Raw genomic sequence first — 56,661 nt, 5'->3', positions numbered from 1 at the left:
GATTCACAGAGGGGTGTTTACGGCCAGGGGGTGAAGACGTTGGTCCCGTCCTCCACGGTGACCACGTAGAGGCCGAAGTCGATCAGATCGATGAGCTGCTGCACCGCCGCCGGGGAGGCGGCATAGTCCTTGACGCTCTCCGGGGCCGTCCAGTCCGCGCCGGCGTCCAGATCATAGGCGGCGATCCAGTCCGGCAGGGCGGCGTCCACTTCTTCCAGGGTCACGGAGCGGGTGACGGCGGTGCCGTCCGGGGCGGCGTAGGTCCACTGCACCTGCCCCAGGTTGCCGATCAGCGCCAGCAGGGCAGGGGCGACGGCGTACATGCGGTCGTCAATGGACTTCCCGGCGCCCAGAATGTGGGCGGTGACATCGTCGAAGTGGATGGTCAGGCCGTAGGGCTCTGCGGAAGTCTGGAGGCTGATGGTGTAGTCGACGATAGGGGGTCCGTACCAGGTGTCCACCGCCGCCAGGACCCTCCCCACGGCGGAGTTGTTGCCTACATAGGGGGTCTGGGCCTGGTACAGCGCCCAGGCGTCGGCGAGGATCATCGTATCGTCCTGCCAGATCATCCGGCCCTCGCCGGCCTCCCCCAGCCAGACCTCCGTCACGCCCTCCAGGGGCACCTCCACGGTGCCGGTGCCGTCCCGGAACAGGGGGGACACCAGCACGCTCCGGGCGGTGATGGAGACCACGCCATCCTGGTTTTCCGCTGTCCAGCTGTGGAAGGCATTGCCGGAGCCGTAGGAACTGATCTGCACCTGGAGCACGTCGTCCGATTCCTGGGAGGATACCGCCACCCCGTCGGGATCCAGGGGCTCGCCGATGACAAAGATCTTGGCGGCAAAGCCCAGCAGCAGCACCAGCACTGTGCACAGAATGGCCGCCGCCACCCGCCTCCGGCTCCGCCGCCGGACGGCTTTCAGGTAGTCCACCTCCCGGGCGGTCTCCGCTGTCTCCTCCGGGGACGGGCCCTCCTCCGCCCCCATGGCGGCCCGCTTGGCGGCGCAGGCGGGGCAGGAGGCCAGGTGGGCCTCCACCGCCGCGGTGGTCTCCTCAGAAGTCAGCCCCTCCACATAGGCGGGCAGCAGGTCCTCCACAACGGCGCAGGGCAGTTCAGGAATGTTCTTCATGGCTCTCGTCTCCTTTCCGCAGGGTCTCCTTGCCCCGGTAAAACGTCACCCGGGCCCAGGTCTCCGTCCGTCCCAGCACGTCGCCGATCTCCCGGAAGCTGAGCCCCCCGAAGGCCCGGAGATACACCACCTCCCGGGTGTTGGGAGGCAGGCTGTGGATCCTGCGCAGCAGGTCCAGATGGCCCTGCCGGGCCAGGGTGTCCTCCTCGGCGGAGGGAACCGGCAGGCCGTCCTCCGGCAGGGGCTCCTCGGGCCTCCGCCTGCGCAGGTGCTGGTACCACAGGTGCTTGGCGATCTGGCACAGCCAGACGGACACCTTGCAGTCCCCCTTAAACCGGTCAATGGACCGGACGGCCTGGCAGAAGGTCTCCTGGGTCAGCTCCTCCGCCAGGTCGGCGTCATGGCACTGGGAGAGGAGAAATTTATAGACGGTCCTGGCATGGGCCTGGTAGATCTGTTCCATATCGTCCATGGGGATTCTCCCTCCTCTCTGTCAGATATGTCCGCTTGGCGGGGGATTCGTTACACGGATTTGGAAAAATTCGCACCCGGTAAATACCGTAGGGGCGGCAATCTGCCGCCCGGGGATATGGGCCGCCGAACGGCGGCCACGGAAGTGGCTGCTCCCGCAGGGGGCATTGTCCAGCGGGATGCACCCCCCATTTCTCTTTTGTCTTGCCAAAAGAGAAACGGGCCGTGCACGGTCCAAAGAGAAAAACGCTGGGCGCACTCCGGTGCAGTGGCCCTCCGTGCGCACGGGGGTCGGCGTATCGGTGCCTGCTCCGATTTGGGCCTGCCTTCGGGCACGCTATACTCTCCCGCAACTTTTGGAACTGCCGTCCCGTGGCGGATGGTGCCGACCTCGTCGGGGTGCAAGGACGCATTTGACCAGCTTCTCTTTCCGCGCGTTCCGCTTCGCTACGCGCTGCCCGGGCGGGCGTAGAAGTCGTTGCGTTGGCCCATGCTGCAACTCTCATCAACCACCGGCCAGCGGCAGCGAAAAGCGGCGCAGGATGTATCCCTGACTTCCCCGGGCCGGAGGTTTCCCCAAGGGCTGGGCGTTTCCGTCCCTGACTTCTACACGGGACAGCCAACCATCCCCCGCCGGCGGCAGGAGGTCTGCGCCTGCGCAGACCGACCCGCCGAGGCGTTTTTTCTCTTGGACCGTCCACGGCCCGTTCTCTTTTTGCCGCCGTGCAAAAAGAGAATGGGGGGTGGAATGGACCAGCCATCCTCATGGCTGAATCCCCCGGGCGGCAGATTGCCGCCCCTGCGGCGTCTCCGGAAGAAAGCCCCACTCTGGGGGCGGGGAGAGAAAAAGAGACGGCCGGCCTTCCGGCCAGCCGCCTCGCGGTCTGCAGTTACGCCAAAAATCCCTTCAGGATCCGGTCCTCCGCCTCCTCCTCGGTGAGGCCCAGGGTCTCCAGCTTCAACAGCTGGTCCCCGGCGATCTTGCCGATGGCGGCCTCGTGGATCAGCTGGGCCTCGGTGTCGTTGGCGGCGATCTCCGGCACGGAGCTGATCTTGGCCTGTCCCATGATGATGGAGTCGCACTGGACGTGGCCGAAGCACCTGGCGTTGCCCACCACGCAGGGCCGGAACACCTGGGAGGACTGGTCCTGGGCCACGGACCGGGAGATCACCCGGCCCTTGGCGTCCTCGCCGTTGAGCTCGATGACCATGTCGCTGTCCGCGGTCTGTGTGCCGTGGGTCAGCAGCCGCTCGGTGACGACGGCCTCCGCCCCCTTGCCGCAGACGATCTTGGTGTAGCGCTTGGTGGAGTCCACGCCCTTGATCTGCACCGTGTCCATCTGGATGGAGGCGCCCTCCTCCAGGTACACGATGGTCTGGGGGTTCATGATCTTCTCGCCCCTGCCGTCCCCCTCGGCGTAGTGTTTCTCCGAGTAGTGGACGTGGGAGTTTTTGCCCACGTGGAAGGTGTGGACGCCGTCGTGGCGGGAGGTCTGGTCGCCGCAGTTGTGGATGCCGCAGCCGGCCACGATCTCCACATCGCAGTCCTCGCCGATATAGAAGTCGTTGTAGACGGTCTCCTCCACGCCGGACTTGGTGATGATGACGGGGATGTGGCAGGTCTCGCCCTTCGTCCCGTCCAGGATATGGATGTCGATGCCGGCGTGGCCGTCGGTCCGGTCGTCGATCTTGATGTGCTCCGTGGACTCCCGGCCGTCACAGCCGCAGTCCTTGCGGATGTTGAAGGCCCCCACGGGCTTGCCGATCAGGTCCGCGATCTTCTCCAGCAGCTCCCGATCCACCTGTGTCTCCATCATACGGCAGCACCTTCTTTCGTCAGGACCGGGCACCCGCCCAGGGTGTCCGCCAGGATCTGGGGCAGGATCTCCGCCGGGCTGCCCCGGTGGCGCAGCTCCCCGTCGCCCACCACGATGACCTCGTCCGCCAGGGAGATGATCCGCTCCTGGTGGGAGATGATGATCATGGTGGCGGTGCCGGCGGCGTGGATCTGCTCAAAGGTCTCCGTCAGCCGGGCGAAGCTCCACAGGTCGATGCCCGCCTCCGGCTCGTCGAAGATCATCAGCTGGCTGCTGCGGGCCAGGATGGTGGCGATCTCGATGCGCTTCACCTCGCCGCCGGAGAGGGAGGCGTCCACCTCCCGGTCCAGGTAGTCGTTGGCGCACAGGCCCACCTTCGTCAGGTACTGGCAGCACCGGTCCTTGGACAGCTTCTCGTCCCCGGAGGCGATGGTCAGCAGGCTGCGGACCGTCAGCCCCTTGAACCGGGGGGGCTGCTGGAAGCCGTAGCTGATGCCCAGGCGGGCCCGCTCCGTGATGCCCAGGTCCGTGATGTCCCGGCCGTTCCAGATGATCTGGCCGCCGGTGGGCTTCACCAGGCCCATGATGATCTTGGCCAGGGTGGTCTTGCCGCCGCCGTTGGGGCCGGTGAACACCACCAGACGGTGGTCGTCGATGGTCAGGGAGATGTCGTTCAGGATCCCCAGCTCACTGTCGCCCTCCCGGACGGCGTAGCTGATATGGTTCAATTCCAGCATGAAATCGGAACCTCCTTTGCTGGTACATATACTCACAGTTTTCCTATTTTAGCAGAAAAAGTGAGAAAAAGCAATGAAAAAGGGAACTCTTTTCCAAGGTTATTTTAACCCCGTGGCGAAATCCATACATGTGACATCTGCAACAGTACCCATCTTTTCCCGCCCTGCATACACTGGGGAGAAAAGGAGGGACCTGGATGGAACAGACCATACATAGCCCGGAGACCTACGACTTCCGGAAGTACGACCAGATCTGGCAGCGGGTGGCCCCCAACCTGGAGCCCTACCCCGACCTGCGGGAGCCGGCGGTGCCGGCTGTGCCGCCCCTGCCCTCCGGCGGGACCGCCTCCGGGGCGCCGGCCGTTCCGGCCGCGGAGACCCTGCCCGGCGCGGAGCAGGACCCCTGCTGCATGGGCACCGCCGCCCGGGAGGAGCTGGAGGTGCTGGAGGGGTTCATCGAGGCGGAGCTGGCGGACCGGCGGGTGTATCAGGCCCTTGCCCAGCGGGCGCCGGCCTCCGCCCGGCGGACCCTGCGGGATCTGGCGAACGCCTCCGGCGCGGCGGCGAAGCGGCTGCTGACGGCCTGCTATCTCATCACCGGCGCCTGCTACCGCCCGGCCGTGGCCCGCGGCCGCATCCCCTTTGGGGACTGGTGCTCCACCCTGCGGGAGCGGTACCACGTGGAGGCCTGCAACGGCATGAACTACCTGCGGGCGGGGGAGGAGACCACAGACCCCTGCCTGGGGCGGCTGCTGAAGGAGCTGGGAGAGGCGTCCTACCGCCAGGCGGACCAGCTGATGGCCCTGCTGGAGCGGGCGCTGTGAGGGGGGACCGGGGGAGGCCGCGGGAAAATCTGCGGCTTCCCTCTTTTCCCGGAGCGGAAACTGTGCTATACTGTTTCTTAAATTTTGAGATCCGACAGCAGGGGGAACGCCATGTTTACCGGTTTTACGGACGAGACCGTGGACTTCATGTGGGGCATCCGCTTCAACAACGAGCGGACCTGGTTCGAGGCCCACAAGGACATCTATCTGACCCACTTTTACCAGCCCATGCGGGAGCTGGGGGACGAGCTCTATGACTACCTGGCCGCCAAGCGGCCGGACCTGGGGCTCATCCGCAAGGTGACCCGCATCTACCGGGACGTCCGGCGGCTCCACGGCCGGGGGCCCTACAAGGAGAGTTTGTGGTTCTCCGTCGAGCAGCCGGCGGAGGAGTGGACGGCCCACCCCACCTTCTGGTTCGAGCTGATGCCGGAGGGCTGGACCTGCGGCATGGGCTACTACATGCCCAAGCCCGTCACCATGGCCAAGCTCCGGGCCCGCATCGACCGGGACCCGGACACCATGGAGAAGCTGATGCGCAGGCTGCACCGGCAGAAGGAGCTGGTGCTGGAGACGGAGGACTACAAGCGCCCCAGGGCCCCGGCGCCCTCCAAGCTGCTGGAGCCCTGGTACCGGGCCAGGAGCTTCACCATCTGCCACAATGACCAGCTGACGGACGAGCTGTTCAGCCGGGACATCGTGGACCATCTGAAGCGGGACTTCACCTTCCTGCTGCCCTATTACGACTACTTCGTCACCCTGGACGGCGACCCGGACCCCCGGGACGCCGACGGCTGAGAGTTGAATTTTCACAAAAGGAGAGATTTCAGATGAAAGCATGTCCCGCGAGAGAGCAGGCCCTGGCCCTGCTGCGCAAGTACAATTCCGAGCCCTTCCACATCCAGCACGCCCTGACGGTGGAGGGCGTCATGCGCTGGTACGCAAACGACCTGGGCCACGGGGAGGACGCGGACTTCTGGGCCACGGTGGGCCTGCTCCACGACGTGGATTTTGAGAAGTGGCCGGAGGAGCACTGCAAAAAGGCCCCGGAGCTGCTCTCGGAGATCGGCTGCAGCGAGGAATTCATCCACGCCGTGTGCAGCCACGGGTACGGCCTGTGCTCTGACGTGGAGCCCACGGAGGACATGGAGAAGGTCCTCTTCGCCGCCGACGAGCTGACGGGCCTCATCGGCGCCGCCGCCCTGATGCGCCCCAGCAGGAGCTGCCAGGACATGGAGGTCAGCTCCCTGAAGAAGAAGTTCAAGGACAAGAAGTTCGCCGCCGGCTGCTCCCGGGACGTGATCCGCACCGGGGCCGAGCGGCTGGGCTGGACGCTGGAGGAGCTGATGGACAGGACCCTTCAGGCCCAGCGGAGCTGTGAGGAAAGCGTTGCCGCACAGATGGCGGCGCTGGGCTGAGCGCCGGCCCACGGCAGAAAACAGGAACCGGCATGGCCCTGGAGCCATGCCGGTTTTTTGCGGTCTTGCCGAAACCCGGCGGGGCCCGCTTTACAGGAACAGGGAGACGGCGCACCACACCAGGGCCAGGGCCATCACCGTGTTGGTGACCCTGGCGCAGCGGGAGAACAGCAGCCGGAACAGGGAGCCGAAGGCGGACCACAGCAGGGTGAAGGCGAAGCCGATGAAGGCCAGCAGCACGGCAAAGCCCGCCAGCGGCAGCGTCTGCCCCTGGTAATAGGGGAGGATGTAGGCCTCCATGGACACGATGCCGTAGATGTAGATCTTGGGGTTGATGAACTGCAGCAGCAGCCCGGACCAGAAGCCGTCCCCTCCGGACTGGCCGCCGGAGAGGGGGCCGCTGCGCCAGGTCTTCCAGGCCAGATGCAGCATGTAGGCGGCGCCCAGCACCAGCATGGGGAGCCTGATCCGGGGGATCAGGGCGGACAGGGCGCCGCAGAGGGCCGTGCACAGCAGCATGACCACGGTGAAGCCCGCCCAGATCCCAAAATTGAAGGGCAGGGCCCGGCGAAAGCCCAGCCGCCCGCCGTTGGACATGGACATCAGCGTGTTGGGCCCCGGCGTCACGGCGGTGACCACGGCGTAGGTGAGAAACGAGAACCAGGAGAACATGGGACTTGACCTCCCTTTCCAAAAAGAATACAATATAAGAAAATAAAAGTCCAGGATGCCGGATTTCTTTTATATTATACGTTCAGTCCGATATCTTGTCAACAAGGGATGTGAGAAAGTTGGAGATCAACACGGTGGTGGCGGAGAATGCCAAGCGGCTCCGGGAGGAAAAGCGGCTGACGCTGGACGAGGCCGCCCGGCTGACGGGGGTGTCCCGCAGCATGCTGGCCCAGATCGAGAAGGGGGACGTGAACCCCACCATCTCCATGGTGTGGAAGATCGCCAACGGCTACCGGGTGTCCTTCACCTCCCTGGTGGAGCCGGTCCGGCAGCGGCCGGTGCTGCTGCGGGCGGCGGACGCGCCGGCGCTGGAGGAGGACGGGGGGCGGTACCGGAACTATCCGGTGTTCCCCTTTGACGAGGAGCGGGGGTTCGAGACGTACCGCATCGTGATCCAGCCCGGCGGCAGCCTGGAGGCCCAGCCCCACCTGCCGGGGGCGGAGGAGTATGTGACCGTCTTCGCCGGGGAGGCGGAGATCGGCCTGCCGGAGGAGACGTACCGCCTGGGCACCGGCGACTCCCTGCGCTTCCCGGCGGACCAGCCCCACCGCTACCGGAACCCAGGGCGGGAAGAGGCCCAGCTGAGCATGCTGATCTGGTACAGAGGATAACAGAAGGCCCGGACCATCAGGTCCGGGCCGTGTGCTTTTCAGGAGGCAGAGGACCGGCTCCGCCGTCCCCACCAGAACCCTAAGGAGAACAGCACCGCCAGCAGCACCAGGGAGATGGCGGTGGCGGCCGTGCTGTCTGCCTGCAGCCAGGAATCGCCGGAGAAGGGGAGCACCAGGCAGGCGGCGAAGTGCGTCAGCGGGATGGAAGGCGCCTGTCCCAGCAGAGCCAACAGGGAACTCCGGGCTTCATCGGTGACAAACCAGAACTGCCAGACATACAGGGCGAAGCTCACCAGGCTGGGCCACTGGGTCAGCAGCAGGCAGGCGGGATAGCCTCGTTCCGAGCGGCCGCACCGCCGCCCCAGCCACAGGCAGAACACGATGGCCGCTGGCGCCTGGAGAAGATAGTAGACCACCATGAACAGAAATCCGTTGCCGCCCGTTAACGACATGGACACCAGCCAGTTGCACAGCCAGCCCCAGAGGCCGGGCACTAGGGCCAGTAGCAAGAGCTTCCAGGTCTTCATGCGGGCACGCTCCTTTCCCAAAAGGGCGCTGTTTGCAAGAAACAGCGCCCTCATGGTTCACTCCATGGAGATGATATAGTAGTACACAGGCTGGCCGCCGGCGAGGACCGCCACCTCCGCGCCGGGGCACAGCTCCTCGAACAGGGCGCCGGCCTTCTGGGCGTCCGCCTCGTTCACGTCCTCCCCGAAGTACAGGGAGATGAAGGAGGATTCCCGCCCGGCGGCGTCCTCCGCCAGCTTGTGGAGCAGGGTGTCCAGAGAGCTGTCGGTGCCGAAGAGCTTGCCCTCCTCCAGGGCCAGGTAATCTCCTTCCTTGATGGCGAAGCCGTCAAAGTCGGAGTCCCGGGCGGCGTAGGTGATCTGGGCCGTGGTGACGGAGCTGAGGCAGTCCGTCATGGCGTCGGTGATGGCCTGGGCGTCCGGCGCGTCGAAGTCCACGTTCATCATGGCGGTGATGCCCTGGGGCACGGTCTTGGTGGGGATCACTACCACCTGCTTCTCCGTCAGGCCGGCGCACTGCTGGGCGGCCATGATGATGTTGCCGTTGTTGGGCAGGACGAACACCGTCTCCGCCGGGATCCGGTTGACGCCCTCCAGGATGCTCTCGGTGGAGGGGTTCATGGTCTGCCCGCCGGACACCACGCCGTCGGCCCCCAGGTCCCGGAACACAGCGGCGAGGCCGTCGCCGGCGCAGACCGCCAGGAAGCCGTACTTTTTCTCCGGCGCCGCCACGGCGGGCGTCTCCTCCGCCGGGGCGGACTCCAGCTCCGCCTCCACGGCGTCCAGGTCGTCGGTGCTCTGGACGTGCTTGCCCGCCGCCAGGTCGTCCGCCTGGGTCCGCATGTTCTCGATCTTGGCCAGCTCCAGGGTGCCGTACTTCTGGGCCTCGTTTAGGGCGTTGCCGGGGATGTTGGTGTGGACGTGGACCTTGAAGGCATCGTCGTCCTCGCCGATCACCAGGCTGTCGCCGATGCTGTTGAGGTAGGTCCGCAGGGGCTCCAGGGAGATGTCGGCCATGGCCTTGCGGACGATGAACACCGTGTCGAAGGCGAAGGTGATGTCCTCCGCCGCCATGGCGGCGAAGTCCGCCTTCTCCTCCTTTGGCTCGCCGGCCTCCGTCTCCGGCATGGGCTCGCCCCGGAGCTCCGCCAGCATGCCGTCCAGGATCAGCAGATAGCCCTTGCCGCCGGCGTCCACCACACCGGCCTTTTTCAGCACCGGGTTCATCTCCGTGGTCTGGGCCAGGGTGGCGTAGCCCACCCGGATGGCGTCCTCCAGGACTTTTTCAAGGTCTGTCTCCCCGGCGGCGGCCGTGTCCGCCGCCTGCTTGGCAGCCAGGCGGGAGACGGTGAGCACCGTGCCCTCGGCGGGCTTCATCACCGCCTTGTAGGCGGCGGAGACGCCCTCCTGCATGGCGGCGGCGAAGGCGGCGGCGTCAGCGGTCTCCCGGCCCTTCAGGGCCTTGGACAGGCCCCGGAACAGCAGGGAGAGGATGACGCCGGAGTTGCCCCGGGCCCCCCGCAGCAGGGCGGAGGCGGTGACGGAGGCCGCCTGGTCGATGGTGGCGGGCTCGCTCTTGCGCAGCTCCGTCACGGCGGTGCCGATGGTCATGGACATATTGGTGCCCGTGTCGCCGTCGGGCACGGGGAAGACGTTCAGGTCGTTGATGGCCTGCTTCTGGGCCGTGATGACGGCCGCGCCGTGGAGCACCATCCGCTTGAACAGTGCGCCCGTGATCTGTTCGTTCATCTCGTTCGCTCCTCCCTCACAGGGTCATGGAATCCACGCACACGTCCACGTCCTTGACGGTGACGCCGGTGTTCCGGGTGACGACGTAGCGCACCTCATTCATGATGGAGCGGCAGACCGCGGGGAGGTTGACGCCGTTTTCCACGATGATGTGGAGCTCGATGGAGATGGAGTTGTCGTCGTGATAGGTGATGCTGACGCCCTTGCTCATGGCCTCCCGGCGCAGCAGATGCACCAGGCCGTCCGTCATGGAGCGGTAGGCCATGCCCTTGACGCCGAAGCAGTTGGTGGCCGCCATGCCGGTGATGTTGGAGAAGACGGCGCTGCTGACGGTGATCTCGCCGTGGTCAGACTTGAATTGAATCATGAGAACGTCCTTTCTTTCCCAAGAATTGACAGAAAAGCGGCGGGCCGCCGGCCCGGGACAGCCGCTGTCCGATGCCTGTATATTGAGGATCTTATTATATACGATTTCCGGGAAAAGTACAAGCCCAAAAAAGACAGGGCCTCCTGCGGGAAACCTATTGAAAAATCCCGCCGTTTGCCGTAAAATAAACGAATCATGGACTGTGCTGCCCAATGGGCGGGAGAGCAGAAGGAGGGAGCGCCATGCGCGTGATCACCGGTTCCGCCCGGGGCCGCCGGCTGAAGGAGCTGGAGGGGATGGAGACCCGCCCCACCACCGACCGGGTGAAGGAGGGGCTGTTCAGCGCCATCCAGTTCGACATCGAGGGGCGAAAGGTCCTGGACCTGTTCGCCGGCACGGGACAGCTGGGCATCGAGTGCCTCAGCCGGGGCGCCGCCTCCGCCGTGTTCGTGGACCGGCGGGCCGACGCCGTGAAGCTGATCCGGGAGAACCTGAAGCTGACGGAGCTGTCGGACCGGGCCCGGGTGGTGCCGGGGGACGCCATGGAGTTCCTGCAGTCCCTGGGGGAGCGGTTCGACCTTGTGCTGCTGGACCCGCCCTATGCCGCCGGCCTGCTGGAGCCGGCCATCGCCCGGCTGACAGCGTTTGACATTCTCAATCCCCATGGTATAATTGTGGCAGAACACCCGGCGGACCGGGCCCTGCCGCCGGTGGAGCCGCCCTATCGGGTGCGCCGCACATACCGCTACGGCAAGATCGGCCTGACGCTGATCTGCCGGAGCGGAGATCAGGAAAACGAGGAATGACCCCCATGAGAACAGCGATCTGCTCCGGCAGCTTTGACCCCATCACGCTGGGGCATCTGGATATCATTCAGCGGGCGGCGGCCTGCTTTGACCGGGTCTGCGTCTGCGTCAGCCCCAACGCCGAAAAGCGCAATCAGATGTTCACGCCGGAGCAGAAGCTCCTGCTGGTGCGGACGGCGGTGGCGGACCTGCCCAATGTGGAGGCGGAGCTGTGGCCGGGCCTGCTGGCGGACTTCGCGGTGCGCCACCGCGCCTGCGCCATCGTCCGGGGCGTGCGCAACACCACGGACTTCGATGTGGAATACCAGATGGCCCTCATCAACCGGGGGATCCACCCGGAGCTGGAGACGCTGCTGCTGCCCGCCAGCGCGGCGTATCAGCACTTCAGCTCCTCCATGGCCCGGGAGATGATCCGCTATCACCAGCCCCTGGAGAAATACCTGCCCGCATCCATCGTGCCCCTGGTGCGGGAGATGACGGAAAAGAAGGAAGGATGAGTCCCATGGCAAATGATGTGAACCGTTTGATCGATATGATCTACGAGCGGATCGAGGACGCCAAGTCCCCGGCCCTCAAGCCCAGCATGAGCATGGTGGACCGGGACGAGCTGCTGGACCTGCTGGACGAGCTGCGGGCCCAGCTGCCGGTGGAGATCAAGCGCGCCCAGGAGCTGCTCTCCGCCCGGGACAAGTTCGTGGACGACGCCAAGCGGGACGTGGAGCGGATGATGCGCCAGGCGGAGCTGGACGCCAAGGCCAAGGTGTCCGACAGCGAGGTGCTGTACGCCGCCAAGGAGAAGGCCCGCCAGATGGTGGCCCGGGCGGAGGACCGCTGCCGCCAGCTGTACCAGGTGACCAATGAGTACGCCGAGGACGCCCTGGCCCGGACCGAGGAGGCGGTGCAGCTGGCCCTGGACGAGGTGAAGCAGCAGCGGGTGCGGTTCCGCAGCGCCTCCGCCGCCAAGATGCAGGAGCAGCGGGACAAGCTGGACGGGAAGGCCCCCGCCCAGGAGGAGGACGATCAGGAGGGCTGACCCCCGTCAGTCGACCGTAATCCGAAAAATTTGTGAAAAATGCCGAATGATTTGGTGAAACTTTTTCGGCATCGTCTGGATTTTGCGGACGAAATGTGGAAAACGTACCCCTTGGCACAAGATGTTGTGCTGAGGGGTATGTTTTATTTTACGTAAACTTGATAACTGCCGCTCGAACGTTTGTTTTAAAAGCGGGTTTTTGGGCGAAAAATGGCAGAAATTGGCGGCCTGAGCGGGTTTTTCAGCGGAAAAAACTGCTTGCAATCCGGAGGGATTTCGCTTATACTCAGAGCATGTGGTGGGGAAAAGTGGGTAAAAGTAGAGACTGAGTGTCACCAAGACCCCATCCGGACCCAAAAATCGGGTGGAAGGGGGGATTCCTGCATGGCCAGACTGTTGGGAAAATCCAACAACAGCATCGACGCGAAAGGCCGGCTGGTGATCCCCTCCGCCATGCGGGAGGCCCTGGGAGATACGTTTTACATCACCATCGGGGCCGAGCACTGCCTGACCATCTACCCCCAGGCCAAGTGGGACCAGATGTCCGAGGAGATGGACGACCTCACCTATACGGAGGCCCGGGCCCTGACGCTGCTGTACGCCAACGCCGTCCAGTGCGAGCCGGACGCCCAGGGGCGGGTGCTGATCCCCGCCAATCTCCGGGCCCACGCGGGGCTGAAAAAGACCGCCACCATCGTGGGTCTCAACTCCTTTGCCGAGATCTGGGACGAAAAGACCTGGACGGAGCGGGAGCAGCGGATGCTGGAGAGCGACGACATGGCCGCCGCCATGGACGCCCTGGCCCGCGTGCGGCGCAGCCGCGGGTGAGCGCCGATGGAATACACCCACAAGCCCGTGCTGCTGGATGCGTGCATCCAGGCACTGAACATCCGCCCCGACGGCATCTATGTGGACGGCACCCTGGGACGGGCCGGCCACTCCATGGAGATCGCCAGGCGGCTGACCACCGGCCGCCTCATCTGCATCGACCGGGACCAGGCCGCCATCGACGCGGCGCGGGTCCGTCTGGCCCCCTGGCTGGACCGGGTGACCCTGGTCCGCAGCAACTTTTCGGAATTGGGAGAGATCCTCTCCGGCGCCGGCGTCAGCGGTGCCGACGGGATGCTCTTTGACCTGGGCGTGTCCTCCCCCCAGCTGGACGACGCCTCCCGGGGCTTTTCCTACATGCAGGACGCCCCGCTGGACATGCGGATGGACACCTCCGCCCCCCTGAGCGCCTATGAAGTGGTGAACACCTGGAGCCAGGAGGAGCTGCGGCGGATCCTGTATGAGTACGGCGAGGAGCGGTACGCCCCCGCCATCGCGAAAGCCATCGTCCGGGCGCGGGAGACCGCGCCTGTGAACACCACGCTGGAGCTGGTGGAGATCATCAGGGGCGCCATGCCCCCCGCCGCCCTGCGGGAAAAGCAGCACCCCGCCAAGCGGAGCTTTCAGGCCATCCGCATCGCCGTCAACGGCGAGCTGGACGCCCTGCCCCCCATGCTGGAGGCGGCGGTGGACGGCCTGAACCCCGGCGGACGGCTGGCGGTGATCACCTTCCACTCCCTGGAGGACCGGATCGTCAAGCGGACGCTGGCGGATCTGGCGAAGGGCTGCATCTGCCCGCCGGAATTCCCGGTGTGCGTGTGCGGCAGAAAGCCCAGGGTGCGGCTGGTGAACCGCAAGCCCGTCACGGCGGACGGCGCCGAGCTGGCGGACAACCCCCGTGCCCGCAGCGCCAAGCTGCGGGTGGCGGAAAAGTGCGATCCGTTCGATATCTGACAGCGCCGGACAGGCCCGGCGCTTTCCCCCCGCTGGGGGGATCTGTGTGTGAGAACCGCTCCGCGCCTGTTCGGCGGAGCAGAAGGAGGGACCTTCTTTGGCAGCAGCGCGGGAACTGCGGTATCACAGCCGCAGCGCGGTATACGGGGACCTGGCCTATGACCTGGACCGGGAAGTGCGGGAGCATGCCCTGCGCCATGCCGGGGAGGCCCCCCGCCGGCAGCCGGAGGCGGCAAAGGCCCCCGCGCGGGCGAAGCCCCGGGTGCGCAGCCTCTCCAAGGAGCAGGTGCGGCAGCGGCAGAAGGTGTCCGTCCTCTCCGTTCTGGGCGTGGGCGCGGCCATCGGCCTGGCGGTGCTGGTGCTGATGGGCTATATCCAGCTGACGGCCATCTCCTCTCAGGTGGTGGATCTGCAGGAGGAGCTGGAGGCGCTGGAGACGGAGAACGTCTCCCTCACCGCCCAGCATGAGCAGATGTTCGACCTGGCCACCGTGAAAGAGGTGGCGGAGGCGGCGGGCATGAGCCAGCCCAGCAGCAGTCAGATCTACTACATCGACCTGTCCCGGGGGGACAGCGCCGTGGTCTACCAGCAGGAGGAGCCCAACCTCTTCAGCCGTCTGCTGACGTCGCTGAACCATGGGATCTATGCGGTGATCGAATATTTTGAGTAAACGCTGCACTATAATGGAGTGAACGGTGGGGAGTAAGAAGGGGGGTCTTCTTACTCCTTGCTTTGGTATTGCGGGACCCCCGGGCCGGAGGCGGCCCACACCCTCAGGAGGAGACGACATATGGCGAATCGACCCAGAAGAAAAAGCGACGCGGCCCGGCGGGCCAATCAGGTGATCCGGGGCAGGACCATGCTGGTCATGGTCCTGCTGGGCGTGGCCACCTTCACCGTCCTGTTCATGAAGCTGTACGACCTGCAGATCAACCAGTACGACACGCTCCATGCCCGGGCGGTGGGCCAGCAGACCGACAGCTCGGTCATCAGCGCCTCCCGGGGGACCATTTACGACAAGAACGGCGAGATCATGGCCATCTCCTACTCGGCGGAGACGGTGTACGTGGACCCCCACCAGATCCAGCTGTTTGTGGAGAGCCAGCAGGAGGACATCCAGGCGGCGGCGGAAAAGGCCGCCGAGAACGGCGAGACCTACACGGCGCCGGAGGTGCTGGACCAGGCCTACATCGCCCGGGGCCTCAGCCGGATCCTGGAGGTGGATGAGGACACCATCCTGGAGCAGCTGGACAGGACCAGCAACAAATACTGGGTGGTCAAAAGCAAGGTGGACCAGGACGTGGCCGACGAGGTCCGCCGCTTCATCAACGGCGAGATCGACGAGGAGGGCAACCAGCTGACCACCACGGACGCCGACGGCAACACCGTGCTGATCTCCACCGGCGGCCGGCCCAAGCGGCTGCAGGGGATCGCCCTGACGCCGGACACCAAGCGGCTGTATCCCTTCGGCTCCCTGGCGGGCAACGTGATCGGCTTTGTCAACGCGCAGAACGTGGGCTCCTACGGGCTGGAGTCGGCCTATGACGATGTGCTCAACGGCAGCAGCGGCCTGACCGTCACCGCCACCGACGTCAACGGCACCCCGCTGCTGTATAATTACGAGCAGTACTACGACGCGGAGAACGGCAACAGCCTGGTGCTGACGCTGGACACCAACGTGCAGTACTACCTGGAAAAGGGACTGGAGAGCATGCTGGATAAGTACGACGCCAAGTACGGCGGCACCGGCATCGTCATGGATGTGAATTCCGGGGCCATCCTGGCCATGGCCTCCTACCCCAATTACGACCCCAGCGACTACAGCACCATCTACTCCGACCAGCTGCAGGAGCTGCTGGACGCCGAGCTGGCGGAGATCCAGCAGAACAGAAGCAGCTACAAGACCGAGGAGGAGTACCAGACCGCCCTGGACAAGGCGCTGGGCAACGCCCAGAACCAGCAGTGGCGGAACAAGTGCTACCAGGACACCTATGAGCCCGGCTCCACCTACAAGCCCATCACCCTGGCCATGGCGCTGGAGGAGGGGCTGGTGAACATGAACAGCACCTTCAACTGCACCGGCGTCGTACAGGTGGGACCGTGGCAGATCCACTGCTCCAAGCGGTCCGGCCACGGCCTGCAGATCCTGAAGGAGGCGGTGGGCAACTCCTGCAACCCGGCCTTCATCGACATCGGCAGCCGGGTGGGCGGCGAGAAGTACTACGAGTACATGGAGTCCTTCGGCCTGCTGGAGGAGACCGGCGTCGACCTGGTGGGCGAGGCCACGGGCATCGCCAATCAGGAGGGGCTGCTGACCGACGCCTCCGCCCTGGCCTCCTACTCCTTCGGCCAGACCTTCACCGTCACGCCCCTGGAGCTGATCCGGGCCCAGGCGGCCACCATCAACGGCGGCTATCTGTACACCCCCTATCTGGTGGAGCAGGTGCTGGACGACGAGGGCAACGTGATCTCCCAGCATGAGCCCCAGGCCGTGCGGCAGGTCATCAGCGAGGAGACCTCCGCCAAGGTGCGGGAGTGCCTGGAGTGGGTCATCTCCGACGGCGGCGGCCGCAACGGCCAGGTGGCCGGCTACCGCATCGGCGGCAAGACCGGCACGGCGGATAAGACCGGCACCCGGAACACCACCCGGGAAGTGGTGGTCTCCTTCATGTGCTTCGCCCCGGCGGACGACCCGCAGATCATCATGCTGCTGACCATGGACACCCCCAGCCGCACCACCGGCACCGCCGTGTACGGCGGCACCATGGTGGCCCCCGTGGCCAGCCAGATCATGAGCGAGATCCTGCCCCAGCTGGGCATCGAGCCGGACTACACCGCCGAGGAGCTGGTGGGGGCGGACACCACCGTCCCCAACCTGGTGGGCGAGACCCGCGCGGACGCGGAGGACCGGCTGGAGAGCCTGGGCTTCTCCTACCGGACCGTGGGCGACGGAGACACCGTCACCGACCAGACGCCGGTGGGCGGCGCCATCGTCCCGGGCAACGCCACCATCATCCTCTACCTGGGGGAGGAGAAGCCGGACACCCCCTGCACCGTGCCCAACGTGGTGGGGATGACGGCCTCCGCCGCCAACAAGGCCATCACCAACGCGGGCCTCATCATGAAGGTCACCGGCACCACCTCCGCCAGCTCCGGCAATGTGTACGCCATCACCCAGTCCATCCCGGGCGGCACGGAGGCGGCGGCGGGCACCGTGGTGACCGTCCAGTTCGGCGACAACTCGGTGCTGGACTGAGAAAGCAGATTTTGCATGGTTTTTGGCACCATCCTCTATATATTTTGCAAAACCCCCTGTTTATAATAAGGGCGGTATGTTCCATGCCAAACTGAATGAAGGGGCGTTTGTATGATGAAACTGAAGGATCTTCTGGCAGGGCTGGCGCCGCTGTCCGCCACGGCGGACCCGGAGACGGAGATCTCCCATATCAGCTATGACTCCCGGACCACGGCGCCCGGGGACGTGTTCGTGGCCATGACCGGCTTCGCCACCGACGGCCACGCCTATATCGGCAGGGCCGCGGCGGCGGGCGCCGCGGCGGTGGTGTGCGAGCGGGCGCCGGAGGATGCCGCCATCCCCTATGTCCAGGTGGCGGACGCCCGCCAGGCCCTGGCGGTGATGGCCGCCAACTGGTACGGCCATCCGGCGGACCACATGACCATGGTGGCCGTCACCGGCACCAACGGCAAGACCACCACCACCTATTTGCTGAAGGCCATCTTGGAGCAGGAGGCGGGGGCCAAGGTGGGTCTCATCGGCACCAACCAGAACATGATCGGCGGCGAGGCGATCCCCACGGAGCGCACCACGCCGGAGTCCCTGGAACTCCAGGAGCTGTTCGCCCGGATGCGCGCCGCCGGCTGCACCCACGTGGTGATGGAGGCCTCCTCCCACGCCCTGTTTCTGAAGCGGGTGTACGGCATCCGCTTCGCCGTGGGCATCTTCACCAATCTCACCCAGGACCACCTGGACTTCCACAAGACCATGGAGGCCTACTGCGACGCCAAGGCCATCCTGTTCCAGAACTGCGAGGTGGGCGTCTGCAACGCCGACGACCCCTGGACGGAGCGGCTGCTGCGGGACGCCACCTGCCGGCGGTACTTCTACGCGGAGCGCGCGGACGCGGACCTGCGGGCGGAGAACATCGCCCTGGCGGCGGACCACATCGCCTTCGACGCGGTGACGAAAGACGGGCGGACGCCCATCAAAGTTGGCATCCCGGGCGGATTTATGGTATATAATACCCTGGATGTGCTGGGCGCGGCCCTGGCCCTGGGGGTGCCCCTGGAGCGGAGCGCCGACGCCCTGGCCCGGGTCCCCCATGTGAAGGGCCGGGTGGAGGTGGTCCCCACCCCGGGAAAGGACTACACGGTCCTCATCGACTACTCCCACACCCCCGACAGCCTGGAGAACATCCTCCGGACGGTGAAGGGCTTTGCCAAGGGCCGCACCGTGGCGCTGTTCGGCTGCGGCGGCGACCGGGATAAGACCAAGCGGCCCATCATGGGCAGGGTCGCGGCGGAGCTGGCGGACTTTGTCATCGTCACCTCCGACAACCCCCGGACCGAGGACCCGGAGGCCATCATCGCCGACATCCTGCCGGGCCTGGAGGGGACCGACACCCCCTGTCAGGTGATCTGCGACCGGGTGGAGGCCATCCGCTGGGCGATGGACCACGCACAGCCCGGCGACGTGATCGCCCTGTGCGGCAAGGGCCATGAGACCTATCAGGAAATCAACCATCAAAAGTTCCACATGGACGAACGGGAGATCGTGGCGGACTATCTGGCAGGCAAATGATCGCCGGGAGTCCGGCGCGGAACAGAACGCACCAAAGCGCCGGGCTGTGTCCGGCGGAGAGAGGGAGAGGAACATGACACTATCATTGATCGCGGCAGGCGTCAGCTTTGTGCTGACGCTGCTCATCGGCAAATTTCTCATTCCGGAACTGCACAAGCTGAAGGCCGGCCAGGAGATCCGGGAGGACGGCCCCACCTGGCACAAGGCCAAGGCCGGCACCCCCACCATGGGCGGCATCATGTTCATCCTGGGGGCCGGCGTCACCATTTTCGTGCTGGGCTGGCGGTTCATGCTGGAGGGGCAGTTCAGCCACCTCTATGTGTATCTGTTCGCCCTGATCTTCGGCCTCATCGGCTTTGTGGACGACTACCGCAAGGTCCGCCAGCACCAGAACGAGGGGCTGACGGCCCGGCAGAAGTTCATCCTGCAGCTGGCGGCGGCGGTGGTGTTCCTGGTGCTGATGCGGTATGAGGGCCTGCTGACCAACGACCTGTATATCCCCTTCCTGAACATCAGCTTCACCATCAACTGGATCGTGTACCTGATCTTCGCCGCCTTCGTCATCGTGGGCTGCGTCAACGCCGTGAACCTGACCGACGGCATCGACGGCCTGGCCTCCAGCGTCACCTTCGTGGTGATGGCGTTCTTCACCGTGGCCGGCGTCCTGTGGAGCGCCTACGGCATCCAGGCCCTGTTCCCGGCGGCCATGGCGGGGGGGCTTGCGGCCTTCTTCGTCTACAACCACCACCCGGCCAAGGTCTTTATGGGCGACACCGGCAGCCTCTTCCTGGGGGGCGCCGTGGCGGCCCTGGCCTTTGTGTTCGACATGCCCCTGGTGCTGATCCCCGTGGGCATCATCTACATCCTGGAGACCCTGTCCGACATCATCCAGGTGGGCTACTTCAAGCTGACCCACGGCAAGCGGTTCTTCAAGATGGCGCCGCTGCACCACCATCTGGAGCTGTCCGGCTGGAGCGAGGCGAAGCTGGTGTGCGTGTTTTCCCTGGTGACGCTGATCGGCTGCGTGCTGGCCTATCTGGGCGTCCAGGGGCGGTATTGAGCGTCCTTCAGAGGACGGCTGAGATCCTAAGGAGAGGAGGGAAGAGCGGATGGTGCAGCAAAAGCGCGCGGCGGCCCGCCGCCGGCCCCTGAGCCGGGAAGAGGCCCTGGCCCGGCAGGAGCGCCAGCAGCGCCGGCGGGAGAAGGAAGAGGAGAGCCGGGAGCTGGCCAAGGGCCCCATTGACCTGCCCTTTTTCATCCTGGTGCTGCTGCTGACCGGCATCGGCCTGGTGATGCTGCTGTCCGCCAGCTTCCCCTCCGCCTACTATGAGACGGACGGCCAGAACCCCCTGTACTACTTCACCCGGCAGGGCGTCTTTGCCATCATGGGCGTGGCGGCCATGCTCTTCATCGGCAAGATCAACTACCAGCGGTTCCGGGGCCTGGCCAAGCCGCTGCTGTACCTGTCCGTCATCCTGCTGATCCTGGTGGCGATCCCGGGGAACCCTCTGGCCATCACCCGGAACAACGCCACCCGCTGGCTGGGCATCCCCGGCACCTCCCTGCAGTTCCAGCCCTCGGAGATTGCAAAGCTGGCGGTCATCATCTACTTCGGCGACAGCATCTCCAAAAAGAAGGACCGGATGCGGACGTTCCGCTACGGCATCCTGCCCTACGTCATCATCCTGGTGGTGCTGGCCGGGCTGGTGGGCATCGAGCCCCACCTCTCCGGCGCCATTCTGGTGCTGGGCGTGGGCGCGGTGATGATGCTGGTGGGCGGCATCCACTGGGGCTGGGTAGGCGGCGCCATCGCCGCCGCCGGCGGGCTGCTGTACTTTGTGGTGTTTGTCCTGGACTACAACCGCTCCCGGTTCGAATACTGGCTCAACCCCTGGGCGGATGCCCAGGGCAGCGGCTATCAGCTGTCCCAGAGCCTGCTGACCATCGGCTCCGGCGGCCTGCTGGGCGTGGGACTGGGCAAGAGCCGGCAGAAGTTTTTGTACCTGCCGGAGGAGCACAACGACTTCATCTTCGCCATCGTCTGCGAGGAGCTGGGCCTCATCGGCGCCACGGTCATCATGCTGCTGTTCGCCGCCCTGATCCTCCGGGGCTTCTGGATCGCCCTTCACGCCAGGGACCGGTTCGGCAGCCTGATGGTGGTGGGCGTGGTGACGCTGGTGGGGCTGCAGACCTTTTTGAACATCGGCGTGGTGACGGGCCTGCTGCCAACCACCGGCATCTCCCTGCCGTTTTTCAGCTACGGCGGCACGGCCCTCTCCATCCAGCTGGCGGAGATGGGCATCGTCCTGTCGGTCTCCAGGCAGATGAAGCCCACGAAGGCGGGATAGTTTATTCAATTCGGAATTAGGAATGAGGAATTAGGAATTATGAGAGTGAAGAGTTGAGAGTGGAGAGTGAAGATTTTGTGTTCCGCCGCAGGCGGAACGATCTTGATCCGTCCGGCTGCGCCGGACACATCAATTCCTAACTCCTAATTCCTAATTCCTAATTCCTAACTCTCACAGCGTGGTGATTCGATGGGAAAACAACTCAAACGGGTGATCTTCACCTGCGGCGGCACGGCGGGGCATGTGAATCCCGCCATCGCTCTTGCCCAGCTGATGCACGAAAAGGACCCGGAGACAGAGTTCCTGTTCGTGGGGGCGGAGCGGGGGCTGGAAAAGGACCTGATCCCCAAGGCGGGCTATGACTTCCGCACGGTCCACATCTCCAGCTTCCACCGGTCCCTGAAGCCCCGGGAGATCCGGCACAACCTGATCTCCGTGGGGAATCTGATGCGGGCCCCCCGGGAGGCCCGGGCCATCCTGCGGGCGTTTTCGCCGGACGTGGTCATCGGCACCGGCGGCTACGCCAGCTTCCCCATGGTGAAGGCCGCCGCCAAGGCCGGCATCCCCACGGCGGTCCACGAGTCCAACATGGTCCCCGGCCTCACCACCGAGATGCTGGAGCCCTTCGCGGACCGGATCATGGTGGGCTTCGAGGCCTGCCGGGAGCACTACCGCCACCCGGAGAAGGTCATCGTCACCGGCACGCCGGTGCGGCAGGACTTCTTCCGCCTGACCAAGGCGGAAGCCAAGCGGCAGCTGGGCGTGGACGACGGACGGCCCCTGCTGGTGTCCTTCTGGGGGTCCCTGGGCGCCGCCGGCATGAACCGGCTGATGGCGGACTTCCTGGCCCTGGAGGCGGCGAAGGAGCCCTTCCACCACATCCACGGCGCCGGGAAGAGCGGCTGCCCCGTGCTGCTGGACCTGCTGCGGGAGAAGGGCGTGGATCTGAAGGACCACCCGGCCCTGCAGGTGCGGGAGTACATCTACGACATGGCCCCCGTCATGCGGGCGGCGGACCTGGTGCTCTGCCGGGCCGGCGCCTCCACCATCAGCGAGCTGACGGCCCTGGGGGTCCCGGCGCTGATCGTGCCGTCCCCCTATGTCACCAACAACCACCAGGAGAAGAACGCCCGGGTGCTGGAGGCCGCCGGCGGCGCCGTGGTGCTGCTGGAGCCGGACTGCTCTGGCCAGGCGCTGTTCCGGGCGGCCAGCGGCATCCTGCATGACCAGGAGCGCCGGACGGCTATGGAAAACGCCATGTCCGCCCTGGGGATCCGGGACGCCACGGAACGAATTTATCAAACGGTGCTGGAGATCTGCCGGTAACCACAAAACCCCGCCGGCCATAGGATGGACTGTTGAACCATTCTGGATTCGGAGGGGAACGGATATGAGCCAGCTTTTGTTGGTGCGGGGCGGCCGGCGCCTGGAGGGCGAGGTCGCGATCCAGGGGGCCAAGAACAGCGTCCTGCCGATCCTGGCGGCCACGCTGCTCGCAAAGGGACCGGTGGTGCTGCGGGGCTGCCCCCGCCTGCGGGACGTGGACGCCTCCGTCCGCATCCTGCGGCACCTGGGCTGCGAGGCCCACTGGGAGGCGGACGCCCTGGCGGTGGACACCGCCGGCTTGAACCGCTGTGAGATCTCTGATATACTGATGCGGGAGATGCGCTCCTCCGCCATCTTTCTGGGGGCCATCCTGGCCCGGTGCGGCCGGGCGGACCTGAGCTACCCCGGCGGGTGCGAGCTGGGGCCCCGGCCCATCGACCTCCACCTCTCCGGCCTGCGGGAGCTGGGGGCGGAGATCCGGGAGGAGGGCGGCTTTCTCCACTGCCGGGCGCCCCGGCTGCGGGGACGGGAAGTGGTGCTGCGGATGCCCTCCGTGGGCGCCACGGAGAATTTGATGCTGGCCGCCTGCGGCTGCGAGGGCACCACGGTGATCTCCAACGCCGCCCGGGAGCCGGAGGTGGTGGACCTGCAGGACTTCCTCAACGCCTGCGGGGCCCGCGTCTTTGGGGCGGGCAGCTCCAGCGTGTCCATTGAGGGCGGGCGGAAGCTCCACGGATGTACGTACCGGGTCATGCCGGACCGGATCGCGGCGGCTACTTACCTCTGCGCGGCGGCCTCCGCCGGCGGGAACATCTATCTCCGGGGCGCGGAGGAGCGCCATCTGGCCACCGTCACCGCCGCCCTGCGGGAGGCGGGCTGCGCCGTCACGGCGGACGGGGCGGGCATCCGGGCCGTGTGCCGGGAGCGGCTCCGGGCCGTGGGGCCGGTGCAGACGGCGCCCTACCCGGGCTTTCCCACAGACGCCCAGGCGGTGCTGATGGCGGCGCTGCTGCGCAGCCGGGGCGCCACGGTGTTTGAGGAGAACATCTTTGAGAATCGCTACCGCCACGTGGATGAGCTGATCCGCATGGGGGCCAGCATCCGGGTGTCCGGCCGGGTGGCGGTGGTCACCGGTGTGGAGCGGCTCCACGGCGCCCCGGTGCGGTGCACGGACCTGCGGGGCGGGGCGGCCCTCTGTGTGGCGGCCCTGGCGGCGGAGGGGGAGACCCGGGTCTCCCAGATCTGCCACATCGACCGGGGCTACGAGGACCTGGCCCGGGACCTGCGGGCCCTGGGGGCCGACGCGGAGCGCGTGGAAGATACAGAAACCGACAGCTAGGAGAGACGACATGGCCAGACGCAGACATTCCAACCGGCGGCGCAGGAGGGGAAACTTCGGCTTCCTCTATAAGCTGCTGTCCGTGCTGGTGATCTGCGGGGCCGTGGTGACGGCGCTGACGCTGTTCTTCCGGGTGGACACCATCCGGGTCACCGGGACAGAGCGGTACACGGAGGACGAGGTGATCGGGGCCAGCGGCATCCAGCTGGGCGACAACCTCTTCCTGCTGAACAAGTACGAGGCCGCCCGCAGCATCGCGGAAAAGCTGCCCTACATCGACATCGAGGACATCTGGATCCGGCGGGAGCTGCCGGACACCCTGCTCATCGACGTGGCCGAGTGCGGCACGCCCCTGGCGGTGGTCCAGGACGGCAGCGCCTGGCTGGTGAGCGCCAGGGGCAAGATCGTGGAGCAGCTGCCCGCCGCCCAGGCCGGGGACTATGCCGTCATCGACGGGTGCGAGCTGCTGGCCCCCTCTGTGGGGACGGACATCGCCCTGTCCACGGAGTACGCCAGTCAGCAGTCCAGCCTGCTGGCGCTGATGACGGCGCTGGAGGCGGCGGACCGGATGGACCAGGTGGACGCCATCCACCTGAGCGATCTGTCCCAGCTGGTCATGGACTACGCCGGCCGCTTTTCCGTGGAGATGCCCTACAGCGCGGACTATGAGCAGGCGCTGAAGATCGTCCAGGGCGTGGTGGACACGCTGGAGACCAACCAGACGGGCACCATCCACCTGGATCCGGGCAGTATCCACGAGGTCATCGTGACCCTGGACTGAGACGCTTCCGGCGAAAACTGCCGAAGAGAGGGGACGGGGCGCCGCCCCTTCTTCATTTCCTCGAAAAATCTGAGGGAAAAGGCTTCGGAGCTCTTGACCGGAGGACGAAAGTGTCATACAATAAACTAAATGTTATGAAACACAGGATGTTGTGAATCCAAAGGGAAGAACCTCCCTTTTTACACAAATGATAGTAGGAGGCACCTCTATATGGCATTTGGATTGGAGACCGGTCCCGATACCGTTGTCAATATCAAGGTCATCGGCGTGGGCGGCGGCGGAAACAATGTGGTCAACCGCATGGTCCGCAGCGGCACCAAGGGCGTGGACTTTGTGGCCGTAAACACCGACAAGCAGGCGCTGAACGTGTCCAGCGCCAACTACAAGATCCAGATCGGCGAAAAGCTGACCCACGGCCAGGGCGCCGGCTCCGACCCCGAGGTGGGCCGCAAGAGCGCGGAGGAGAGCCGCAACCAGATCGCCAAGGCCCTGGAGGACACGGACATGGTGTTCATCACCGCCGGCATGGGCGGCGGCACCGGCACCGGCGGCGCCCCCATCGTGGCAGAGATCGCCAAGGAGATGGACATCCTCACCGTGGCGGTGGTCACCAAGCCCTTCGGGTTTGAGGGGCGCCGGCGGATGCAGCAGGCGGAGGCCGGCATTGCCGAGCTGAAGGACAAGGTGGACTCCCTGGTCATCATCCCCAACGAGCGGCTGAAGCACGCCACGGACCAGAAGATCACCTTCGCCAACGCCTTCGAGATCGCCGACGATGTGCTGCGCCAGGCGGTGCAGTCCATCTCCGACCTGATCCGGGACACCGGCTTCATCAACCTGGACTTCGCCGACGTCACCGCCATCATGAAGAACGCCGGCATGGCCCACATGGGCGTGGGCCGGGCCGCCGGCAAGGGCAAGGCCGAGGAGGCCGCCAAGATGGCCATCTCCAGCCCCCTGCTGGAGACCTCCATCGAGGGGGCCAAGGGCGTACTCATCAACGTCACCGGCTCCATGGACATCGGCCTGGAGGAGGTGGAGCAGGCCGCCAGCCTGGTCCAGGCGGCGGTCCATCCCGACGCGCTCACCATCTTCGGCGCCACCTTCGACGAGACGCTGGACGACGAGATCCGGGTCACCGTCATCGCCACCGGCTTTGACAAGGCGCCGGAGCAGCTGCCCAAGGTGCCGCCCATCCAGGCGGGGGACGCCGGCCAGCAGAGCGCCGCGCAGGAGCCCATGCCCCTGAAGGAAGAGGATGTGCCCAAGCCGGAGGAGCCGGAGGACGACCCCTTCGAGGACATTTTCAAAATTTTCAACAAGCGGGACTGAACGATTTTTTCCAGGACCTGCAGGTGTTTGCCTGCGGGTCCTGCTTTTTTGCCGCCGCGGCGGCAAAGTCAAAGCCTGCCATGGGGCTGCTTCCGCATTTTGCAAGGCGTGTTTTTCCGCCTGCGGCAGATGATAACGTTGCCGGCAGATCATCGGATTTGCCGGCAGCGTTTCGGAAAGGGGTGATTTCATGTATGGACCATTTCAAAAAGCAAGACACGCGCTGCGGGGCGGAGCGGCACTGGTTCTGGCACTGCTGCTGTGCGCGGTCGTGCCGGCGAAGGCCGCCGGCGTGACGGCGGACGGCACGGACCGGACCGCATCCGCCCGCATGCTGGTCCCCGTGGGCCACACGGTGGGCATCAAGCTGTTTGCCCGGGGCGTGATGGTGGTGAAGGCGCCGGAGTCCGGCACGCCGGCTGACGACTGCGGCCTGCGGACCGGCGACATCATCGTCAAATGCGGCGGCGTCTCCGTCACCTCCTCGGAGCAGTTCCAATCCCTGCTCCAGGAGAACGGCGAGACCGCCACGGACCTGCAGGTCCGGCGGGAGGGCGAGAGCATGACGCTCTCCGTCTCCCCGGAGCAGAATGAGACGGGCGCCTACTGCATCGGCGCCTGGATCCGGGACAGCATGGCCGGCATCGGCACCATGACGTATTACGATCCGGAAACCGGTTCCTTCGGCGCCCTGGGCCACGGGATCACAGACTCTGACACGGGGATCCTGATGCCCTTTGCCTCCGGCTCGCTCCTGCCCTCTGCCGTGAAGGCGGTGAAAAAGGGCGCCTCCGGCGAGGCCGGGGAGCTGCGGGGCGATTTTGACCTGACCGGCGACCTGGGCGATCTGAGCGCCAACACCTCCAGCGGTATTTTCGGCACATTGGACCCCGGCGAATTCACCGAGCGGCTGGGGGACGCCATCCCGGTGGCCTCCGCCGGTGAGGTGCACACTGGACCGGCCGCCATCCTCGCCAACGTGGAGGGCGATGCCGTAAAGGAATATGACATCGAAATACTACAGATCGTAGAGGACGCGGCGGACAGCCGGGACCTGGTGATCGCCGTGACGGACCCGGAGCTGCTCTCCATTACCGGCGGCATCGTCCAGGGCATGAGCGGCAGTCCCATCCTGCAGGACGGAAAATTCGCCGGCGCCGTGACCCACGTGCTGTTGAACGACCCAAGCAAAGGATATGGAATTCTGATGGAAACTATGCTGGAAGCGGGAGATCCCGCAGCGTCATCTGTGACGTAACAGCCATCCAAACAGGCGGCGGGGAGCGTCTGCTCCCCGCCGCTTTGCGCTATGATGTTTGAAAGGATGCTTCCGCGGCAGGCACCGCCTGGTTTTCGGCGGTGATCTCCGCCTCCGTGGTGAAGCTGCGGAACGCCGCAAAGTTCAGCAGGATCAGCAGCAGATTGACCGCCGCAAAGGCGATCAGCACCCCGGCCGCGATTTTCCAGATCCGCCGGGCCCGGCGGTTTTTCACCGCCAGCTGCTCGGCGATGCGGCCCAGCTGCTCCGCCGTGGTGCTGCTGCCCTCCGTCTCCGGCGGGAGCTCCGGCCCCAGCAGGGCCGCGGGGGTGGTGTCCAGCTCCTCCGCCAGCCGGACCAGCAGCTCCGCGTCCGGCACGGACCGGCCCTTTTCCCATTTTGAGACGGTCTGCCGCACCACGTGGAGCCGGGCGGCCAGCTCCTCCTGGGAGAACCCCTTGGTCTTCCGCAGATTTTTCAGATTTTCCGATAACATGGCAGGACCTCCTTTCCGCCCTGATGGTAGCAGATCTCCTGCCGTTGCGGCAAGCAACGCAGATGCACAGGGCCGTTTCGCCGGGCGGCGTCACCGCCCGGCGGGAAAGCCGGCCAGCTTTTCATTGAGCTTTTTGTAGATCCGCTCCCGGAACCAGGGCTCCGTGGAGGCGGCCACCGCCTCCTCCAGGCCGAACCAGCCCACCCGGCTGTTCTCGTCGGGCTTGCACCGCACCGGCTCCGCCGGGTCCGCCTCCAGCAGATACGTCACGTTCAGGTGCAGATGGGAGGAGACATAGGCGCCCCGCTTCTCGTGGCCGTCCACCGTCAGGATCTCCACCGAGTAGATGGCGGGCGACACCGGGCGGACCTCCGCCAGGCCGCTCTCCTCCCGGACCTCCCGCATGGCCGCCGCCAGCAGGTCCCGGTCCCCGTCGGCGTGGCCCCCCAGCCAGGACCAGGAGTCGTACAGATTGTGGTACGCCATCAGCACCTGCCGCCGGTCCGGGCTCACCACCCAGGCGGAGGCCGTCAGATGCCCGGCGGCGTTGGCCCGGGTGTACAGGTCCTCGCCGCTCCGCAGCCGCCGCAGCAGCTCCTCCCGGTCCCGGGCCTCCTGCTCGTTCCAGGGGAGATACCCCTCCAGCTCTTCCAATAACGTCACATGTGTCACCCTTTCTCATGGCAGGCGCCCGGCTCCCCGGCGGCGGTCCCGAAGGGCCGGGCCGGACGCCGCTCCGGCAGCGGCGGGCGCCCTTCCGCCGCCGCGCCGCATGGTGCGCAGCTGCTTTGCGGCTATTGTACCACGGGGAGGCGCGGAATGGAAGCGGCAGGATCAGGCATCGCTGAAACCCTTGGGGCGCAAGGGCTCGATCGGGGAGGCGCAAAAACCGTCGAATGATTCTTGGAAGTTATTTACAGTTTCTTGTTGCAAATCCTGTCCGTTTATGCTAATTTATAGAAAACGCGATTTGAAGCTTCATGAATCCGTCACAAACCGGGGCGCGGCCGCCTGTCCGCCTGTGGAAAAGGGGGCCCTCCGGGCAGTTTGGACCCTTTGAAATGAAAAACTGGAAAGAGGAATCGGGAAGACATGGACATCAGAAGGACTGTTTTGCTGGCAGATGCCAATGAGGAGTTCCGCGCGCTGGTGCGGAAGATCATAGACCAGACAGATGAGTTTGCGGTGGTGGGTTCTGTGGGAGACGGGGCGGAGGCCCTGCGTCTGGCGCGGCAGGAGGCGCCGGACCTGATTCTGATGGATGTGGTCCTGCCGGGACTGGACGGCTTCAGCGTGCTCAAGCAGCTGCGGGAGCAGGAGGGGGACGCCCCCAAGGTGATCCTGGTCTCTGCCTTCTGCAGCGACCGCGTGGTGTCGGAGGCGGTGGAGCTGGGCGCCAGCTATTTTCTGACGAAGCCGGTGGAGCAGAACGCCCTGCTGGACCGGATGCGGGCGCTGTTCGGCCGGGAGCCGGCGGCGGAGGAGCCCCCGGCGGAGCTGAAAAATCTGGTGACCTCCGTGATCCACGAGATCGGCGTGCCCGCCCACATCAAGGGCTACCAGTACCTGCGGGAGGCCATCATGATCGCCGTGGACGACATGGACGTCATCAACGCCGTCACCAAGGTGCTGTATCCCGAGGTGGCCAAGCGGTTCAACACCACCCCCTCCCGGGTGGAGCGGGCCATCCGCCACGCCATTGAGGTGGCCTGGGACCGGGGCGACCTGGAGACATTGCAGAAATATTTCGGCTACACCGTCTCCAACGCCAAGGGCAAGCCCACCAATTCGGAATTCATCGCCATGATCGCCGACCGCCTGGTGCTGGAGCAGCGGAAGGACCGGAGAGCGTAACAGACAGGAACAGACGGCAGAGCGCCGGACCGAAAAACGGTCCGGCGCTTTTTGCGGAGCAGTCCAAAAGCTGCCGCCGGCACCGCCGGCGGCAGCTTCGTCTCGGGGATTCAGCGGATCTCCAGTCCGGGAAGATCCTTGGGCAGCAGGCTGGCGGCCTCCTGGTCCAGCAGATAGACGCAGTTGGGGTGCTTCTGGAGGATGGAGGCGGGGACCTCGTTGGTCACCGGGCCGGTGATGGCCTTGGAGACGATCTCCGCCTTCCGGGCGCCGTTGGCCAGCAGGATCACCAGCTCGGACTCCATGATCTGGGCGATGCCCTGGGTGATGCCCTCCGTCAGCGGCAGGTCCTGGCCGCCGAAGTACTTCTTCTGCACGGACTTGGTCACATCGCTCAGGGGCGTGCGGTGAGAGCGGAGGGAGAAGTCCACACCGTTTTCGTTGAAGCCCAGGTGGCCGTTCATGCCGATGCCCAGCACCTCCACGGCGATGGGGCCGTAGCGGCGGATGAAGGCATCCTGCTCCTCCAGCTGCTGGTCGATGGTGTCCCGCCGGCTGCCGTCGAACAGGAACCGGTCGGCAAAGGGGCGGTTCATGGGGGCCAGCAGGCGGGTGCTGACGAAGTGGGAGCAGCTGCCCTCGTCCTGGGGGCCGATGCCCACCCAGTCATCCAGCTGGACGAACTTCAGCCCCGTGGGGTCGATGACGCCCTGGTTGACCCGGGAGACGAACTCCTCCAGCATGCCGATGGGCGTGTCTCCGCCGGGGAAGCTGACGAGGCTCTGGGGCTCCTTTTCCACGCAGGCCTGGACCAGGTCGGCGGCACAGCGGCTCATGGCCTGATAGTCTTTTGTGACGATGATCTTCATGGATGCGACAACTCCTTTGCATTTGAAGGATTCTTCCAGGTTATCATATCACAAGATCCGTCGTCCTGTTAGGAGAATCCCTTCCAGTTCCATGGATTTTTTTGCCCTCTTTGCCCCAGGGACAAAAAAATCCTAGAATCCGCACGAGAATCTTCATTGTGTGGACCTTGTGATTTCGGTAAAATTAAGCTATCATACTGTGTGGATCCCTAGGGATGCAGAAAGGAGTTTTTTTATGGTGAAAGTTGGTATGATCGGCGTGGGCACGGTGTCCCAGATGATGCACCTGCCGATCCTGAGCGGTCTGCGGGACATGTATGAGATCACGGCGGTGTCCGACGTCTCCCCCAGCCAGCTGAAGCATATCGCGGATACCTATCAGGCCAAGGCCTATGCGGACCCCTATGAGCTGGTGAAGGACCCCAACGTGGACGCGGTGTTCATCTGCTCTCCCGACCAGTATCACGCGGACTATGCCCTGGCCGCCGTGGAGGCCGGCAAGCACGTGTTCGTGGAGAAGCCCGTGACGCTGTGCATCGAGGACCTGGAGAAGCTGATCGCCGCCGAGAAGGCCCATCCCGGCCAGGCGTGCATGGTGGGCTATATGCGCCGCTACAGCCAGGGCTTCCTGAAGTGCAAGGAGCTGCTGGCCGCCGATGACCGCAAGATCGAGTATATGCGCTTCCGGGACATCATCCTGGAGGGCGACTTCTTCATGGGCCAGACCCGCCTGCCCTATCTGTGCAGCGACATCCCCGACGAGGCCAAGGTGGACGGCTCCGCCCGCCGCAAGGAGCAGCTGATCCGCGCCCTGGGCCCCGACAGCACCGAGCAGCAGCGCATCACCTACGTGATGCTGACCGGCCTGGGCAGCCACACCCTCTCCGCCGTGCGGGAGCTGGTGGGCCTGCCGGTGGAGATCGAGTCCGTGTCCGTCCAGGGCGAGCACGTGATCATCGTCTTCCGGTACAACGACTTCCTGGCGGTGTATGAGATCCTCAACGACCAGGACGTGGTGCAGTTCGACGCCTCCATCGAGATCTATCAGCACGACCGGCGCATGAAGATCAAGTACGAGACCCCCTACCTGCGCTATCAGCCCCAGTCCTTCGAGGTGATCGAGTCCACCAAGGAGGACACCAAGACCACCGTCTACGGCCCCGACTACCGGGATCCCTTCCAGGACGAGGTCAAGTATTTCTACGACTGCATCGTCAATGGCACCAAGCCCAAGTCCGACTTTGAGGACGCCATGGCGGACATGGTGCTGTTCCGGGATATCTGCAAGAAGATCAAGGAATGACACAGATGACGCTTCTGCAGGAGTATATCGTCCAGCAACCCGCCCTGTGGCGGGCTTTGCTGGATTCCAGGGAGGAAATCACCGGCGCCTTCGCCCGGCGGTTCGGGGATCTGCGGCCGGACCGGGTGGTGCTGATCGGCTCCGGGTCCTCCCACTACGCCGCCCTGATGGCCCGGCCGGTGCTGGAGCGGGCCTGGGGGGCGGAGGTCACCTGCCTGGTGCCGTCGGAGGCGGCCGGGACCCGGCTGACCGGGGAGCGGCCGCTGTATCTGGCCATCTCCCAGAGCGGCGTCAGCACCAACACCTATGAGCTGGTCACCGCCCTCACCGGGGCGGGCCGTCCCGTGGCGGCCGTCACGGAGCGGGCGGACTCCCCGGTGGGGAGCGCCGCCACCCTGGCGGTGACGCTGCGGATCGGCGAGGAGCGGATCGGCGCCAAGACCAAGGGCGTCACCGCCACCGTACTGACGCTGATGCTGCTGGGCCTGTCCGTCTGCCGGGACGAGACCTACCGGGCGGACATGCTGGCCGCCCTGGACCGGCTGTGCCGGGACGCGGAGGAGAACCTGGCCCGGGCCCGGGCCTGGAGCCAGGCCCGCCTGGCGGAGATCCTGCCCTTCCGGCACCTGTACGTGCTGGGCTGCGGCAGCGGCCTGGGCGCCGCCCGGGAGGCGGCGCTGAAGCTGCTGGAGACCAACTATCTGCCCGTGTCCTGCTATCCCCTGGACGAGTATCTCCACGGCATCCAGAACGCCCTGGACGAGAGCGCCTGCCTGCTGTGCCTGCTGCCGCCGGAGGGAGAGGACCGGAGCCGGATGCTGCGGCTGGCGGACTTCGCCCGGTCCGTGGGCGCCCGCTGCGCCCTGCTGTCCCCGGACGGGAGCGGGGAGGGGGAGACGCTCCACCTGCTGCACTGCGGGCGGGAGGAGCTGCAGCCTCTGGAGTTCCTGCCGGCCCTGCAGGTGCTTGCGGCGGACCTCTCCGCCGCAAGGGGGATCGACACCTCCCGGCGGCGGTACCCGGACTTCTTCTCCCTTATGGGCAGCAAGATGGAAGGAACCGTATGTCCGCAAAAACGCTGAATCGCCGCTTTTTCCTGCTGCAGGCCATCATGATGCTGATGGACTGCATCACCGTGGCCTACATTTCGCCCATCCTGGTCTCCCTGGGGTACAGCAACCTGCTGATCGGGCAGGTGATGACCCTGGGGACCCTGGCGGCCACCCTGGCCAGGCCCCTGTGGGGATATCTCAACGACCGGTTCTCCTGCGCCCGGCAGGTGACCCTGGGCGGGACGGCGGCGGGCGCGGCCTGCTATTTTCTGCTGACCTGGGGCGGCGGACAGGTGTGGATCACCGCCCTGGCGGTGATGGGCCTGTACGTCACCGTGGTCTGCATGATGAATTTCATCGACTCCTGGGCCCTGCGGCTCATCAACAGCGGCCTGCCGCTGAACTACGGCGCCACCCGGGCGGGGGGCTCTCTGTCTTACGCCTTCGGCGCCGTCATTTTCGGCATGGTGGTGTCCCGCTGGGGCTTCCGGCCGGGAAACGCGGTGCTGTGGGTGCTGTGGGGATTGATGTGCGTGGTGGCGCTGTCGCTGCCCAACCCGCCGGCCCCGGACCGTCCGGCCAGGACCGTCACCCTGGGGCGGGGGATCGGGACCCTGCGGCACAACCGGGTGTACTGCGTGATGCTGGCGGCGCTGTTCCTCAGCACCCTGGCCTCCGGCTCCATGGAGAGCTTTTACTCCGTGCTGATCCTCTCCTCCGGGGGGACGGAGCAGCACGTGGGCATCGCCCTGTTCCTCCAGGCCATCAGCGAGCTGCCGGTGATGTTCGGCTACACCCGGATCCGGTCAAAGACGCACCTCTCGGCGGCGGCACTGATCAGCGTCTCCATGCTGTGCTACGCCCTGAAGGCGCTGGTGCTGGGCGGGGCGTCCTCTCTGGGCGTCGTGATGGCCGCGGGACTGTTCCAGGCGCTGTCCTTTGCCCTGTTCACCCCCGCCTGCGTGGACTTCATGCTGGAGACGGTGCCGGGGGAGTATCTGGCCACCGGGCACCTGCTGTTCCTGGCCATCGGCCAGGGGGCCGGCGCCGTGGCGGGCAACGCCCTCAGCGGCTTCCTGGCGGAGTACCTGGGCATGGGCTGGATGTTCCGCACCGTGGGCGTGCTGGCGCTGCTGGCCAGCGGCCTGGCGCTCTGCTGTGCAAAGATGTTGAATAGAAGGAAGGGACTCTCGTGATATTTTTAGGATGTGACGGCGGCTCCACCAAAACGGAGTGGCTCCTGGCGGACGAGACCGGCCGGGTGCTGTCCCACCGGACGTTTGCCGGCTGCAACTACGCCTTTTTGGGAGAGGAGGGCTTTCGGGACCTGATGGCCTCCTCCGTCCAGGCCCTGCTGGATGATGGGAAGATCACGGCGGATCAGGTGACCTCCGCCATGCTGAGCCTGACGGTCTACGGCGAGGTCCCCGGGACGGAGGAGTCGTTCCCCCGGATCCTGGGGGAGATCCTGCCGGGGTGCCCCATCCAGATCGCCAACGACTCCGTGGCGGGCTGGGGCGGGAGCCTGGCGGGCCGGCCGGGCATCAACATCGTGGCCGGCACCGGCTCCGTGGCCTATGGCGAGGACCAGGCGGGCAATGCCTGCCGAGTGGGCGGCTGGTCGCTGTTCTTCGCCGATGAGGGCTCCTGCAGCTGGGTGGCCCGGCAGCTGATCACGGAATTCGTCAAGCAGGCCGACGGCCGCCATCCCCGCTCCGCCGTTTACGAGGAGCTGCGCCGGGAGATGGGCCTGACCCACGACCTGTACTTCTCCGGCTATCTCCAGACGGAGATCCGGCAGAACTCCGCCCTGCTGGCAAAGCTCCAGCTGGTGGCCCTGCGGGCCGCCCAGCAGGGGGATCCGGCGGCGCAGGACATCTACCGCCGGGCGGCGGAGGAGCTGACGGAGACGGCCGACGCCATCCGCCGGCAGCTGGACTTCCCCGCCGGGGAGCCGGTGCCGGTCTCCTACTCCGGCGGCCTGTTCCGGGCGGGGGAGACCATCATGGTCCCCTTCCGCGCCTGCATGGAGCGGGCGGGCTACACCCTGGTGCAGCCCAAGTACAGCCCGGTGCTGGGCGCGCTGATCCTGGCGGCCCGGGGCCATCTCTCCCTGGCGGAGAGCGACGCCATGGCCGACCGGGCGGCCGCGCAGCTCTGAGCCCGCCGGGCACATTCCAACGAGATATGAGGAGGTCATCCGGATGAAGATCATCCATGCGAAAGACTACAACGATTTGAGCCGCAAGGCGGCCAACATCATCTCGGCCCAGGTGATCCTGAAGCCGGAGAGCGTGCTGGGCCTGGCCACGGGCTCCTCGCCCCTGGGCGTCTACCGCCAGCTCATCCTCTGGTATGAGAAGGGGGACCTGGACTTCGCGGAGGCGACGTCGGTGAACCTGGACGAGTACCGGGGCCTGCCGGCGGACAACGAGCAGAGCTATCACTACTTCATGCACCAGAACTTCTTCGACCACATCAACATCGACCCCGCCCGCATCCACATCCCCGACGGCATGGCCGCCGATCCGGAGGCGGAGTGCCGCCGGTATGACCAGCTGATCGCCGACCTGGGCGGCATCGACCTGCAGCTGCTGGGCATCGGCCGCAACGCCCACATCGGCTTCAACGAGCCGGATGACCACTTCTCCAAGTACACCCACCAGGTGGACCTGACGGAGAGCACCATCGCCGCCAACACCCGCTTCTTCGAGCGGGAGGAGGACGTGCCCCGGCAGGCCATCTCCATGGGGATGCAGGCCATCACCCAGGCCCGGAAGATCCTGCTGATCGCCAGCGGCGCCGATAAGGCGGACGCCCTGTACGCCAGCTGCTTCGGCCCGGTGACCCCCCAGGTCCCGGCCTCCATCCTCCAGCTCCACCAGGATGTCACCATCATCGCCGACGAAGAGGCCCTCTCCAAGTGCCCCCGGTGAGATGAGGCAAAAAGACGCTCCGCGCGGATTTCCGTGCGGAGCGTTTTTGCGGAAAAAGGAGCCCGCCCCGGTGAGACGGGGCGGGCAGACGGTCAGGGGATGAGATGGATCTTCTGCAGGTAGACCAGGTTCTTCTTGGCCTTCTCAAAGGCCTCCTGGGTGGTGGCGTGGGGGCAGTCCTGCTCGATGATGCCCACGCCCTGGAAGTTCAGCCGGTCCAGCAGGTCCCGGTAGGCCTCATAGTCGATGATGCCGTCCTCCAGGTCGCACATGATGTCGTCCATCTTGGGATCGTCCCAGGCCAGGGCGCCGTCCAGCTCCTGCTTGCGGACCTCGCCGGAGACGTTCTTGAAGTGCAGGTAGGGGATGTGGTCGATGTGGGCCTCCAGGAAGTCCAGGGCGCTGCGGTCGCCCTTCTGCCAGCCGCCGTTGGCGGCGGCGTAGTGGCCGTTGTCGAAGCAGATGCACAGGTCCAGGTCGATCAGCCGCTCCAGCTCCTCCCGGGTCTCGATGAGGGAGCAGCGCTCCGGGTGCATCAGGATCTCGATGCCGTAGGTGTCCCGGCAGTAGCGGCCCATCTCGCCGAAGATCCGGTAGGTCCGCTCCTGCTGCTCCTTGAGGCCGGCCTTGGTCTCACGGCTCATGGCCGTGCCGTCCATGGTCATGAGATAGTGGACGTCAAAGGCCAGCAGCCGCTTGCACAGCTCGTCCACATCCGCCCGGACGTCGGCGAAGGACGCCGCCTTCAGGAAGTCGTAGCAGGCGGTGCCGCCGCAGATGGAGAGGCCCCGGCTGGCCAGCTCGTCCCGCAGCTGGCCGATGTCCGTGGGGAGATACCCCACCGGGCCCAGCTCCAGGGCCTTGTAGCCGGCCTCCGCCGCCTGGTCCAGAAACACGTTGTAGGGGGTGCCGGAGGGGGTCCCGTCCGGCCACCACACGCCCCAGGAGCAGGGAGCGGTTCCGATCGTCACTTGTAAGCTCATGATTTGATCATCCTTTCTGTTTCCTCGGCGTCCGGACGCTCCCGGTATTCCTTGGGCTTCAGTCCGACCGCCTTTTTAAAGATCTTGGAAAAATACACAGGATCGTAGATGCCCACGGCCTCCGCGATCTCATATGCCTTTTTGTCAGTGGTCCGCAGCAGGAGCTTGGCGTGCTCGATGCGGGTGTTGAGGATATAGGTGCTCAGATTCTCCCCCATCTCCCGCTTGAACAGCTTGCTGAAATAGGTGGGGCTCAGGTGGACCATGGCCGCCAGCGCGTCCAGGGAGAGGCTGGCGCTGTAGTTCTGGTCGATATACTGCTTCACCTCGTAGATGATGCTGTCGATGTTCTCCGGCGCCCGGCCCATCTGGGCCAGCGTGCTGGTCAGATAGTCCCGCAGCCCGGACTCCAGGGACTCCATGCTGCCGCCGTCCAGATCCGGCATCTCCGCCAGCCGGTCCGGGGACAGGTCGTGGCTCAGCAGCAGGCTGATGCAGAAATTCTTCAGCAGCAGGGCGATCTGATAGGCGCTGGAGAAGGGGATGGCCCGCAGTACCTGGAACAGACCCCCCAGATGCTTCATGGCCGTGTCCCCGCTGCGGTTCTCCAGGGCGCTCTCCACCAGCCGCAGCTTTTCCAGCAGCAGGTTGGTGGTCTCCTCAGACAGCCGCGGCAGATCCTGGCACCGCATCACGGAGGGCTGGCTGCTGGAGAGCAGGAACTTCTGGGCGTCGTCCGCCTCCTGGGCGGCCTTGCGCATGTTCAGGGGATTTTTGTGGCACCGGCTGATGCCGATGGTCAGCAGAAAGTCCGTACTGCCGTCCACGGCCTCCACCGCGGCGGTGCAGAGCGCCAGGGGATCCGCATCCTCCGGCAGCGGCAGGACGGCATAGCTGCACAGATCGCTCTTGGGCACCAGGTACACGGTCTGCCCCTCGCAGCAGGAGAGGAAGATGTCCTGGGCCTGCTGCAGCATGGCCGTGCCCTCCTCCAGGGGGCCCTGAAAGACCACCTCCAGGCTCAGCACGTAATAGCTGGACAGGGTGATGTGCAGGTCGTTGAGGCGGTTGAGGATATACAGCATGGAATGGCGGCTTTTGAAGATCAGCTCCCCCAGCAGGGCCTGCTGCTCCAGCAGCAGGCTCCTCTTCTGGATCCCGCTGTCCTTCTGCAGCCGCTGGCAGGCCTTTTTCACCGCGGCGGAGAGCCCCTCCTCCGTGGTGGGCTTCAGGACGAAATCCGCCACCTCGTACTGGATGGCCTGCTGGGCGTATTCGAAATCCGGAAAGCCGGTGCACAGGATCAGCTGGATGTCCGGGCAGTGCTCCCGCACCCAGGCGCACAGCTGCAGCCCGTCCATCTCCGGCATGCGGATGTCTGTGATGACGATGTCCGGCGGGGACTCCTGGATCTGGCGGACGGCGTCTGCGCCGTCATAGGCGATGGACCGCACATAGCAGCCCAGGGCCTTCCAGTCGATCAGCTGCATCAGGCCCCGCTGGATCACAGGCTCGTTGTCTACCAGCATCACGGAATATGGCATTTGTCTCACCCCTTTGTCTGGTCGATCGGCAGGATCAGCAGCACCGAGGTGCCGCGGCCGGGCTCTGATGTGATCTTCAGGTCCGCCTGCTCTCCGTACAGAAGATGCAGCCGGCGGATCACATTGGGCAGGGCGATGTGGTTGTGGTCTCCGGCGGCGGCCGCCTCGCCGGACAGGTCCAGCTTCGAGACGTCGAATCCGACGCCGTCATCCTCCACCCGCACGCAGATGCTGTGCTCCTCCTCCCACAGGCGGATGGTGACGGAGCCCAGGCCCCGCCGGGGCTCCAGCCCGTGGACGATGGCGTTTTCCACCAGCGGCTGGATGGTCAGCCGCGGCACCAGGTACTGCAGCAGCTCGTCGTCCTCCTGCTCGATGGAGTAGACGAGGCTCTCCCCGAACCGCTGCCGCTGCAGATCCAGATAGTACCGGACATAGCCCAGCTCCTGCTCCAGCGTGATCTTCTGGTTGCCGCTGCCGATGCCGATGTTGCCCCGCAGAAGATTGGCCAGATTGGTGACCATGTGGGAGATGTCCTTCAGCCCCGCGTCCACGCACCGCATGTTGATGGCCTCCAGCACGTTGAAGATGAAATGGGGGTTGATCTGGGCGGCCAGCAGGCGGGACTCGCTCTCCTGCAGCTTCAGGCCCTTCTGATAGGCGTCCTGGAACGAGGCGTCCAGGTTGTCCGCCATGCGGTTGAAGGCGGACTCCAGGCTGGCCAGCTCCCGATAGCCGCTGTCGGGCATCCGGGCGGTGTAGTCGGACTCCGCCATGCGGTGCAGCGTGTCCTCCATGCCCTGCATGGCGCGGCGCATCACCCGGTAGATCACCAGGGCCGCCAGAATGGCCAGCAGCAGGATGGCCACGCACAGGACGGAGAAGATGCCGCTGCCCTCCCACACCAGATCGTACATGGAGGAGAGGGGGACAAAAAAGTCCAGCTGCAGATCATTCCCGCCCACCTGCTGGCTGACGTGATAGTACCGGCCCAGCCGCCCGGCGGTGGCGCCCTGGACATAGGCGCCGGAGGTCCCGGCCCGGTCCAGCAGCAGCTCCAGATCCTCGCCCAGTCCGAACAGCAGCTGCCCGTCCTGACCGGACAGCGCCAGGCAGGTGCCCGGATAGAGGTCGATCAGATCCGCCGCGTTCACCATGGTCTCCACGTCGATCTCCATGATGAGCTTGCCCAGCAGATCCAGATTGGAGATGTTTTTGTAGTCCAGCAGGAAATAGAGGGTGCCGGAGGGCGTTCCGGGCACGCGGAACAGCGTTTCCACGGAGGTGAGCCCCGCAGCGGCGGCATAGACCTGCTGCATGCGCTGCTGCTCCTGAGCATAGGATCCCGTGGGGGAATACAGGGCGAACTGCCCGTCCTGCCGGAACAGATAGACGCTGTTCAGCCCGCTCTTGTGCCAGGTGGACTGGTAGGCGGCCACGCCGCCCACCACGCGCAGCAGGGCATCCCGCCCGTCCACAGCCAGGTATGACGCCGGGTCCAGCATCGCCTGGCGCAGGTCATTGTCCGCCATGGCGCTGTAGGCCACATCCCGGGCCAGGTCCATGGAGCTCTCCACCGAGGAGGCCACCTGGCCCATGTAGAAGTCGGCGTTTCCCTGGGCCTGCTCCTCCATGCGGTCCGGGATGGTGCGGTAAAAGACCAGGAGAGTCAGCAGGATCGGCCCCAGGATCATGATGCAGACCAGAAAGAAAAATCTGGCCAGGATCGACCGCTTGCGGCCTCCGCCGCTCCTCTGCTCCGCCATCCGCACGCCTCCCTTCTGCGGCCGGTCGGGGCCGCTCTTTTTTATTTTATCGAAACAGACGCTTTTTTTCAAGATTGGAAAGGGAGAATTTCCCAAACGCACACCGGCCCTCTCCCGGCGGAGAGCCGGCAGTTTCCGGCAAAAAGCGCGGCCGCCGGCGGAAAAGATAGGACATATTTGGCCTTCCACGGAAAAAATTGAGCGGATTTCTACCAGAACAAGAACAAAAGAATCTTAATATTTGTGCGCTTTTCCATGGTATGATATTCACATATACGGGGGAAGGTCCCCCGGAAAAGGAGGAAATCATAAATGAAGATGATGAAAAGATGGCTGTCTTGCGCACTGGCCCTGGTCATGCTTCTTGGGCTGGTCGGCTGCGGCGGCGGCACCGATGAGGGCGCGGCCTCTGACAGCGGCAGCGAGAGCACCGGCGACGAGATCGTGATCAATTATCCCACGTTCCAGGTGGGCACCAACACCGCTGCCCCCGTGGTGGCCGAGCTGGTGAACCGCTTCAACGAGGAGTACGCGGGCCAGTACCGCATCGAGATCGAGGAAGTGCCCGGCGACGCCAACTACGCTGAGCGCATCCAGGTCCAGATCTCTTCCGGCCAGCTGCCTCCCGTGGTGTACGGCGGCGGCTACGCCCTGCTGGACCTGGCCCTGGAGGCCGATCTGGTGGTGGACCTGACCGACGTGGTGAACGCCGATCCCGAGTGGGCCGCCATGTATGACAACGACGCCTGGCAGGCCGCCAACTGCCGCGACGGCAAGATCTACGCCTCCTCCAGCGAGGGCCAGCTGATCGGCTACTTCTACAACAAGGAGCTGTTCGATCAGGTCGGCATCCAGCCCGCCACCACCTGGGAGGAGTTCTTTGACAACTGCGACAAGCTCCTGGCTGCCGGCATCACCCCGCTGGCCATGGACACCGCCGACGGCGCATGGGTCTCCATGCTGCTGATGGGCGCCATGGTCGCCACCAGCGGCGACGAGGGCCTGGAGTTCATGAACACCAAGTATCCCACCGACTACAACATCGAGCCCGTCGTCAACGCCGTGGCCGAGATGCAGAAGTGGTACCAGAACTACACCACGCTGGACGCCGTGGGCGGCGCCTATGAGAACGCGGCCAACAACTTCTTCTCCGGCAACGTGGCCATGATCTGCAACGGCCCCTGGATGATCGGCGACTTCTCCGATACCTCCAAGACGCCCGAGGGCTTTGACCAGAACGTGGGCGTGGCTACTTATCCCGGCGGCTTCGTCTATGACGCCCCCATCGAGGGCATGTTCGTCACCAAGCAGGACGATCCCGCCCTGGAAGAGGCTGCCATCGCCATGGTGAAGTTCTTCACCAGCCCCGAGGCCCAGACCCTGGCCCTGGAGATGCAGGGCATGGTCCCCGCTGCCGCCTCTGTGGAGATCACCGACACCGCCACCACCAACTTCCCGCTGCTGGGCGAGTTCCTGAACATGGCCTCTGAGTGCACGGTGCGCTCCAACACCTTCACCGGCAACATGGTGCCCGGCCTGCAGGATCTGTTCAGCGCCGAGCTGCCCAACCTGGCCAACGGCACCTACACGCCGGAGCAGTTCTGCCAGATCCTGACGGACTTCGCCACGGAGAACGCTGTGGCCTGATCCCATCCCCGCCTGAAAAGGCATAGGCAACACCCTGGAAGCCCGTGACTGCAATCTGCGCACAAAGGATCGGGCTGCCCTAGCGGCAGCCCGATCTTCCCTATCCTTGGACAAGGAGATGGATTCTGATGAAACAAAAAAATGGCGGGTGGATCGCCCTGTTCCTGGCGCCGGCGTGCATCCTCTTCATCCTGATCTTCGCGATCCCGCTGGTGATGGTGTTCGTCACGTCGCTGTTCGACTACCGCCTGCTGCCCCGCACCTTCACCTTTGTCGGCTTTTCCAATTTCATTCAGCTGTTCACCGAGGACAACCGCTTCTGGCCCATCTTCGGCAACACAGTCAAATGGCTTTTTATCCACTGCATCTTCCACGTGACCCTGGGCACGCTGCTGGCCTTTATCCTGTACAAGAAGCCCAGGGGCTGGAAATTCGTTCGTGTGACTTACATGATCCCGAATATTATCTCCCAGTCTGCCATCGCCATGATCTTCCTGAACCTGTACAACGCCCAGTACGGCGCGGTGAACTCGTTCCTGAAGCTGATCGGACTGGAGAGTTTGCAGCACAACTGGCTGTTTGAGACGGCGACGGCGTTTCCCTCTGTCACCCTGACCTGGTTCCTGTTCGCAGGATACACCACCACCCTGGTCCTGGCCCAGCTGCTGAGCACCGATGAGAGCCTCATCGAGGCGGCGGAGATCGACGGCGCCACCAGCTTCCAGATCGACCGCCTGGTGATGTTCCCGGTGGTCAAGAAGATGATCGGCACCACGGTCATCATGGCGGCCACCTACATGCTGCAGCTGTTCTCCATGCTGTACATCACCACCGGCGGCGGCCCCGGCACCGACACCACCAACCTGCCGCTGTATCTGTACACCACCGTGAAGGCTAACAACTACGGCTATGCCAATACCATCGGCGTCGTGATCATTCTGCTGGGCTTCGTCACCATGACGCTGATCCGCAAGATCTTCGGCATGAATAAGGAAGACTGAGGAGGGATCTGGAATGTTGACGCATTATAAGAGAACGCCCACTCAGAAGGTCGCCCGCGGATTTTCCTATCTGTTCATGGCCCTGTGCGTGTGCGTGGCCCTGTTCCCCATCATCTGGGTCGTTCTGTCCTCCTTCAAGACCAACAGCGAGATCTTTTCCAACGGCCTGTCCCTGCCGTCCCACTTCAGCTTTGACGGGTATGTGCAAGCGCTGGAGATCGCTCCGATCCTGAAGTTCTTTGCAAACAGCCTGATCATCGCCACCATCACCACGATCCTGAACGTGTTCTGCCTGGCCATGGCGGGGTATGTGTTCGCCAAGAAGCGGTTCCGCTTCAAGAACACGATCTATGCCATCCTCTCCCTGTCCATGGTGATCCCCACCACGGCGCTGATGAGCCCGGTGTACAACATCATCACGAAGCTGGGGCTCTATGACACCAAGTTCGCCCTGATCCTGGTGTACACGGCGCTGAACATGCCCATCTCCCTGATGGTGCTGCGCTCTGCGTTTGCCTCCATCCCCACGGAGCTGGAGGAGGCCGCCTATATCGACGGCGCCGGCTTCTTCCGCACCTTCATCCAGGTGATGATGCCCTGCGCCAAGGGCGGCCTGGCCAGCGCGGCCGTGCTGACCTTCCTGGAGAGCTGGAACGAATTCACCTTCGCCCTGCTGCTGACCAGCTCCACGGACAACCGGACCCTGCCGCTGTCCCTGAGCTACTTCACCAGCCAGTTCAGCTTCAACTACACGGCCATGTTCGCGGCCATCACCATCGCGGTGCTGCCCAGCATCATCGTGTTCGCCATCTTCCAGGAGCAGGTCAACGCCAGCCTGACCGCAGGCTCGGTGAAGGGCTGATCCGGCTCCCGGAAACAGCAGACGTTTCCATTTGTGTGTGTTTTAAAAGAAGGACACGCCGACGGCGTGTCCTTCTCTTTGTCCGCTGCCGGGCAGGACCTGCAGCGCAGACGGCGCCGCCGCGGGATTTCCCGCGGCGGCGCCTTGCATGCGGTCAGGGGCGGGTGCCGTACCGCTCCGCCCGCAGGACGATCTTCCGGGCCCAGTTGAAGTGGGTGTTGTACTCGTTCATCCGGTCCGCGCCGGCGCTGGCAGCCACCAGGCGGCCGCTGCCGGCGTCCCAGTTCAGCACGGCCCGGGCGTCGGCATAGTCCCGGACGGAGACCCGGAGCATCTCGTTCACCACGGGGATCTGGTTGGGGTGGATGACGGTCTTTCCGATGAACCCGTTCAAAAGATCCATCTCCAGCTCCCGGCGCAGGCCGGTGTCCCAGCCCTCGCCGGAGTAGTACTCCCACACCGGGCCGGACACCACGTACCGGTCGCCGAAGGTGGTGACGATGTCGATGAGGATGTCCGCCACCGGCCGCAGGTCGTAGATGGTCCGGTCCACCGGCCGCCGCAGGCCGAAGGCGTGGGAGAGGTCGTTCCCGCCCACCCGGACGTTCAGGATGGAGCCTGAGACGGTATCCAGCTGCTCCCGGATCTCAGCCAGCGCCGTCTGCCGGGCGGCGGGCGGGATCATGGCGGCGGACTCGAAGATCGGCATGTAGACGTAGGAAGCTGTCTGCGAGATGGACCGGATCGCCGCCACATAGGGCCCGCAGTTGTCCAGGAAGAACTTGGGCAGGATGAAGCCCGCCAGGATGCCGGCGTAGGGGGCATAGGTCTCCGCCAGGCGCAGCAGCTGCTGCGGGCTCCGGACCCGGACAAAGATGGGCGGCAGGAAGAAGGTGTGCTGCCGGGAGGCGGCGGAGATCCGCTCCAGCGTGTTCTGCAGGATCCGCTCCGCCTCCGCCACGCTGTCCGCGGACACGGTGTCCTCCAGACAGAACGCCAGGGAGAAGGGCGTGGGGAACCGCTGCCCCACAAGGGAGTCCGCGATGGATGTATGGGCATTGGCGGGGCAGTAGAGCAGGGCCCCCACGTCGTACCCGGTCAGAGTGTTTCTCATGTTCAGCCTCTTTTGTTCTTGATATGGCAACACGGCCGGGATCAACGGCCGCTGACGGGTCCTATTATAGCACTGACCGGGAGAGAAGAAAATAGATTTCCCCCTGCGGAGCATGTTAAATTTTTGTGGAATTTCCCGCTATGCTCCATGCATATGTTGAAAAAATCTGTGGGAGCCATTATAATAGGAGTCAAATCCATTCAATTCAGAAAGTGGCATGGCTGCGATGTTTCAACTGGCGGAACTGACACAACTGAATGACTGCTTCCGGCCCCTCTCCCAGCGGGGCGGCGCCCGGGCCTATTTCCTCCGGATCGCCGCCTACAGCGGAGATGTGGCGGAGTTCCTGCGCCGCTATTACGAGGCGGCCCGCCGCTCCGGCGTCATCATCGACGGGCGCATCCCCAACCCGGACCCCGGCAACCTGGCCTACTTCAACGAGATGATGGGGGCCGACTTCCGGATGGATGCGGGCTTTTTCTCCCAGCGGCTGCAGAAGTGGCTGCCCCGGATGACGGACGGGCAGCGGACTGCCGTGGTGACGGCCATGTACGCCACTTTGGACGACATGCGGCGCCAGGGGAAGAACGACAACATGCTCCGCAACGCCTACATCAAGTACATGTGCTGGCTCTACTACAAGTTCGAGCGGATCGTCAACGTGCTGGGGGGCGAGACGCTGCCCAAGATCCTCTACGCCGGGGATGTGAGCCACTACGAGCTCCAGCTGCTGACGGTCCTCTCCCGGGCGGGGGCGGACGTCGTATTGCTGGAGACCGGCGGGGACCAGGCGTATCTCACCGTGGACCCCCAGTCCGCGCTGTCCCGGCTGTACCAGGCCCCCGGCCTGGGCCCCTTCCCGGCGGGCTTCGGCGTGAAGCGGCTGCAGGAGGACCTGCAGCGGGAGGTGGAGCGCCAGCGGCTCTACGGCACGCTGCCGTCCCTCTCTCCCTGCACCAACGCCTGGGTGCAGAGACCGGAGCTGAACGCGGTCCAGACCGCCGTCCAGGCCCGGGGGAGCGACGCCCGCTTTTTCTACAACCTCTTCCTCTGCCAGTACGGCGTGGAGGACAGCCTCACCTACACCAACGACCTGTTTGCGCTCTACCAGGCGCTGAAGGGCGGCGGGCGCCGGATCTGCGTGGTCAACGGCGACCCTCCGCCGCCGACGCCGGAGGAGATCGCCGCAGTGAAGCGGGGGAATTACACCTCTGCGGAGCAGCTGGCCGCCGGCCTTTCCGCCAACATCCGTTACCCCGCCAATATCGAGCTTCAGCGCCTGATGACCAAGGCTTTCATCGACCTGGTGCTGGAGGAGGAGACCTCCTGCGGCGGCAGCGTCGCCAAGCTCACCAGCCGGGCAGTCTCGCTGCTCTGCTGGCTCAGCCGGTATCAAAAGGAGCTGTTCCCGGACTGGAAAGCGCCGGAGGTGGCGGTCTTTCTCCAGTTCGGCCGATGCGCCTCCGACATCGGGGCGCTGTTCCTGCGGCTGCTGGCCCGGCTGCCGGTGGATGTGCTGGTGCTGCTCCCCAACCTGAACGAGGGCAGCGTCCTCCGCGCTCCGGATCTGCTGGAGATCCACAGCCCCCAGTCCGTGGCGATGGACCGCTTCCCGGTGGACCAGAACCAGGCCCGGGTCACCACCGCCGCCTATCAGGCGGAGCGGGACCTGGACCGGCTGATGTACCAGGACACGGGACTCTACCGCAATCAGCAGTACGCCAAGGCCTCCACGGTCCTGCTGCAGACCATGTATGAGGAGATCCCCATCCTGTGGGACCAGGAGCTGAAATACCGCCCCAGCTTCTCCGCCGCCGGGGACACGGTCACCCTGCCGGTGATCTGCCAGAAGATCTGCGGCGTGAAGGACGGCAACGCCTCCCAGTACTGGCTGGACATCAAAAAGCTCATCACGCCGGACACGGAGGTGGTCCGCTCCGTCCCCTGGGTCCAGGGCACGGACCCCAATCCCGTCAAGCCGTATGCCACCCAGTTTCTGAAAAACGGCAAGCTGCTGCGCAGCAAGATCAAGGCCCACAGCGCCTATCTCTACGGGATCCTGCGGGCGGAGGTGCAGGAGCACCTGCTGGATAAGCTGCAGCTGCTGCTGGATCAGAAGCTGATCCGGGGGACCTTTGAAAACGGCACGGAGTACACGGTGATCGCCACGGCCCTGAATCTCCCCAAGGACCTGCTGCGGAAGATCCAGAAGTTCGACTTCACCAAAAAGAACCCCAAGCTCATCTATATCAACACCACGGAGAAGATGATCTCCCTGGAGGACAGCATCCTCACCGCGTTTTTGAGCCTGGTGGGATTCGACGTACTGTTCTTCGTCCCCACCGGCTACCAGTGCATCGAGCAGCACTTCGCCCGCCCCTTCGCCGGCGAGACGCAGATCGGGGACTACCTCTACGATCTGCGGATCCCTGACTTCAACACTGTGCAGGAAAGCGGACTGCACTCCATCAGAAAACTATTTGGAAGGAGTTCATGAGTTATGGGCCTGAATCTCAGCAGACCGACCCCATCCCAGCCTCAGCCTTTCCAGGGGCAGGCGCCCGCCGCCCCCCAGGAAGAGGAGAACTATCAGCAGTACGACATCTCCGCCGACCGGCAGATGATGACCCAGACGCTGGTCAACTCGCCGGAGGTGGACGCCCTGGCCAGCCAGATCGAGGTGTACAACCTGGAGTCCATCGTCTCCTTCGGTGCCGGTGCGGCGGATGAGATCTCCAAGTGCTCCGACGTGGTGCTCAACAGCATGAACCTGTCCCAGCTGGATGACTCCAGCGTGATGCTGAACACCCTGGCCAAGATCATGGACAAGTTCGACATCGAGGAGATCAAGGAGAACCCCGGCCTCTTCGGCAAGCTGTTCGGCAACCTGCGCAAGCAGCTGGACAAGATCCTGGCCAAGTACCACACCATGGGTGAAGAGGTGGACAAGATCTACGTCCAGCTGAAGCAGTACGAGGCGGACATCAAGCAGTCCAACCGGAAGCTGGAGGAGATGTTCCAGGCCAACGTGAACTACTACCACGAGCTGGTGCGCTACATCCTGGCCGGCGAGCAGGGCTGCCGGGAGCTGGAGGCCTACATCGCCCAGCGCCAGGCGGACATGGAGGCCACCGGCGACAACTCCATCCAGTTCGAGCTGACCACCCTGAACCAGGCCCTGATGATGCTGGAGCAGCGGACCCAGGACCTGCGGACGGCAGAGAACGTGGCCATGCAGTCCATCCCCATGATCAAGACCATGCAGTTCAGCAACATGAATCTGGTGCGGAAGATCAACTCCGCCTTCATCATCACCCTGCCGGTGTTCAAGCAGGCGCTGACCCAGGCCATCATGCTCAAGCGCCAGCGGCTCCAGGCGGAGGCCATGAGCGCCCTGGACGCCAAGACCAACGAGATGCTGATCCGCAACGCCCAGAACACGGCGGAGCAGGCCAAGATGACCGCCCGGCTGGCCTCCGGCAGCTCCATCAAGGTGGAGACGCTGGAGCAGACCTGGCGCACCATCGTCAGCGGCATCGACGAGACGAAGCAGATCCAGGAGACTGCCCGCAAGCAGCGGGTGGAGGATCAGAAGCGGCTGGAGGCCATCAAGGCCCAGTTCGACCAGATGTATCACATGCCGGACAAGGGGTCCGTGAATCATTAAAATATTGGGAACGGAGGAACACAAGATGCCGATCAATCTTTCCAAGGGACAAAAAGTCGATCTGACCAAGGGGAATCCCGGCCTGACCAAGATCATGGTGGGCCTGGGCTGGGACGTGAATGCCTTTGACTCCGGCTCCGCCTTTGACCTGGACGCGGCGGCCTTCCTGGTGGGCGCCAACGGCAAGTGCCCCACGGAGCGGGACTTCATCTTCTACGGCAACCTCAAGCACAGCACCGGCGCCGTGGAGCACATGGGCGACAACCTGACCGGCGAGGGCGACGGCGACGACGAGCAGATCATGGTGGATCTTTCCAAGGTGCCCGCCAACATCGAGCGGATCGCCTTCACCTGCACCATCTACGACGCGGAAAACCGCCGCCAGAACTTCGGCCAGGTGTCCAACGCCTTCATCCGCATCGTGGACCAGGCCACCGGCCAGGAGCTGATCCGCTACGACCTGGCGGAGGACTTCTCCATCGAGACCGCCATCGTGGTGGGTGAGCTGTACCGCCACAACGGCGAGTGGAAATTCAATGCCATCGGCAGCGGCTTCCAGGGCGGCCTGGCGGCCCTGTGCGGCCACTACGGCATCGATGCCGAGTGATTACAAGGAGGAATATTATGCCCATCAGTTTACAAAAAGGACAGAAAGTCAGCCTGACCAAGGGCAATCCCGGCCTCACCAAGGTGGTCGTGGGCCTGGGCTGGGACGTGAACAGCTTCGACACCGGCGGGGACTTCGACCTGGACGCCGCCGCCTTCCTGCTGGGGGAGAGCGGCAAGGTCACCTCCTCCGGCGACTTCGTGTTCTACGGCAATCTGAAGCACAGCTCCGGCGCGGTGGAGCACCTGGGCGACAACCTGACCGGCGAGGGCGCCGGGGATGACGAGCAGATCCGCATCGACCTGACGAAGGTGCCTGCCAACATCCAGCGCATCGCCTTTACGGTGACGATCTATGAGGCGGAGAGCCGCCGGCAGAACTTCGGCATGGTCAACAACGCCTTCATCCGCATCTTTGACGAGACCAACGGCCAGGAGATGCTCCGCTATGACCTGGGAGAGGACTTCTCCATCGAGACGGCGGCCGTGTTCGGCGAGCTGTACAAGAACAACGGCGAGTGGAAGTTCAACGCCATCGGCAGCGGCTATCAGGGCGGCCTGGCGGCCCTGTGCGCCAACTACGGCGTGGACGTGGAGTAAGCGCGCCCCATCGGGAACAACAGATCGCTCCGGCCGCGCCCGCGGCGCGGCCGGATATTTTGAAGGAGGAATTTTCCTATGTCTGTGAGTCTGCAAAAGGGCCAGAAGATCAGCCTGACCAAGGGCAACGAGGGCCTTTCCAAAGTGATCATCGGTCTGGGCTGGGATGAGGCGGCCAAGTCCAGGGGCGGCCTGTTCGGCGGCCTGTTCGGGTCCTCCGGCCCCGCCATCGACTGCGATGCCTCCGCCTTCGTGCTGCGCAGCGGCAAGCTGATGGACAAGAAGGACATCGTCTACTTCGGCAATCTGAAGCACTACACCGGCACCGTCCAGCACATGGGCGACAACCTGACCGGCGCCGGCGAGGGCGACGACGAGCAGATCGTGGTGGATCTGTCCCGGGTCCCGGCGGAGTATGACCGCATCGTCCTGGTGGTGAACATCTATCAGGCCGTGCAGCGCCGCCAGCACTTCGGCATGATCCAGAATGCGTTCATCCGCATCGTGGATGCCCGCAACAACCAGGAGCTGTGCCGGTACAACCTCTCCGAGAATTACGACAACATGACCGCCATGATCTTCGGCGAGGTCTACCGCAACAACGGCGAGTGGAAGTTCAACGCCATCGGCCAGGCCACCACGGACCCCGGCCTGGTGGAGCTGGCCCGGCGCTACATGTGAGCGCCGGCTCCAGAAGAAGGACATTTGAAATCTGAACCGCGGAAGGGGCCTGCTTCGGGCAGGCCCCCCTTCCCGCAGCGAATGGGTGTAACATCATGCATTTTAATGGACTGACTGACAAACAAGTTGAAGAATCCCGGAAACAATACGGCTCCAACGTGATCCCGGACTCTGAGCCCACCACCTTCTGGGCGGAGTTCAAGGAGACCTTCAAGGACCCCATGATCCGCATCCTGCTGGCCATCGCGGCGCTGATGCTGATCATGTGCGTCGCAGGCTACGCGGAGATCTACGAGCCCATCGGCACCATCGTGGCGGTGCTGATCGTGGCGTTCGTGACCGCCAAGACCGGCGTGGCCAGCGATACGAAGTACCGCCAGCTGAAGGACAGCACCAAAAAGGACCAGTGCAAGGTCTACCGCAACGGCCTGGTCACCGTCATCGACGTGGACGACGTGGTGGTGGGGGACAAGATCCTGCTCCAGTCCGGCGACAAGATCCCGGCGGACGGCGTGCTGATCCACGGCTCCCTGAAGGTGGACAACTCCGCCCTCAACGGCGAGGCGGAGGAGTGCCCCAAGACGGCGGCGGACGCGTCCTTCGCCCTGCCGGAGGACATCACCGGCGACACGTTTGTGGACGCCCACTCCCTGTTCCGGGGCGCCGTGCTGTTTGACGGCGAGGGCGTGCTGGACGTGCGCAAGGTGGGCCTTTCCACCATGATGGGCAAGATGGCTGAGGAGATGCAGGAGGATGAGCCGGACTCCCCCCTGAAGGTGAAGCTGGGGAAGCTGGCGGACATGATCTCCCGCTTCGGCTACATCGGCGCCGTGGTCATCGCCATCATGTACTTCGGCTACTTCATCCTCTCCGCCGGCGGCTTTGAGGCGTACTTCTCCTCCGGGGCGCCGGTGATCATCCAGGATATCGTGGAGGCCGTGTCCCTGGCGGTGGTCATCATCGTCTGCGCCGTGCCGGAGGGCCTGCCCCTGATGATCTCCCTGGTGCTGATGCAGAACACCAGCAAGATGCTGGACCACAACGTGCTGGTCCGCAAGGCGGAGGGCATCGAGACCGCCGGCTCCCTGAACATCCTGTTCAGCGACAAGACGGGCACCATCACCAAGGGCCACCTGGAGGTGGTGGAGTTCTTCACCGCCGACGGCGTGACCATTCCCCTGGATCAGCTGTCCCAGAGCGGCAAGCTGAAGGGACTGATCGACCTGGCCATCGGCAAGAACACCCAGTCCATGTACGACGGCGAGGGCCGCGTGGTGGGCGGAAACGCCACGGACCAGGCGCTGATGCGCTTTTTGGGACAGGAGACCTTCCGCAAGCTGGACGAGGTGTCCTCCTACGCCGTCACCAGGTCCCAGAGTTTCAACTCCGCCAACAAGTTCAGCCAGGCCTACATCGCCGAGGCGGGGCGCACCTTCTACAAGGGCGCGCCGGAGAAGTTCCTGGCCGCGGCAAAGACGTACCTCAGCCTGGACGGGGACGAGCATCCCCTGGACCTGGAGTCCGTCAACGCCAAGATCGACGAGCTGGCGGGCAAGTCCATGCGGGTGCTGGCCTTCGGCTACTCCCCCAGCGAGATGACGGAGAACGCCATCAATGCCGACACGGTGCTCATCGGCCTGGTGGGCATCCGGGACGATGTGCGGCCCGAGGCCCAGGAGGCCATCGCCGAGGTGCAGAAGGCCGGCATCCAGGTGGTCATGATCACCGGCGACCGGCTGGAGACCGCCGTGGCCATCGCCCGGGAGGCGGGGCTGCTGCGGGCCCGGGACGATGTGGCCCTGACCTCCGCCCAGCTCAACGAGCTGTCTGACGACGAGGTGAAGAAGATCATCCCCCGCATCCGGGTCATCGCCCGGGCCCTGCCCACGGACAAGTCCCGGATGGTGCGCCTGTGCCAGGAGCTGAACCTGGTGGTGGGCATGACCGGCGACGGCGTCAACGACTCCCCGGCCCTGAAGCGGGCGGACGTGGGCTTCGCCATGGGCAGCGGCACCGAGGCCGCCAAGGAGGCCGGCAAGATCGTCATCCTGGACGACAACTTCCGCTCCATCAAGGACGCCATCTGGTACGGCCGGACCATCTACCACAACATCCTGAAGTTCTGCAAGTTCCAGCTGGTGATCAACGTGGCCGCCGTGGTGGTCAGCGCCATCGCCCCCTTCTTCGGCGTGGAGGAGCCCCTGAAGGTCACCCACCTGCTGTTCGTGAACCTGGTGATGGACGGCCTGGGCGCCATCATGCTGGGCAACGAGCCCGCACAGGAGCGGTACATGTCCGAGCCGCCCCGCCGCCGGGACGAGAGCATCGTCAGCAAGTCCATGATGGCACAGATCGTCACCATGGGCCTGTGGCTGACGGCGCTGAGCTTCATCTTCCTGAAGGCGCCGTTCTTCGACACCTTCTTCGCCAGCACGGAGCAGAAGCTCTCCGCCTATTTCGTGCTGTTCATCTGGAGTGCCCTGTTCAACGCCTTCAATGTCCGCAGCGACAGCTTCGACATCTTCAAGGACCTGAAGCTGAACCCGGGCTTCATGCAGGTGTTCGTCATCATCGTCCTGGTGCAGGCGTTCATCGTCAACGCGGCCCTGGTCCCGGTGCCGGTGTTTGCCTGGATCAGCAACATGTTCAGCTGCGTGCCCTTCCCGCCCGCCGGATGGGGAGTCGCCATCCTGCTGGCGTTTACCATGATCCCTGTGGACATCCTCCGCAAGGTGGTCGTGGGGCGGAAATAAACCCTGCAGAAAGAGCGGGCATCCGTGGGATGCCCGCTCCAGACTGCCGACAGACCCGGGAACTCAGGAAACCGGGAAGGAAGGGTGTGCGCGGGAAACCCGGGAGGGGTGTCCTGCGCCATTCCAATCAACCGTTTTTCAGGACTTTTTGAAGTTCTGAAAAACGTGAGCAGCTTGTCGAAAAATTCTTTTCGACAAGCTGGAGCGGGCATCCGTAGGATGCCCGCTCTTTTTCTGCGGCAGGTCACCGCTTTTTCGCCAGAGCGATGCCGAACACCGTGCCGGTGACGCCGCCCACCAGGTGCATGAAGTTGGCCACATTGTCCCGCAGGGCCACCATGGCGTACACCTCCTGCCCCAGGTACAGCACCGCCGCCAGGATCAGGGTCAGGGGGATGCGGCCGTCCTTCATCCCGGCCAGGGAGGCCAGCATGATCAGCATGAACACGATGCCGCTGGCCCCCAGCAGGGCGGAGCCGGGGAAAAAGATGCACTGCAGGACGCCGGAGACCCCTGCCGTCAGCAGGATGCCGATCAGCAGCGTCCGGCTGCCGTATTTCTCCTCCAGCGGCGGTCCGATCACCAGGAGCAGCAGCATGTTGCCCAGGAAATGGTCAAAGCCGGCGTGGCCCAGCACGTGGCCGAACAGCCGCACGTAGAACAGCGGGTCTGCCATGGAGGAGCGGTAGACGCAGAAGGCGTGGAGCGTGGTCCAGCCGCCGGTGATCCAGTCCAGCACCAGCACCCCCAGGGACAGCAGGAAGAAGGTCAGGATCACAGGAGAGTTGTATTGCAGCTTTTTCATCGCATGCTCCTCTCTGTCCGGCGGCGCCGGGCGTTTTTTCCATCTTATCACAGTTCGCCCGCCGGCGCAATTTGAAATGCCGGAGAGGCGGAAAAGTGGTTTTCTTGCGGCGGGAGCTGTGGTATAATCAAAGCTGGTATCCCGCCTTGCGCGGCCCCGGATCTTATCACGAAGGGAAGAGCACAGGATGCGCCCATACACCGCCGCAGACACCCTGCGGATCGCCAAGCGATACAACAATCCCAAACGCAGCTACCTGCTGGTGAACCCCCTGCAGGCCAAGCACATCCCCGTCAGCCCCACGGCGGCGCTGGAGATGATGTCCGCCCTGGGCGGTCAGGTGGCCGCCCGGTATCCGGAGGCCCGGCTGGTCATCGGCTTCGCCGAGACAGCCACCGCCGTCGGCGCCGCTGTGGCGGCACAGCTGGGGGAGGACTGCGTCTATCTCCACACCACCCGGGAGCCGCTGGGCGGCGACTGGATCCTGTTCCAGGAGGAACACAGCCACGCTGTGGAGCATCAGCTCTCTGCGGAGCATCTGGAGGAGTGGATCGACCGGAGCCCCGCCGTGGTATTCGTGGATGACGAGTTCTCCACCGGCCGGACCCTCATCAACATGGTCCGCCAGCTGCGGGCGCGGTATCCCCGGCTGGCGGAGCGGCAGCTGGCGGCGGCGTCCCTGCTGAGCCGGGTCTCGCCGGAGAACCTGCGGCAGCTGGCGGAGGCCGGCATCGCCTGCGAGTGCCTGGTGCGGCTGGAGGAACAGGACTACGAGGGGATGGTGTCGTCCATCTCTGTGGAGGAAGCCCAGCCCCCGGCGCCGGGGCCGCTGCCGGAGATCCGTACGCTGCGGACGGCGGCGCCGCTGCCGGACCCCCGCAGGGGCGTGACCATGGGGGCGTACCGGGCCTGCTGCGGCGCCGCGGCGGACGAGCTGCTGTCCGCACTGCGGGAGGAGCTGCCCCGGCAGGGCTCCCTGCTGGTGCTGGGGACGGAGGAGTGCATGTGCCCCGCCCTGGCGGTGGGCGCCGCGGCGGAGCGGATGGGCCTGTCCGCCAGGGTGCGCTGCCACGCCGCCACCCGCAGCCCCATCGGCGTCTGCCGGGATCCGGGCTACCCCATCCGGAACGGAGTGCGGCTGCCCAGCTTCTACGGCGGAGACCGAAAGACCTATCTCTATGATCTGGAGGCCTGTGACGCCGCCCTGATCGTGACGGATGCCCCAAAGGCGGCGGACAGCGCCGCCCTCCCCCAGCTGGCGGCAGCCCTGGGGCGGATGGGGTGCCGCCGTGTATTTCTGTGTGGGATTTGAGAGGATCAGCATGTTCAGTACCTATCAGAGCCAGGATGTGACCATCCTGCTGAAAGACATCACCGGCCTGGTGACGCCCCTGGGCACCCGGGAGCGGGAGGCCCGGATCCAGAGCGGCGTCCACTACTCAGAGATGCTGCCGCTGGAATACGAGCCGTCCCAGGCCTATCTGGACGCCTATTTCGACGCCCTGCGGCGGTATGCCGGCCTTACGGCGGAGGCCGTGGCCCGGGCGGCGGAGCAGATCTGGGCGGAGAAGGGGGAGCGGTGCGCCCTGGTCTCCCTGGCCCGGGCGGGGACCCCCATCGGCATCCTGATGCGGCGCTATCTCCGGGGCCGGTACGGCGCCGATGTCCCCCACTACACCATCTCCATCATCCGGGGCCGGGGCATCGACCGCAACGCCATGGCCTACCTGCTGGCCCGCCACGCCCCCGGCGATCTCCAGTTCGTGGACGGCTGGACCGGCAAGGGCGCCATCCAGCGGCAGCTGGACGCCGCCATGGCGGACTATCCCGGAGTGGATCCGGGGCTGGCGGTGCTGTCGGATCCGGCCAATGTGGCGGCCGTCTGCGGCACCCATGACGATTTCCTCATCGCCAGCTCCTGTCTGAATTCCACGGTATCCGGCCTGCTGAGCCGGACGTTCCTCCGCAGTGACATCATCGGACCGGAGGACTTCCACGGCGCTGTCTTTTACCGGGAGCTGATGGACCAGGACCTGACCTACCAGTTCATCGATACCATCCAGGCCCATTTTCCCGCCGGGGCGGAGCCTGCGCCGCCGTCCCGCCGCAGCGGGCAGACCGGGCTGGAGGAGGTCCGGCGGATCGGGGCGGACTTCGGCATCCGGGACATCAACCTCATCAAGCCCAGTATCGGGGAGGCCACCCGGGTCCTGCTGCGGCGGGTGCCCTGGAAGATCCTGGTCCACAGCCTCCGGGACGAGGAACACCTGGGCCACATCTACCAGCTGGCACGGGAGAAGGGCGTGGAGCTGGCGGAGTACCCCCTGGAGAACTACCGGGCCTGCGGCCTGATCCGGGACCTGGCGGACACGTGAGATGATGAAGCGGATTTTATTTGCCACCGATCTGGACAATACGCTGCTGTTCTCCCACCGGCACCGGCAGCCCGGCGACCGGTGCGCGGAGCTTTGGAACGGTGCGGAGCAGGGCTTTTTCACCCCGGAGACCGTGGACCTGCTGCCCCAGGCGGCCCGGCAGGTCCGCCTGCTGCCCATCACCACCCGGTCCATCGCGCAATACCAGCGCATCCGGTGGCCGGCGGGTGCCCTCCCCCGGGAGGCGCTCACTGCCAACGGCGCCGTGCTGCTGCGGGATGGAGAGATCGACCGGGACTGGTACGACCAGTCCTGGGAGCTGGTGCGGGCGCATCAGGGGGCCCTGCGGGACCTGCTGGAGCGGATCTCCGCCCGGGAGGACGTCACCTCCGCCCGCATCGTGGAGAGCATGTATGTCTATGCGGCCTGTTCGGACGCCGCGGCGGCGGAGCGGTGCGCCGCCGCCTGGGCGCAGGACGCTCCCTTTCAGATGGAGGTCTCCGGCAGGAAGGTCTACTGGTTCCCGCCGGGGATCGACAA

The 56,661-nt window shown here is 65.0% G+C and carries 53 protein-coding genes (1 of these 53 only partly in view); 37 read left to right on the top strand and 16 right to left on the bottom strand.

Annotated elements, in window-relative coordinates:
* Positions 1 to 17: 17 nt before the first annotated feature.
* The 4 genes from H9X91_RS03445 to H9X91_RS03430 form a co-directional block, all read right to left on the bottom strand.
* Positions 18 to 1,130 (bottom strand): DUF4825 domain-containing protein, encoded by a 1,113-nt coding sequence (locus H9X91_RS03445; protein ID WP_204802517.1) that lies wholly within the window; start codon positions 1,128 to 1,130, stop codon positions 18 to 20.
* On the bottom strand, positions 1,114 to 1,602 hold the full coding sequence (locus H9X91_RS03440) for an RNA polymerase sigma factor (RefSeq protein ID WP_204802515.1): 489 nt from the start codon (positions 1,600 to 1,602) through the stop codon (positions 1,114 to 1,116). Before H9X91_RS03440 ends, H9X91_RS03445 begins: the two co-directional genes overlap by 17 nt.
* 889 nt (positions 1,603 to 2,491) lie before the next feature.
* A complete protein-coding gene (locus H9X91_RS03435; protein WP_204802513.1) occupies positions 2,492 to 3,418 on the bottom strand; it encodes a SufB/SufD family protein in 927 nt (308 codons plus the stop codon).
* Positions 3,415 to 4,155: an ABC transporter ATP-binding protein gene (locus tag H9X91_RS03430; protein ID WP_204802511.1), complete on the bottom strand. Its 741-nt coding sequence runs from the start codon at positions 4,153 to 4,155 to the stop codon at positions 3,415 to 3,417. Before H9X91_RS03430 ends, H9X91_RS03435 begins: the two co-directional genes overlap by 4 nt.
* A 197-nt stretch (positions 4,156 to 4,352) precedes the next feature.
* Here H9X91_RS03430 and H9X91_RS03425 point away from each other — a divergent pair, with 197 nt between their 5' ends.
* From H9X91_RS03425 to H9X91_RS03415, 3 genes are all read left to right on the top strand, one after another.
* Positions 4,353 to 4,979, top strand: coding sequence for a ferritin-like domain-containing protein (locus H9X91_RS03425; protein WP_204802509.1), 627 nt, complete (start codon positions 4,353 to 4,355; stop codon positions 4,977 to 4,979).
* A 111-nt stretch (positions 4,980 to 5,090) separates the two neighbouring features.
* Positions 5,091 to 5,777 carry a DUF2461 domain-containing protein gene (locus H9X91_RS03420; RefSeq protein ID WP_204802507.1) on the top strand — a complete coding sequence of 229 codons (687 nt, stop codon included), beginning with the start codon at positions 5,091 to 5,093 and terminating at the stop codon, positions 5,775 to 5,777.
* A 32-nt stretch (positions 5,778 to 5,809) separates the two neighbouring features.
* A complete protein-coding gene (locus H9X91_RS03415) occupies positions 5,810 to 6,397 on the top strand; it encodes an HD domain-containing protein (protein WP_204802505.1) in 588 nt (195 codons plus the stop codon).
* 90 nt (positions 6,398 to 6,487) lie between these two features.
* On the opposite strand, the gene H9X91_RS03410 is transcribed toward H9X91_RS03415, so the two are convergent.
* Positions 6,488 to 7,069 carry a LysE family transporter gene (locus H9X91_RS03410; RefSeq protein WP_204802504.1) on the bottom strand — a complete coding sequence of 194 codons (582 nt, stop codon included), beginning with the start codon at positions 7,067 to 7,069 and terminating at the stop codon, positions 6,488 to 6,490.
* Between the two features lie 119 nt (positions 7,070 to 7,188).
* Here H9X91_RS03410 and H9X91_RS03405 point away from each other — a divergent pair, with 119 nt between their 5' ends.
* A complete protein-coding gene (locus H9X91_RS03405) occupies positions 7,189 to 7,740 on the top strand; it encodes a helix-turn-helix domain-containing protein (RefSeq protein WP_243414406.1) in 552 nt (183 codons plus the stop codon).
* 38 nt (positions 7,741 to 7,778) lie between these two features.
* On the opposite strand, the gene H9X91_RS03400 is transcribed toward H9X91_RS03405, so the two are convergent.
* From H9X91_RS03400 to H9X91_RS03390, 3 genes are read right to left on the bottom strand one after another with little or no spacing between them, the layout of a single operon-like run.
* A complete protein-coding gene (locus tag H9X91_RS03400; RefSeq protein WP_204802502.1) occupies positions 7,779 to 8,267 on the bottom strand; it encodes a hypothetical protein in 489 nt (162 codons plus the stop codon).
* A 57-nt stretch (positions 8,268 to 8,324) separates the two neighbouring features.
* The gene (locus H9X91_RS03395) at positions 8,325 to 10,016 is read right to left on the bottom strand and encodes a DAK2 domain-containing protein (protein WP_204802499.1); all 1,692 of its coding nucleotides are present in this window, start codon (positions 10,014 to 10,016) and stop codon (positions 8,325 to 8,327) included.
* Between the two features lie 16 nt (positions 10,017 to 10,032).
* Complete coding sequence (locus H9X91_RS03390; RefSeq protein ID WP_204802497.1) at positions 10,033 to 10,383, bottom strand: Asp23/Gls24 family envelope stress response protein; 351 nt, start codon at positions 10,381 to 10,383, stop codon at positions 10,033 to 10,035.
* A 242-nt stretch (positions 10,384 to 10,625) separates the two neighbouring features.
* Here H9X91_RS03390 and rsmD point away from each other — a divergent pair, with 242 nt between their 5' ends.
* The 15 genes from rsmD (at position 10,626) to spoIVB (ending at position 27,207) form a co-directional block, all read left to right on the top strand.
* Positions 10,626 to 11,189 carry a 16S rRNA (guanine(966)-N(2))-methyltransferase RsmD gene (rsmD, locus tag H9X91_RS03385; RefSeq protein ID WP_204802495.1) on the top strand — a complete coding sequence of 188 codons (564 nt, stop codon included), beginning with the start codon at positions 10,626 to 10,628 and terminating at the stop codon, positions 11,187 to 11,189.
* A 5-nt stretch (positions 11,190 to 11,194) separates the two neighbouring features.
* On the top strand, positions 11,195 to 11,686 hold the full coding sequence (gene coaD / locus H9X91_RS03380) for a pantetheine-phosphate adenylyltransferase (protein WP_204802493.1): 492 nt from the start codon (positions 11,195 to 11,197) through the stop codon (positions 11,684 to 11,686).
* 5 nt (positions 11,687 to 11,691) lie between these two features.
* Positions 11,692 to 12,222: a hypothetical protein gene (locus tag H9X91_RS03375; RefSeq protein ID WP_204802491.1), complete on the top strand. Its 531-nt coding sequence runs from the start codon at positions 11,692 to 11,694 to the stop codon at positions 12,220 to 12,222.
* A 384-nt stretch (positions 12,223 to 12,606) separates the two neighbouring features.
* Positions 12,607 to 13,050, top strand: coding sequence for a division/cell wall cluster transcriptional repressor MraZ (gene mraZ / locus H9X91_RS03370; protein WP_204802489.1), 444 nt, complete (start codon positions 12,607 to 12,609; stop codon positions 13,048 to 13,050).
* Between the two features lie 6 nt (positions 13,051 to 13,056).
* Complete coding sequence (rsmH, locus tag H9X91_RS03365; protein WP_204802487.1) at positions 13,057 to 14,004, top strand: 16S rRNA (cytosine(1402)-N(4))-methyltransferase RsmH; 948 nt, start codon at positions 13,057 to 13,059, stop codon at positions 14,002 to 14,004.
* 97 nt (positions 14,005 to 14,101) lie between these two features.
* Positions 14,102 to 14,674: a hypothetical protein gene (locus H9X91_RS03360; protein ID WP_204802485.1), complete on the top strand. Its 573-nt coding sequence runs from the start codon at positions 14,102 to 14,104 to the stop codon at positions 14,672 to 14,674.
* A 120-nt stretch (positions 14,675 to 14,794) separates the two neighbouring features.
* Positions 14,795 to 17,260 carry a penicillin-binding transpeptidase domain-containing protein gene (locus H9X91_RS03355; protein WP_204802483.1) on the top strand — a complete coding sequence of 822 codons (2,466 nt, stop codon included), beginning with the start codon at positions 14,795 to 14,797 and terminating at the stop codon, positions 17,258 to 17,260.
* Between the two features lie 111 nt (positions 17,261 to 17,371).
* Entirely contained in the window at positions 17,372 to 18,823 is a 1,452-nt protein-coding gene (locus H9X91_RS03350; protein WP_476739237.1) for a UDP-N-acetylmuramoyl-L-alanyl-D-glutamate--2,6-diaminopimelate ligase, read from the top strand.
* Between the two features lie 73 nt (positions 18,824 to 18,896).
* Positions 18,897 to 19,883 carry a phospho-N-acetylmuramoyl-pentapeptide-transferase gene (mraY, locus tag H9X91_RS03345; protein WP_204802481.1) on the top strand — a complete coding sequence of 329 codons (987 nt, stop codon included), beginning with the start codon at positions 18,897 to 18,899 and terminating at the stop codon, positions 19,881 to 19,883.
* 49 nt (positions 19,884 to 19,932) lie between these two features.
* Positions 19,933 to 21,171 (top strand): putative lipid II flippase FtsW, encoded by a 1,239-nt coding sequence (gene ftsW, locus H9X91_RS03340; protein WP_204802479.1) that lies wholly within the window; start codon positions 19,933 to 19,935, stop codon positions 21,169 to 21,171.
* Positions 21,172 to 21,360: 189 nt separating this feature from the next.
* The gene (gene murG / locus H9X91_RS03335) at positions 21,361 to 22,497 is read left to right on the top strand and encodes an undecaprenyldiphospho-muramoylpentapeptide beta-N-acetylglucosaminyltransferase (protein ID WP_204802477.1); all 1,137 of its coding nucleotides are present in this window, start codon (positions 21,361 to 21,363) and stop codon (positions 22,495 to 22,497) included.
* Positions 22,498 to 22,561: 64 nt separating this feature from the next.
* On the top strand, positions 22,562 to 23,836 hold the full coding sequence (murA, locus tag H9X91_RS03330; protein WP_204802475.1) for a UDP-N-acetylglucosamine 1-carboxyvinyltransferase: 1,275 nt from the start codon (positions 22,562 to 22,564) through the stop codon (positions 23,834 to 23,836).
* 10 nt (positions 23,837 to 23,846) lie between these two features.
* On the top strand, positions 23,847 to 24,617 hold the full coding sequence (locus H9X91_RS03325; RefSeq protein WP_204802473.1) for a cell division protein FtsQ/DivIB: 771 nt from the start codon (positions 23,847 to 23,849) through the stop codon (positions 24,615 to 24,617).
* A 210-nt stretch (positions 24,618 to 24,827) separates the two neighbouring features.
* Positions 24,828 to 25,949, top strand: coding sequence for a cell division protein FtsZ (ftsZ, locus tag H9X91_RS03320; RefSeq protein WP_204802471.1), 1,122 nt, complete (start codon positions 24,828 to 24,830; stop codon positions 25,947 to 25,949).
* 190 nt (positions 25,950 to 26,139) lie between these two features.
* Entirely contained in the window at positions 26,140 to 27,207 is a 1,068-nt protein-coding gene (gene spoIVB, locus H9X91_RS03315; protein ID WP_204802469.1) for a SpoIVB peptidase, read from the top strand.
* A gap of 49 nt (positions 27,208 to 27,256) precedes the next feature.
* Here spoIVB and H9X91_RS03310 read toward each other — a convergent pair whose 3' ends face one another.
* Entirely contained in the window at positions 27,257 to 27,703 is a 447-nt protein-coding gene (locus H9X91_RS03310; protein ID WP_204802467.1) for a helix-turn-helix domain-containing protein, read from the bottom strand.
* 90 nt (positions 27,704 to 27,793) lie between these two features.
* Entirely contained in the window at positions 27,794 to 28,366 is a 573-nt protein-coding gene (locus tag H9X91_RS03305; protein WP_204802465.1) for an NUDIX domain-containing protein, read from the bottom strand.
* 429 nt (positions 28,367 to 28,795) lie between these two features.
* On the opposite strand from H9X91_RS03305, the gene spo0A reads away from it, so the two are divergent.
* Positions 28,796 to 29,557 carry a sporulation transcription factor Spo0A gene (spo0A, locus tag H9X91_RS03300; protein ID WP_204802463.1) on the top strand — a complete coding sequence of 254 codons (762 nt, stop codon included), beginning with the start codon at positions 28,796 to 28,798 and terminating at the stop codon, positions 29,555 to 29,557.
* Positions 29,558 to 29,667: 110 nt separating this feature from the next.
* On the opposite strand, the gene H9X91_RS03295 is transcribed toward spo0A, so the two are convergent.
* Positions 29,668 to 30,426: a glucosamine-6-phosphate deaminase gene (locus H9X91_RS03295; RefSeq protein ID WP_204802461.1), complete on the bottom strand. Its 759-nt coding sequence runs from the start codon at positions 30,424 to 30,426 to the stop codon at positions 29,668 to 29,670.
* Positions 30,427 to 30,661: 235 nt separating this feature from the next.
* On the opposite strand from H9X91_RS03295, the gene H9X91_RS03290 reads away from it, so the two are divergent.
* The 5 genes from H9X91_RS03290 to nagB are packed head-to-tail and all read left to right on the top strand — an operon-like array spanning position 30,662 to position 35,717.
* Positions 30,662 to 31,729, top strand: a complete 1,068-nt coding sequence (locus H9X91_RS03290; protein WP_204802459.1) for a Gfo/Idh/MocA family protein — start codon at positions 30,662 to 30,664, stop codon at positions 31,727 to 31,729.
* 5 nt (positions 31,730 to 31,734) lie between these two features.
* The gene (locus H9X91_RS03285) at positions 31,735 to 32,811 is read left to right on the top strand and encodes an SIS domain-containing protein (protein ID WP_204802457.1); all 1,077 of its coding nucleotides are present in this window, start codon (positions 31,735 to 31,737) and stop codon (positions 32,809 to 32,811) included.
* The gene (locus H9X91_RS03280; protein ID WP_204802455.1) at positions 32,793 to 33,977 is read left to right on the top strand and encodes an MFS transporter; all 1,185 of its coding nucleotides are present in this window, start codon (positions 32,793 to 32,795) and stop codon (positions 33,975 to 33,977) included. Before H9X91_RS03285 ends, H9X91_RS03280 begins: the two co-directional genes overlap by 19 nt.
* Positions 33,974 to 34,942, top strand: coding sequence for an N-acetylglucosamine kinase (locus tag H9X91_RS03275; protein WP_204802453.1), 969 nt, complete (start codon positions 33,974 to 33,976; stop codon positions 34,940 to 34,942). Before H9X91_RS03280 ends, H9X91_RS03275 begins: the two co-directional genes overlap by 4 nt.
* Before the next feature lie 43 nt (positions 34,943 to 34,985).
* Positions 34,986 to 35,717 (top strand): glucosamine-6-phosphate deaminase, encoded by a 732-nt coding sequence (nagB, locus tag H9X91_RS03270; RefSeq protein WP_204802451.1) that lies wholly within the window; start codon positions 34,986 to 34,988, stop codon positions 35,715 to 35,717.
* Positions 35,718 to 35,809: 92 nt separating this feature from the next.
* Here the strand turns inward: nagB and H9X91_RS03265 are convergent, their stop codons facing one another.
* Genes H9X91_RS03265 through H9X91_RS03255 form a run of 3 tightly spaced genes read right to left on the bottom strand, consistent with a single transcriptional unit; the run spans position 35,810 to position 40,010 of the window.
* A complete protein-coding gene (locus tag H9X91_RS03265; RefSeq protein ID WP_204802449.1) occupies positions 35,810 to 36,700 on the bottom strand; it encodes a sugar phosphate isomerase/epimerase family protein in 891 nt (296 codons plus the stop codon).
* Positions 36,697 to 38,244: a response regulator gene (locus H9X91_RS03260; RefSeq protein WP_204802447.1), complete on the bottom strand. Its 1,548-nt coding sequence runs from the start codon at positions 38,242 to 38,244 to the stop codon at positions 36,697 to 36,699. The genes H9X91_RS03265 and H9X91_RS03260 overlap by 4 nt, the downstream gene beginning before the upstream one ends.
* A 5-nt stretch (positions 38,245 to 38,249) precedes the next feature.
* A complete protein-coding gene (locus tag H9X91_RS03255; RefSeq protein ID WP_204802445.1) occupies positions 38,250 to 40,010 on the bottom strand; it encodes a sensor histidine kinase in 1,761 nt (586 codons plus the stop codon).
* 312 nt (positions 40,011 to 40,322) lie between these two features.
* Between H9X91_RS03255 and H9X91_RS03250 the strand changes: the two genes are divergently transcribed.
* From H9X91_RS03250 to H9X91_RS03240, 3 genes are all read left to right on the top strand, one after another.
* Complete coding sequence (locus H9X91_RS03250; RefSeq protein ID WP_243414405.1) at positions 40,323 to 41,657, top strand: ABC transporter substrate-binding protein; 1,335 nt, start codon at positions 40,323 to 40,325, stop codon at positions 41,655 to 41,657.
* 128 nt (positions 41,658 to 41,785) lie between these two features.
* Positions 41,786 to 42,658: a carbohydrate ABC transporter permease gene (locus H9X91_RS03245; RefSeq protein WP_204802443.1), complete on the top strand. Its 873-nt coding sequence runs from the start codon at positions 41,786 to 41,788 to the stop codon at positions 42,656 to 42,658.
* Positions 42,659 to 42,671: 13 nt separating this feature from the next.
* A complete protein-coding gene (locus H9X91_RS03240) occupies positions 42,672 to 43,520 on the top strand; it encodes a carbohydrate ABC transporter permease (protein WP_204802441.1) in 849 nt (282 codons plus the stop codon).
* A 154-nt stretch (positions 43,521 to 43,674) separates the two neighbouring features.
* On the opposite strand, the gene H9X91_RS03235 is transcribed toward H9X91_RS03240, so the two are convergent.
* The gene (locus H9X91_RS03235) at positions 43,675 to 44,634 is read right to left on the bottom strand and encodes an HpcH/HpaI aldolase/citrate lyase family protein (protein ID WP_204802439.1); all 960 of its coding nucleotides are present in this window, start codon (positions 44,632 to 44,634) and stop codon (positions 43,675 to 43,677) included.
* Positions 44,635 to 44,851: 217 nt separating this feature from the next.
* On the opposite strand from H9X91_RS03235, the gene H9X91_RS03230 reads away from it, so the two are divergent.
* From H9X91_RS03230 to H9X91_RS03205, 6 genes are all read left to right on the top strand, one after another.
* Complete coding sequence (locus H9X91_RS03230; RefSeq protein ID WP_243414404.1) at positions 44,852 to 47,131, top strand: YceG family protein; 2,280 nt, start codon at positions 44,852 to 44,854, stop codon at positions 47,129 to 47,131.
* Positions 47,132 to 47,134: 3 nt separating this feature from the next.
* Complete coding sequence (locus H9X91_RS03225) at positions 47,135 to 48,301, top strand: toxic anion resistance protein (RefSeq protein ID WP_204802437.1); 1,167 nt, start codon at positions 47,135 to 47,137, stop codon at positions 48,299 to 48,301.
* Positions 48,302 to 48,326: 25 nt separating this feature from the next.
* Entirely contained in the window at positions 48,327 to 48,908 is a 582-nt protein-coding gene (locus tag H9X91_RS03220; protein WP_204802435.1) for a TerD family protein, read from the top strand.
* Positions 48,909 to 48,925: 17 nt separating this feature from the next.
* Entirely contained in the window at positions 48,926 to 49,507 is a 582-nt protein-coding gene (locus tag H9X91_RS03215; protein ID WP_204802433.1) for a TerD family protein, read from the top strand.
* A gap of 78 nt (positions 49,508 to 49,585) precedes the next feature.
* Entirely contained in the window at positions 49,586 to 50,188 is a 603-nt protein-coding gene (locus H9X91_RS03210) for a TerD family protein (RefSeq protein ID WP_204802431.1), read from the top strand.
* A gap of 95 nt (positions 50,189 to 50,283) precedes the next feature.
* Entirely contained in the window at positions 50,284 to 52,941 is a 2,658-nt protein-coding gene (locus tag H9X91_RS03205; RefSeq protein WP_204802429.1) for a calcium-translocating P-type ATPase, PMCA-type, read from the top strand.
* Between the two features lie 244 nt (positions 52,942 to 53,185).
* On the opposite strand, the gene H9X91_RS03200 is transcribed toward H9X91_RS03205, so the two are convergent.
* Entirely contained in the window at positions 53,186 to 53,746 is a 561-nt protein-coding gene (locus H9X91_RS03200) for a rhomboid family intramembrane serine protease (protein WP_204802427.1), read from the bottom strand.
* 187 nt (positions 53,747 to 53,933) lie between these two features.
* Here H9X91_RS03200 and H9X91_RS03195 point away from each other — a divergent pair, with 187 nt between their 5' ends.
* The 3 genes in view from H9X91_RS03195 to H9X91_RS03185 are tightly spaced (at most 10 nt apart) and all read left to right on the top strand, a layout consistent with a single transcriptional unit that may run on beyond the window.
* A complete protein-coding gene (locus H9X91_RS03195) occupies positions 53,934 to 55,058 on the top strand; it encodes a phosphoribosyltransferase domain-containing protein (RefSeq protein WP_204802425.1) in 1,125 nt (374 codons plus the stop codon).
* 10 nt (positions 55,059 to 55,068) lie between these two features.
* The gene (locus H9X91_RS03190; protein ID WP_204802423.1) at positions 55,069 to 56,121 is read left to right on the top strand and encodes a cysteine protease StiP family protein; all 1,053 of its coding nucleotides are present in this window, start codon (positions 55,069 to 55,071) and stop codon (positions 56,119 to 56,121) included.
* Position 56,122: 1 nt separating this feature from the next.
* Positions 56,123 to 56,661: the 5' portion of an HAD family hydrolase gene (locus H9X91_RS03185; RefSeq protein WP_204802421.1), read on the top strand. Its footprint extends 229 nt past the window's final position; 539 of the gene's 768 nt are visible here — the first part of the coding sequence; the start codon lies at positions 56,123 to 56,125; the stop codon falls past the right edge of the window.

It is taken from the genome of Oscillibacter valericigenes, assembly GCF_016902445.1.
In the GTDB taxonomy this organism is placed as follows: Bacteria; Bacillota; Clostridia; order Oscillospirales; family Oscillospiraceae; genus Oscillibacter; species Oscillibacter avistercoris.
Note: the sequence above shows the minus strand (reverse complement) of the source record. Positions and strands in the feature narration are given on the sequence as shown.

Coding starts and splice junctions, on each gene's coding strand:
- H9X91_RS03410 (WP_204802504.1), bottom strand. CDS start 7,069: ATGTTCTCCTGGTTCTCGTTTCTCACCTACGCCGTGGTCACCGCCGTG.
- H9X91_RS03265 (WP_204802449.1), bottom strand. CDS start 36,700: ATGAGCTTACAAGTGACGATCGGAACCGCTCCCTGCTCCTGGGGCGTG.
- H9X91_RS03280 (WP_204802455.1), top strand. CDS start 32,793: ATGTCCGCAAAAACGCTGAATCGCCGCTTTTTCCTGCTGCAGGCCATC.
- H9X91_RS03355 (WP_204802483.1), top strand. CDS start 14,795: ATGGCGAATCGACCCAGAAGAAAAAGCGACGCGGCCCGGCGGGCCAAT.
- H9X91_RS03390 (WP_204802497.1), bottom strand. CDS start 10,383: ATGATTCAATTCAAGTCTGACCACGGCGAGATCACCGTCAGCAGCGCC.
- spoIVB (WP_204802469.1), top strand. CDS start 26,140: ATGTATGGACCATTTCAAAAAGCAAGACACGCGCTGCGGGGCGGAGCG.
- mraZ (WP_204802489.1), top strand. CDS start 12,607: ATGGCCAGACTGTTGGGAAAATCCAACAACAGCATCGACGCGAAAGGC.
- murG (WP_204802477.1), top strand. CDS start 21,361: ATGGGAAAACAACTCAAACGGGTGATCTTCACCTGCGGCGGCACGGCG.
- H9X91_RS03415 (WP_204802505.1), top strand. CDS start 5,810: ATGAAAGCATGTCCCGCGAGAGAGCAGGCCCTGGCCCTGCTGCGCAAG.
- H9X91_RS03260 (WP_204802447.1), bottom strand. CDS start 38,244: ATGCCATATTCCGTGATGCTGGTAGACAACGAGCCTGTGATCCAGCGG.
- H9X91_RS03205 (WP_204802429.1), top strand. CDS start 50,284: ATGCATTTTAATGGACTGACTGACAAACAAGTTGAAGAATCCCGGAAA.
- H9X91_RS03440 (WP_204802515.1), bottom strand. CDS start 1,602: ATGGACGATATGGAACAGATCTACCAGGCCCATGCCAGGACCGTCTAT.
- spo0A (WP_204802463.1), top strand. CDS start 28,796: ATGGACATCAGAAGGACTGTTTTGCTGGCAGATGCCAATGAGGAGTTC.
- H9X91_RS03240 (WP_204802441.1), top strand. CDS start 42,672: ATGTTGACGCATTATAAGAGAACGCCCACTCAGAAGGTCGCCCGCGGA.
- H9X91_RS03445 (WP_204802517.1), bottom strand. CDS start 1,130: ATGAAGAACATTCCTGAACTGCCCTGCGCCGTTGTGGAGGACCTGCTG.
- H9X91_RS03400 (WP_204802502.1), bottom strand. CDS start 8,267: ATGAAGACCTGGAAGCTCTTGCTACTGGCCCTAGTGCCCGGCCTCTGG.
- H9X91_RS03245 (WP_204802443.1), top strand. CDS start 41,786: ATGAAACAAAAAAATGGCGGGTGGATCGCCCTGTTCCTGGCGCCGGCG.
- H9X91_RS03425 (WP_204802509.1), top strand. CDS start 4,353: ATGGAACAGACCATACATAGCCCGGAGACCTACGACTTCCGGAAGTAC.
- H9X91_RS03375 (WP_204802491.1), top strand. CDS start 11,692: ATGGCAAATGATGTGAACCGTTTGATCGATATGATCTACGAGCGGATC.
- H9X91_RS03435 (WP_204802513.1), bottom strand. CDS start 3,418: ATGATGGAGACACAGGTGGATCGGGAGCTGCTGGAGAAGATCGCGGAC.
- H9X91_RS03210 (WP_204802431.1), top strand. CDS start 49,586: ATGTCTGTGAGTCTGCAAAAGGGCCAGAAGATCAGCCTGACCAAGGGC.
- H9X91_RS03235 (WP_204802439.1), bottom strand. CDS start 44,634: ATGAGAAACACTCTGACCGGGTACGACGTGGGGGCCCTGCTCTACTGC.
- H9X91_RS03395 (WP_204802499.1), bottom strand. CDS start 10,016: ATGAACGAACAGATCACGGGCGCACTGTTCAAGCGGATGGTGCTCCAC.
- H9X91_RS03230 (WP_243414404.1), top strand. CDS start 44,852: ATGGCTGCGATGTTTCAACTGGCGGAACTGACACAACTGAATGACTGC.
- H9X91_RS03250 (WP_243414405.1), top strand. CDS start 40,323: ATGAAGATGATGAAAAGATGGCTGTCTTGCGCACTGGCCCTGGTCATG.
- H9X91_RS03285 (WP_204802457.1), top strand. CDS start 31,735: ATGACGCTTCTGCAGGAGTATATCGTCCAGCAACCCGCCCTGTGGCGG.
- mraY (WP_204802481.1), top strand. CDS start 18,897: ATGACACTATCATTGATCGCGGCAGGCGTCAGCTTTGTGCTGACGCTG.
- H9X91_RS03200 (WP_204802427.1), bottom strand. CDS start 53,746: ATGAAAAAGCTGCAATACAACTCTCCTGTGATCCTGACCTTCTTCCTG.
- nagB (WP_204802451.1), top strand. CDS start 34,986: ATGAAGATCATCCATGCGAAAGACTACAACGATTTGAGCCGCAAGGCG.
- coaD (WP_204802493.1), top strand. CDS start 11,195: ATGAGAACAGCGATCTGCTCCGGCAGCTTTGACCCCATCACGCTGGGG.
- ftsW (WP_204802479.1), top strand. CDS start 19,933: ATGGTGCAGCAAAAGCGCGCGGCGGCCCGCCGCCGGCCCCTGAGCCGG.
- H9X91_RS03325 (WP_204802473.1), top strand. CDS start 23,847: ATGGCCAGACGCAGACATTCCAACCGGCGGCGCAGGAGGGGAAACTTC.
- H9X91_RS03225 (WP_204802437.1), top strand. CDS start 47,135: ATGGGCCTGAATCTCAGCAGACCGACCCCATCCCAGCCTCAGCCTTTC.
- H9X91_RS03310 (WP_204802467.1), bottom strand. CDS start 27,703: ATGTTATCGGAAAATCTGAAAAATCTGCGGAAGACCAAGGGGTTCTCC.
- H9X91_RS03430 (WP_204802511.1), bottom strand. CDS start 4,155: ATGCTGGAATTGAACCATATCAGCTACGCCGTCCGGGAGGGCGACAGT.
- rsmH (WP_204802487.1), top strand. CDS start 13,057: ATGGAATACACCCACAAGCCCGTGCTGCTGGATGCGTGCATCCAGGCA.
- H9X91_RS03290 (WP_204802459.1), top strand. CDS start 30,662: ATGGTGAAAGTTGGTATGATCGGCGTGGGCACGGTGTCCCAGATGATG.
- H9X91_RS03220 (WP_204802435.1), top strand. CDS start 48,327: ATGCCGATCAATCTTTCCAAGGGACAAAAAGTCGATCTGACCAAGGGG.
- H9X91_RS03195 (WP_204802425.1), top strand. CDS start 53,934: ATGCGCCCATACACCGCCGCAGACACCCTGCGGATCGCCAAGCGATAC.
- H9X91_RS03255 (WP_204802445.1), bottom strand. CDS start 40,010: ATGGCGGAGCAGAGGAGCGGCGGAGGCCGCAAGCGGTCGATCCTGGCC.
- H9X91_RS03295 (WP_204802461.1), bottom strand. CDS start 30,426: ATGAAGATCATCGTCACAAAAGACTATCAGGCCATGAGCCGCTGTGCC.
- H9X91_RS03190 (WP_204802423.1), top strand. CDS start 55,069: ATGTTCAGTACCTATCAGAGCCAGGATGTGACCATCCTGCTGAAAGAC.
- murA (WP_204802475.1), top strand. CDS start 22,562: ATGAGCCAGCTTTTGTTGGTGCGGGGCGGCCGGCGCCTGGAGGGCGAG.
- rsmD (WP_204802495.1), top strand. CDS start 10,626: ATGCGCGTGATCACCGGTTCCGCCCGGGGCCGCCGGCTGAAGGAGCTG.
- H9X91_RS03420 (WP_204802507.1), top strand. CDS start 5,091: ATGTTTACCGGTTTTACGGACGAGACCGTGGACTTCATGTGGGGCATC.
- H9X91_RS03215 (WP_204802433.1), top strand. CDS start 48,926: ATGCCCATCAGTTTACAAAAAGGACAGAAAGTCAGCCTGACCAAGGGC.
- ftsZ (WP_204802471.1), top strand. CDS start 24,828: ATGGCATTTGGATTGGAGACCGGTCCCGATACCGTTGTCAATATCAAG.
- H9X91_RS03350 (WP_476739237.1), top strand. CDS start 17,372: ATGATGAAACTGAAGGATCTTCTGGCAGGGCTGGCGCCGCTGTCCGCC.